Consider the following 57,671-nt stretch of genomic DNA (forward strand, 5'->3'; position numbering starts at 1 on the left):
ACAGCATCTGTACAATCAGGCAAAGCACGATATGGTAGACTTCCTGAAAGATTCAAGCCACGTTCAGCGTCTGGCAAAATTGAACATCTACAAAGACATTGAATTCTGCCTGACACCAGATCAATATGACGTGGTTCCGCGGTTAAAAGACGGCGTGCTTTTAGTCTAAGATTATACGCGTACGTATATTTTCTTTTTATCCATCACATATCCTATCGCCCAGTTGATCAGCATAAACGTGAGCGCGAAGGCTAGCGATGCGTTGATTGGACTCATCACGCTACCATAAAAGTCTTCAAAAAGCCAGCCGCCAAACGTTTTATCTCCCACCGGAATAATATAGAACAAAGTGATCAGTACATCAGCGAGGATGTATATGAACAAAGGATTTCGCCCGAACACAACAAAGAAGTTTGTCCATTTTACTTTCTTGAGAATTTCGATCACGTAGATTAATGTTCCGATAAACATCATGTCGATGCCGACGGTAACAAGGACGAATGAACTTGTCCAAAGTTTTTTATTGATTGGAAACGCCATGTGCCAGGTAAGGGCAAGCACTACTGCACCCGCACCGTACAACATCAACTTGGCAATCGTCTCAAAATTATTTCCATTTTTTCTAATGAAGTCGCCAGCGAGGTATCCGAATGTAACATTGACAATCGCAGGTAACGTGCTGAGAATTCCTTCAGGATCGAAAGCAACACCCTCACCATGATAAAGATGATTATCACCTAACAGCAATTTATCCATGTCGTTTCCAATAAATCCTGAGAGGCTGTACGGATCATTGGGATCTCCAAACGCATATACGACGATCCAGTACCCCAACAATAACAGTCCACTGATAATGACGATAAGATTTTTCGAGCAATAGTGAATAATAATAGAAGCGAAGAAATAACACAACGCGATTCGTTGAAGCACGCCTGGTATACGCGTATGTCCAATCGCTTTAAACTCACCTGTTCCAAAATTGTAAAACGGGAACCATGACAAGAGGTAGCCGATCAAAAAGATGATACACAGACGTTTTATAGTTCGCGTCCAAAAGATACTTTCCCCTTGTCCTTCATACTTATACATCACGAAAGCCAACGCATTGCCGACTGCAAATAAGAAAGATGGAAATACCAGATCAGTAGGTGTGAATCCATGCCATGGCGCGTGTTCTAGCGGTGCATAGATGTGGCCCCAACTACCTGGGGAGTTTACAATGATCATAAAGCACACGGTCATGCCTCTGAAAACATCGAGTGCGAGATAGCGCTGATTTTCTGCCATAGGTGTCGGAATAAAGTTCTCTACTAAACTGTGGCAAATTTCCCATAGGCGCAAGAGCACATGGACACACTTTTATTATTCGAATGCGACAGATATTGAATTGCGTGATTTAGCGCATTAAGTAAACTGCTTACTGAAGCTTGGGGTTATCGCGGTGGCGGTCTTTATCACGTATTGTCTTCTTCTCAAGGTTTCGTTTGAAAGATTCTTCGAGGTTAACACCGGTTTGATTTGCCAGACAAATAACCACCCACAACACATCGGCAAGTTCATCGCCTAGATCCTTGCCCTTATCAGATTCTTTTTCTGACTGCTCTCCGTAACGACGTGCAATAATCCGCGCAACTTCGCCTACCTCCTCCGTTAGGACAGCCATGTTCGTGAGCTCGCTAAAATATCGAACCCCAATTGTTTTTATCCATTCATCAACTTGTTGCTGTGCTTGTTCTATGGTCATGTAGTGTGTGTTGGAAGGGTTTATGGTAATTCTTCAAAATCGATATCGAGCACTTCATATTGTCGATATCCTATAAAGTCAAAATGCCACCATTCGGAACTGTTCACTTTAAACCCGTGCTTTTGCATGGCATCAATAATGAGTTTCCTGTTCTTACGGGCTTCCGGATCGCTGATAGGTGTAGAAGGCCAGGCTTCTTTTTTAAACGAATCATATGGCGTCGGCATTTTTAATTCTTCGCCAGTCTTTAGGTAGATCAACGTCATGTCGATAGCACATCCACGATTGTGACGCGAGCCGCGATAAGGTGACGCAACATAAGTTGTATCTTTATACACTTCATAAAATTTCACCGTCGCTTTATAGGGTCGGTAAGCATCGAAGATTTTTATTCCCAACCCTTGCGTCTCTAGATCCGCCTGGACTTTTTTCAACGCATCGGCTACCGGTTTTCGCGCATACGCTTTGGAGAGATTGTAAATTTGTTCACCTGTAAAATTATTCGTTGTCGCATACCGTATGTCTAGCACAATACCAGGAATGTGCTTCTCTAAGTCGATCAACGTTTTCTTCGGATCGAGTTTTATCGCTCTCAAATAGTCTGCCTTGTTCGAAACCTTTAAGCCATACTTATTTTGGGCCACAACAAGCGACGTAATACAAAGGCAAAACAATGCAGCGACAATATTTTTCATAGTACTACTTCAAAAGATTTTGATACAACTTATAATTTTCTTCATCAAAACAGCAGAAGATCACTTCCTCGATATACATCGCTGATGCGTCGAAACGCGTTACTGTGTCGATCGCAATTCGCGCAGCTTTTTCCTTCGGAAAATGATAAATGCCTGTGCTGATGTTTGGAAACGCAATAGTACGAACCGCATACGATGTGGCTAATTTCAAGCTATTGTGATAGGCACTCGTCAATAATTTTTCTTCATTATGATGGCCACCATTCCATACCGGCCCTACCGTATGAATCACAAATCGCGCTTTCAGATTTCCCGCCGACGTGATCACCGCTTCACCTGTTTCGCATCCTCCTTGTTTATTTCTGATGAGCATACATTCGGCTAAAATTTTCGGTCCGCCAGCACGATGAATCGCGCTATCAACACCGCCACCTCCCAGCAAACTTGTATTGGCGGCGTTTACAATCGCGTCGACCGAAAGCTTTGTGATGTCTCCCTGTTGCAATATGATTTTCATACCTTGTTCTTGGTATCGATAACAATGGTTACGGGGCCATCGTTCAGCAATGAAACTTTCATGTCGGCACCGAATTCGCCAGTTTGAACCGACCTTTCTAGCTGCAGTTCCACCGTGGCTACAAATTTCTCATACATCGGTATGGCGACGTCAGGCTTTGATGCTTTTAAATACGAAGGACGATTACCCTTCTTTGTACTTGCATGCAATGTAAATTGGCTTACAACAATCACGTCGCCGGCAATATCTTTGACACTAAGGTTCATCACACCAGCATCATCGTTAAAGATTCTCAGGTTGATGATTTTCGCAGAAAGCCATTCGATATCTTCTGCGTTGTCGGCGTCCTCAATTCCTACTAAAACCAAGAGTCCTTTTTTTATAGAAGACTTCACCACGCCATCAATCGTTACAGAAGCTTGTGAAACCCGTTGAACAACTGCGATCATTCTTGCTGTTAATTAAAACTGTTGCAAATCTTTCGATTCATGAATAAATAATCCAGGCTGTTCTTTGGATGCAAATGAAAGCATTGCCCGCGCCACTTTCGCCGACTCTATTGCTTTGAAGCGTTTCGGAATTAAAAATCCAAAGTACTTATAGATGAACTTAGCGGAATCTTCACCGGCACGTTTTTCATCACGTGATCCAAGCAACAGCGATGGTCTAAAAACATGAACGGTAGGAAAGCCAACATCTTCAATCGCTTCTTCAATTTCGCCCTTTACCTGATTATAATAAATAGAAGACTTTTTATCAGCGCCCAACGCAGACACTAGCAGATATTGTTTTGCTCCTTCAGCTTTGCAAAGTTTTGCTAAGAGTAATGGATAATAAAAGTCAACTTGATAAAATTGTTCCTTCGAGCCAGCTTTCGCCATGGTTGTACCCAAACAACAAAAGACATCATCGGCAATCAAGTGTGTTGATCTTTCGCCGATTGCGCCGAACTCCGTTTTGATTTGAGTAAGCTTCGGATGTTGTGGTAAATCTGTTCTCGTTACGGCGATAACTTTTGAATATCGTTCGCTAGCCAAGAGCAACTGAAGTAGTTGCTTTCCGATTAGCCCCGTGCTGCCTGCGATTAGCGCTGTCTTCATAGCGCTTCAATTGAGATTTGATTTGCTTTCTCCCACGCTACGAATTTTTGTACTTCGTCGGAAACACTTTTGTAAACGGTTGTTAAAATACCCAGATCATCCGTGATGCCGAGTCCTGGTATCCAATCCGGAATAAGATCGATGGGATTTACAAAGTATATTACAGCGGCAGCGATCAACAGCAAAGCTTTCCAAGGTACCTCTCGATACTTTCCCGTAGCATAAGCTTTCAACATGCGGCCCATCGTGAAGAACATTTCTTTTAGTTCACCACCTTTTACCTCTTTCCAATTAACGCTTCGAATTTTCTGTGAAAGGTCTACAACAAGTTTTAAAACACGCCCAGGTTTCCCCAACCATTTTGAAGCTTTGTTAAGGGCTATCTTAAAAAAAGGATTGTTGCTGCCCATGTTTGATATAATTTAGAAAGTTTGCTGAATTTCTTTCTTGAGCTCCGACAACGCGTGTGCGATAGGGTCGACGCTTTTATTAACTGACTTCTCAAATATTTTCTTTGACAAATCAAGACTCGTGGCTTCCGGCTTCATTTCCCCTGCTGCATCGTTTATGCTTACGATCAAATCTTCCTTGGCGTTCTTCACGATATTCCAAACGTGCTCACTCATGTAGACTTGCTGCGATACATTATGATTATATTCATTACGAATCTCTGTCAATAGCAGTTGGTGAAATTCTCGTGCCGCGATACCTGGGGTATTTAGACGCACCAGCAGATTCTGCGGCGAAATACGCTCCAGGAATAATGTGATACGTTCATATGCCTGAAGGCGGCTTGGCAAGATCGTTTCGATGCTGCGACCGCGAACCTCAAGCTTACGCATTTCAATTTCTTTATGTAAAAACGATCTTACAATGAGATAAGCTGCATACAAGAAAACGAAGGTGGGAACAAGAAATTTTGCAAACTCAACAAGTGCGTCCATAGGTAAACTAAACTTTATTTAAGATTTGAAAGTTAATACTTTTGCGGGAAATACTGTTGACCGATCTGGCAACACCACCAACGGTTCACGGTATATTTCTGGCGGCAAACCAATAACGAACATGTTCGATCAACTTCAACCAGTTACAATTTCCCAACGGGCAGCCGAAGAAATCCGGAAAATTATGACGTCAAAAAATATTCCGGCCGATTATGGACTGCGTGTGGGCGTTCGTGGTGGTGGCTGCGGGGTTACGTTAATTATCGGTTTCGATAAGAAAACGGAAAAAGATCTCGCCTACATCATCGACGGTATCCCTGTATATCTTGACAAGCGACATACGATGTACATCATCGGCAAGGAAGTAGACTTCTACGAAGGGGCTGACTCACGCGGATTTATGTTCGTTGACAGCGCCACTAAGAACGAAACCGTGTCTTCCTAGCGACGTCGCGTCAAGAGGATCGTAGCTTTTTTGCACTTCCCTCCAATCGGCGGATTTAATTTCGAAATCTTAAGCTCGACAATGGCCACGGGTGGAAGCATTTCCAAAACATCCGACACTATCTTTTCTGCCACCGTCTCTAATAATTTCGAGGGCTTTTCCATTTCATCTTTTACGATTTTGAAAAGCGTCTCGTAGTTCACTGTACCGCGCAGATCGTCATGCGCTGCGCCTTGCGTAAAGTCAGTCTCTACCGCGATATCTATTTCAAAAAAATTTCCAGATTCACGTTCGTGCGGATACACACCGTGATAAGCATGAAACTCTAATCCCTCGAGGGCAATACGTCCGTTCATCCTATCTCGTCAAAAAAAGATTTTTGTACTTTCCGCGGCTGAGGTACATCAACAGGTGGTAGTGTAACGTGTTGCAGCACGATTTCTTTTTCAACAACCGGAACTGGTTCGGGTTTGAGCTTACGATCGAAATCAATATTCGGGAACGCTAATTTTTTGGCTTCACGTTTAGCCATCGCCAAATGCTGATCCGGATTAAAATCCTTAGACATGTTTTTAGCTCTTTCAACTCTTTCCATCGTTTCGTTGGCCATGCGTTTAAGATCAGCCAATAAATCCTCTCGCGAAGATTCTAGCTTTTTGTAGCTCTCAACCAAAATACGAAGGCGGTCTTCCATTTCGTCAACAATCTGACGAGCGCGTTCATCTGATTCCTCGATTGTGTCTTTTGCTTTGCTCTTGGCTTCATTCAACATGGCCTCAGCTTTAAGCTGCGATTCCTTCAGGTGAAGTTCTGCAGCCGTGCGTGCCTGTTCTATTACACTGGCGCCAGTGTCTTCCGCCGTCTTCAAGGTTTTATAGAGTGACGTTTCCACTTCGCGAAGTTTTGTGACTTCACGTTCCGTGGCTTCCAACTTGATGCGTAGTTCTTTGTTATCGTCCGACATGCGCTCCCATTCCTGAGAAAGGGTTTGTAAGAAGGCGTGAACTTCTTCAGTCTGATAACCTCGAAAATTCCTTTCGAAGGTCTTCTGACGGATTTCAAGTGGTGTTACTCTCATAGATATTTATAGTTTAAAAAATGATGTTCCAAACGGAAATGGTGCGGTCATCGCCAGCACTCAGCAGTTGATCATTGTAGGGTGTCCAAAGCAGTTTATTGACGGAGTTTCCATGTCCGGCGTGCCTTGCGCGATCAATCACTTTCAAGAGTTTAAAGGTCGCGGCATCCCACACCTTAATGGACTTATCCATGCTACAAGTTACAAAATGTTTACTATCCGGGCTAAAATCCAGGTGATTTATCGCAAACAGGTGCGCTACCACCTCTGTTGAGAGCGTATATCCACCGTTAGAATCCCATGATTTTAGCCGGGCATCGCGTGAACCACTCACCAATAAGGTGCCATCGGGCGAATATCGGACCACAAAAACCGAATTTGTATGCGCCTCCCACTCTTGTTTTAACGCCATCGTTTCCAAATCCAGAATCCGTATTCTGTTGTCGCTGTAACCGACGGCTATCTCCGATCGTTCAGCGCTAATCGTCATGCACCTAGCACTGCGTTCACTGTATTTTACCTTCGCCTCGATCGTAAGCTCACGCAGATTCACTTTGATCACCTCGCCGTCGCCCGTTGCTATCCAAACCCAATTTCCCAACGACTGAATATCAAAAATGGACCCCTTCGTTAATTGTAACGACCCGATTTCCTTTTTATTCTGATAGTCGATCACATGAATACCATCGTAATTATGACCCACTATCAGCGTGTTGCTGAACTGATGGTAGTGCAAGGCATACACCGAGTTCGGAAGTTTAGCGACGACCTCACCATTTTCCGGATTGCGTAAATCCCATAAAACAACCATGCCATCGCCAGATCCTGAAAAAAAAACTGAGCTTTCAGCAGAAGGCTGGAGTGTATAAACACAGTCGCGATGACCGGTAAGTGTATTGCGTTTTAAAACTTCTATTTTCGACATTATGCGCTAAAGAAGCCGAAAGTTCTAACTTTCGGCAGGTTTTGAAAAGAACTTTACACATGCCCTTAGAAAAAATCGTACTGGAACAAGACCGTGCCTTAGGACTGTGGCTCATCAACGAAGACGAAAACGCACTAGTTCCGCATCTTTCCGAAGAAAAAATTCCAGAATCTTTTACGAATCCCAACAAACGCCTTGAATGGCTGAGCGCAAGACTATTGGTTAAGGTGCTTCTTGAAAGCTGGGGACTTCCCTACCATGGTATTGCCAAAGACGATCATGGCAAGCCTTCCGTCGCGGTTCATGGCTATCATCTGTCCTTAAGCCATTCCTACCCTTACGTTGCCGCACTTATCGACAAACATCAGCCGGTCGGTATTGACCTGGAGCAGCCCAAAGCTAAATTATTGCGGGTAGGTCCGCGTGTATTACATCCCGATGAACTTTCGGACGCCGGCAGTGACCTTGTTAAACATTGTATTTATTGGTGCAGTAAAGAGGCGCTGATCAAGTTCTATGGCAAAAAAGACCTTACACTAGCGGAAAACCTCATCATTAGTCCCTTTTTGAAGGAAGATGCGGGGGAGATTACTGGTAAGATTATTGTAACAAGTGACGTTACAGTAGTACCTTTATATTATTCGGTACATCCGAATTTTGTAATGGTATTCAATAAAAGAATAGCAACATGAAACGAATTGTGCTTTTGTATTTATTAGCGATTTCATTTCAACTCAGCGCGCAGAAAGTCGTTGAAAATTTCACGCTAACCAATGCGCTTACCGGCGAAAAAATTTCGTTGAGTACCTATCCTTCCTGTGCAGGAATGGTGATCATTTTCACAAGTAACAGCTGCCCTTACGACGAATATTACCGCGCGCGAATTCAGAAACTCGTGAGCGATTATCATGACAACGTTCCTGTGCTGCTCGTCAATTCACTCGTTGATGGCAATGAATCAGTTGAGCAAATGAAAAAGAAAGCTCAGCAATCCGGCATCAGCACACCTTACCTTGCCGATAAAGATCAAACACTAATGCAACAACTTGGCGCGACAAAAACGCCACATGCCTTCTTATTAAAAAATAGTGGCGGAAAATTTACCGTAATTTACAGTGGATCGATAGATGACAACGCTCAAGTAGAAGGTGATGTACACCACACCTATCTTAAAAATGCAATCACCGCGATGCTCGCCAATCAAAGTATAGACGCGGCTGATGTGAGACCTGTGGGCTGCACCATTCGAAAAAAATAAGAGCCGTAAGTTAACGTATTAATGAAAAGGCCTGCGATGATTAGCGCAGGCCTTTTTTTATTAGATATCAATCGAATCGTATACGATCACTTTCTCCCACAGATGAGAATAGTTCTCTACGAACTTTTTATGAATCGGATGTACTTGATAAATATCTTGACCTGCGACATCATCGAAGAAGATTAGTTCTGATGCGCTGTAGGTAGCATCAACCACAGGACGGATTTCGGTGCTTGCTGGAACACCAATGTGAATGCTTCTTACACTTTCAATTTTCTCCAGTGTACGAAGTCCTTCAATAAGTTTATTAAGATCTTCTTTTGAGTCACGGTTTTTCAACCAGAAGAATACATGGTGCGCGAGCATTTTCTTATTTTTTGATTCCATAGATTTTGGTTCTTGTGCCGACAGTGAAAACCCGGAAGCCGTCGCCGTAAGTGCTGCGGCAGTTGCCAGAAAAGTCCGTCTTGTTTGTTTCTCCATACTGATTTACAATAATTGTCGCCTTGAAAATAAATCAAAAAAACTGTCTCTGCTAACAAAAAGTCAAAACGACTATTTTAAACCATAATAAGCAATAAGCTCGTCGAATGTGATGTCGACCCAGCTATTAACCTGCGGCGCTTTTTTAGGATCAAAAAATATAATACTCCATTCCGGCGCACCTTTCTGTCGAATGTCTAAAACCCAGGTTTCAGATTCACCCACAAATCTGATATATCGTTTTTCAGCTTCGATTGTCTTAATTCCAAAAGAGTCGAGCGTTAGTGTCCCTTCTGACTGATAAAAAGAAGCATCGTCGGCAATGGTAGAAAAATCTTCCTCTCCATTTTCTTCGATCATCGATTTGATCTGTTCATCGGTAGGGCTGACAACGACCGCGCAAACTGAGTTTACTTCTTGTATATCTTCAACTGCGACGTTTCCCGTGACCAGGTAATTTCTAAAATCACGGAAGCGCTCATACGTTGAGTCGTTTGGAATACTTTTAACAACCGCCGCATCTCTTTCTACGGCCATCGTGTCAACATTTGCATCCTTAGCTTTCTCACGGTTACAAGCAAACGTTAATGTAACCAATACAACTACCAATATTTTTTTCATACGCAATGAGAACTAATCCTATAAAACCGGGGCGCTATACACGTTCGGTCTATGCAATTCCATAAATCGATCAGCCACTGCCAATGCCTTAAACCCATGACGACTGTAGAGTGTGTGCGCATCGCTGGTGACCAAAACCATTCTTCTTAATCCTTTTAATTCTTCGAGTCCGAAAACAAACTCCATCAGCGATTTCGATAAACCCTTTCCACGGTAACCTTCATCTATAAAAACATCCGCCAGGTAACCAAACGTTGCATAGTCAGTAACGACTCTGGCAAACCCAACTTGTTTCTGATGATGGTAAACCCCAAACGAAAGCGAATTTTCGATACTTCGAACAACAACTTCTTTTGGAATTCCCTTCGCCCAATACGAACGCTGCGATAAAAAAGCGTGAATATAATCTACATCAAGTAGCGATTTGTCGGTACTATAGGTGAACTCTCCCGATTCAAAATTCTTCATCATATTCTGTCAGCTAATTTTTAATACAATCTTTCCAAACTGATTACCCGTTTCCATTCGTTGAAAAGCTTCTTTCACTTGATCGAGAGGATATACTTTATCGATCACTGGTTTGAGATTTCTGCTTTCAAGGAAGTCGAGCATCGACAAAAACTCATCTCTGGTTCCCATTGTTGATCCGAGAACAGAAAGTTGCTTCCAATAGAGCAGCCGCGTCGATAGCTCGGAAATATTCCCTGCCGTTCTACCAAAGTTTACGATGCGTCCGCCCGGTGCTGCAATCTCTATGAGCTTATTAAAATCATTACCCCCTGCGCTATCGATAATGATGTCAAATCCGGCGCTATCCTTTTCCGCTTTCGCTGCCCACTCGGGGTCTTTGTAGTTGTAGCCACCCAACGCACCCAACGATTTTGCTTGCGCTAGTTTTTCATCCGAGCCCGATGTGACGAAAACCTTTGCTTGATAAGCAACTGCAAATTGTAAAGCCCACAGTGCGGCGCCACCACCAATACCTGTGATGAGCACACGTTCTTTCGAACGGAGACGCGCCTTCGAAAACAAAGCACGATAAGCAGTCAACGCCGACAATGGTACCGCGGCAGCTTGTTCCGACGTCAGGTGCTCAGGTTTTTCGAAGATATATTTTTTTGAAACGACAATGTATTCCGCGAATGTACCATGATCAGGAAACCCAAGGATTCGAAATTTGTCACCTTGAACAATTGGATTTTCTCCCCAGTCAAGACTCGGATTGATCACTACTTCACTACCAATCCACAAGTCGTCTACATCCTCCCCTACGTCTTCAATCACGCCACAGCCGTCGGAGCCAAGAACAATACCCTCCGACAACACTTGTGTTTGTTCTTTCATAATCCACAAATCACGATGATTAAGCGCTGCATATTTAAGCTTGATCAATACCTGATCTTTTGTTGCCTTCGGTTTTTTAATGTCTTCAACCACCAACGGCGATGTTGGACTTTTAAAAAGTATTGCTTTCACAAATAATATTTTTAAAGAATAGAACGATCGGGAAAAGAACTTGGCCGATGTTAAAAGAAGAAGTTCAAAAAAAAGTTGCCTGACCGTAGAGATCAGGCAACCAAATTATTTTACGCGAATGATATGATTCCAACCATGAATGTCTGGCTCTAGTCCCATGCGGATGTTATGCAACTTCGCTTTCACTTTTGATTGGAAGCTATCAGCACCCGCTACTGGTATTTGATGATCGTATCCATTAATATGAATCACGGCGATAGGCGCTACAACGGCAGCGGTACCTGCACCGAATGCTTCTGTAATTTCGCCACTCTTCAAGCCTTTTTCAATTTCCTCAACGCTCACACGGCGCTCTTCGATCTGAACACCCATATCTTTCGCCAGCGTTAATATCGTGTCGCGCGTCACACCTTCGAGAATAGCTGATGTCAGCTGAGGTGTAACCAATTTTCCATTGATGACGAACATAACGTTCATCATCCCTACCTCATCGATATACTTGTGCTCCTTATGATCGGTCCATAGCACTTGATCAAATCCTTCCTCACGTGCAATTTGTGTGGGATAGAAAGCGCCACCGTAGTTACCGGCACATTTTGCAAAACCAGTTCCACCTTCTGCCGTGCGTGTAAATTTTGTCTCAACCTTCAAGCGGTAAGGTTTAGGTTGGTACGCTGCCACTGGGCTGTTCATGATAATGAACTTAAAGTGATCAGCAACTTTTACCCCGAGGCGCGCTTCAAAAGCAAACACCAACGGGCGGATATAAAGGGAAGATCCTTCTGACTTTGGTATCCATTCTTTATCAGTTTCTACCAAAGCGTGAAGCGATTGGATAAACATCTCTTCAGTGATGATCGGCATACACATGCGATCAAGTGAACGATTCAAGCGCGCACTATGCTTGTGCGGACGGAAAATATTGATGTTGCCATCAGCCATCCAGAAAGCTTTCATGCCTTCAAAGATCGATTGTCCATAGTGCAGTGAAAGCATCGCAGGGCTCACAGAAATATCTGCAAACGGAACGATGGTAGGTTCATGCCACTTACCGTCTTTGAAATCAGAGACGAGCATATGATCGGCAATGTATTTACCGAATTCCAGGTTATTAAAATCTGTTTCTTGGATTCTGGATTTTGCAACCCGTTGTACGGGAATCGTGGTCGTGATGGTAGTCATATATCGTTAAATTATCGCGTCGACAATTTCTTAATAATCTTCTATAATTCTCACAAATTTCTTCAAAAAAGCCCTCGAGTCGATTTAGACCCGCCTACGTAGTGTGCAAAATCGCCTGATGAACCTGGTTTAGCGCCGTCACCGCGATGGCAATATCTTCGGGTTGTGTCTTCCAATTGGAGATTGCCGCCCGAATTCCTGGTTTCCCTTTGTACATTGTGGGCGTAAAGAACACTCTGCCGTCGTCGCGTATAGCGGCCAAAAATGTTTTGATCTCATCCATCGTAATGACACCTGTGAGGGTAAAGCAAACAACATTCATTCTCACCGGCGCCAAAAGTTGAAAACGATTGGAAGATGCCTCAAGCGCATCGGCCAATAACTTCGCTGCATCACAGTTGCGTTCAATCATCTCGCGATATCCCTCCCATCCATAAGCGAGTAAAGTAAACCAAGCTGGTAACGCGCGAAAGCGCCGTGAGTTTTCAGGTGTGTAGTGAAAGTAATCGGGGCTTGCCAACGGATCGCCAAGGTAAGCCGCACTATTTTGAAATACCTTCAGTTGCAGTGCCTGGTGACGCGTGAATTGCATCGCCGCATCGTAAGGCACATTCAACCATTTATGCGCGTCAACGGTGATGCTATCTGCATGATTCACACCGTTCATCAAATGATCGTACTTATCAGAACATGCCGCGAAAGCACCAAAAGCTCCGTCAACATGTAGCCAAAAGTTGTACTTCTTCTTCAGCTTACCAATAGCGATCATGTTATCAAAATCAACCGTATTCACTGTTCCAGCATTGGCAACGACAATCACGGGATGATTGATTTCTTTCAGCACATCTTCCAGCGCATTTACGTCAATCGCTTCCCTTCCGTCCATGGTTGGAACATGAATCATCGATTTTCTACCTATGCCGAGCATGGACATCGCTTTGAATATACTGGAGTGAGGTGTCGCACTTACAACCTTAATTGGTGCTTTATCTGATATTCCATCTTGGCTAAAGTCTATACCAAATTGCTCGCCCACCCATTGCCGACCGATGGCGAGCCCCACGAAATTTGACATCGTAGCGCCCGTGACGAATGATCCAAAGTATTCCTCATCGATGCCCAAGAGTTGTTTTAGAAAATGAAGTGTTTGTCGTTCCATCTGTGGCGCAATGGAGTCATTACTTCCACAAGCATTTTGATCGTATGCACTCACAAGCCAATCACCTGCAATGGATGCTGGCGTGGACCCACCGGTAACAAATCCGAAGTATCGTGGCCCGGCGCTATTCGCCATCTGTTCAGCGTAATAATTTGCAAAAAGGTCGAGCACGGCAGACGCGCCGATACCAATCCGTGGCATATCATTCAACATCACATCTGGAATGTAGCGACCAGGAGCCATCTCCGTTTGATTGGAAAAATACTCATTCGCCAAGCGCAACGACTTTTGTAAAATGGTATCGAGTTGTTGAAAGTCGTGGTGAAGTGTGGTGTTAAGGTATGACATAAGTGGCTATTCGATAGTGAGGTTTTTTCGTTCAATTTTTTGGATGATGCTTTTTCATTTCGTTCGCAATAGCATGCGCGTTTGCATCGTTACTTTGCTCGAGATGCTTAATGATCGATTGATGATTTTTTGCATCACGATTTTGTGATAGCTTATAACTTGCTTCCATTCGCGAAATCTCAATTTGAAATCCTACCAACGCGCGGAGGTTTTGGTTAACGTATTCATCAGAAAGTGATTCCATCGTTACAGGATGCTCGACGTGCGCTTCATAGGTATCCAACAGATCTTTCAACGACTGGTATAGTTCCTCACCTTCGATTGTTCGAATTGAACCATATACATGTACTGCGATGTAATTCCAAGTTGGTACATTTTGATGATCGTACCATGACGAGGATATATAGGTGTGCGGACCTTGAAAAATAGCCAGCACCTCGTTGGCATTTTCGAACGACTTCCAACTTTTGTTACCGCGCGAAACATGTCCCGACAATATGCTTCCGTCTGCGGACAGCTGCATCGGAATGTGAGACGCCCATAAAGATCCTTCCACTTGTGATATCAATGTGCCAAATCCATTCTCTCGAATGAAACTTTTCGTCACTGCTTCATCAGGCTGCTTAAAATGATTGGGTGTGTACATAATTTCTTAATAGATACATTCAAGGCCTTTTCCAACAGGCTGTACAGAAGCCATTACATCATCTTTAATATTGGCTCCAGCGGTCTTCTCTAACACCCAGCTGATCAGGTCGAGTGCTGCCAGACATCCTGCTGCTGTCGCAATGTTCCCGTGTGTAACAAGCGGTTTCTCTTCGACTTCAACACCAAATGATTTCAATGCTTCTACCGCTGTTGGATACGTGGTCGCAGAAATGTCGTTGAGCAAACCCATGCCCGCAAGCAACAAAGATCCTGAGCACATCGAGCAAATCACTTGCTTTTCAGGATTCAGTTTGAATCGCGTCAGATAGGATTCGTCGCGCATTAGTTTGCGTGTACCCGCCCCACTTGTAAAGAAAACAACGTCAGCGGTGTTAGCTTCTTCAATGCTACCATGCGTATCGACAAACAATCCTGTCTGAGATTGATGGCGCGGTGCTGTTCCGAGAATCTTCACCTCCCATTGCTTATCACGGAGGCGAACCCGGTTGAATAAATCCCAAGGAAGAAATAGATCGATGTCAGTAAAGTTATCGAACACTACGAGGGCAACTGTTTTCATGAATTATTTTTTTTTAAAAGGGTAGTACACTTTTCGTTCGTTACGTCACGACGACAGCCTTTTTCCGAGAATGATGAGACTTCGTTCGACACCATCAAGCTCTGCAACATTTGGAAAGTTTGCCCACTCCGTAAAACCAGCTTGCTTAAAAAGCTTAATACTTGGCTCGTTGTGCGCGAAGATGAATCCCAGCAATGTTTTGATGCCGAGTGGCGAACAACGCTTCATCGCTTCGTTCAGAATTTCCTTTCCATATCCCTTCCCTCGCGCAGCGGTGTCGAGGTAAATACTAATCTCGACGGTAGCGTTATATGCAGGTCTACCGTAGAAAGACTGAAAACTCACCCATCCAATTTCGTGTTGCCCAACAGAAACCATCCACAGTGGTCGTTTCGTCGGAGAATGTTCATCAAACCATTTTCTACGGCTATCCACCGTTACTTCATCAGTATCGGCGGTGACCATGCGCGAGGCGATGGTGGAATTATAAATAGCCACGATTGTTGGGAGATCGTCGAGGGTGGCGTCGCGAAAGTGCATGTTAGTATGTATATCGAAGTTTCATCTCAGCTTTTGCTAAGACCATTAATAGTCAGTTCAAATCTTTCCTCATGAGCCAATCGGTTTGCGCATCGTCGCCGAGCATAAACACGTGTTCACTAAATTTCTTAAATCCATTTTTCTCATAGAAGCGGATAGCCCTGGGATTGTGTTCCCATACACCAAGCCATATCACCTCTACTCCATCTTCTTTAGCACGGCGGATACACTCCTGCATCAATGCATTGCCCACACCACCACCGATATAATCTTTTTCCACGTAGATGCGCTCAATTTCTATTGCCTTACCCTGTATTTCAACTGGATTACCGCCTCGTCGAAGTCGGGCAAACCCAACGCATTCAGCGCCATCGTGTAATAAAATAGTTTGAGCGTTCGTATCAAGGAGTTCTTCCTTTACTTTATCTGAAGAGAAATTCTTCTCGATATAACGCTTCATATTTTCAGCGGTATTGAACGCACTGAAAGTATCAGAAAAAGTTTTACTACCCAATCGCTGCAGCAAAGGAGCATCGTCGATGGTTGCAATACGTATTGAAAATACAGTCATGACTTACAGTTCAAATAAAGATAACTCCATTTTAACGTCGCTTCTTTTATAGGGTCCGTCAACCGGTACATCAACGAATCCAATTTTTCGATATAGTGCGAGCGCAGGTTTAAGTTTTGTGCTTGAATACAAAATGATTTTCCGTGCGCCTTTTGATTTAGCTTTTAAGATTGCAGCCTCAGCAAGTGCCTGTCCAACTTTCATCCCGCGAAACTTCTCATCGACCGCCATCTTCGTGAATTCGTACACACCTTCTTGTACATACTTGAGTGCCACTGTCCCCGCAATTTCTTTATCAACATATGCCATCAATATTGCACCACCGTGAGCAATGATGTATTCTTCAGGATGCTGCAGCACTTGAAAGTCAATCGGCTCCATCCAGAAATGTTCTTCGATCCAAGCGCGGTTTAGTTTTTCAAACCACGGTTGGTGAAACGAAATGTAATCTTCTACACGAATCGACACATGCGTCGTGGTAACATGCTTTTCCATAACAAGGTGTTTATCGATCTGACAGTTGGGCTCTCCATGCATCACGCAATTGATATCCTCGATTCACAACGTAGATACCGGCGACGGTAAGTGCGAAAGCAATCACCGTGTTGAGGTTTAATTGTTCATCAAGTATAAGCCATCCTAGAAACACAGCGACCAACGGGTTGACATAGGCGTACAAAGACACGATTGTCATTGGGAGCTTTCGCAATACAAACGTATAACATGCATAGGCGACGACAGAGCCAAGAATAATGAGATACACCAACGCATAGGCAGCTTCTGGCGTCCACCGAACGGTTTCAAGATCGTCGAAAAATAACGAGAAAGGAATTAGCCACACGCCACCAAAAAACATCTGAATACCGGCATTCAAAAAAGGGTCCGATGTCGTTTTATCTTTCTTCAACCAAATGCTTCCACCTGCCCAACTGATCACGCCAACAAATACCATGATGATTGACAAGAGATATGTTGGATTGGCAAACTCAGAAATATTTTCACCAAAGATCATCACAATACCTGCCAGTCCCATCGCTACACCGAGCAATATCGGTACCGTTGGTTTTTCGTCTTTATTAATGGTGAGGTTTATAAGGATTACCATTACCGGCATGAGCGAACAAATAATGGCAGCAATACCACTTGGAATCTCTACTTCAGCCCAGGCAACCAGCCCGTTTCCGAGAGAAATCATAAAGAATCCTGCAATCGCTTGACGTCTGATTTCGCGCCATGACGGTAAACTTGTTTTACGTACGAGCATAACTCCACCCCCGAGAATCAAACCAGCAATGATCTGTCGGATCACGACAAATAAGAATGGCGGAAAATGTGTTACGGCGATGCGCAAGGCCAAGTAGGTCGTGCCCCAGATCAAACAGATGGAAACGAGCGCAATGTACGGAAGAAGTAAACCCTTTTTCAAAGTATGAGCGGTTGTGGTGAAAACTTGCTGACACTAATCAGTTAACAAAACTTGTGATTTATACGGCAAAAAAACAGTTTCAGTTTTTAGTATTTTGACCATATCAGTTTTAATGTGACAATCAACTCGCAAAAGTCAACCGGATGTATATGAACATCTGTCACGGTTCATGCTTACGTCATCCGGATGCTGAACATCTCTGTTGTAAATAGAGAACTAATAGGTATTTTTGACGCGATTCTCTATTTCGAAGATGTGGGCGACGATCGTTATCTTTGACTTATAAAATCGTAAGCCACCGCGTTAAGACGCCAAGCCCCTTGCTAGTTATGGTATTCAGCTCCACTGTTTTCCTATTTTTATTCCTCCCTTTTGTACTTGTCCTGAATTTTATATTACCACCGCGTTTGCGGAATTTCTTTCTGCTCATTGTAAGTCTTGTCTTTTACGCATGGGGCGAGGGAGCGTTAGTGTTGGTGATGATTGCCTCGACCATGATCAACTACTTCGCCGGTCTTGGGATATCAGGTTTCGCACATCGTCCGAAAGTTTCGAAAGCAATTCTTGCAATCGGCATTTGCATCAATCTACTCCTACTTGTCTATTATAAGTATCTTGGATTTATCGTTTCAAATCTCCCGTTTGAAATTCCTGAGCTTGCATTCAGTAAGACCATGGCGCTCCCGATTGGAATTTCGTTCTACACTTTTCATGGACTTTCCTATCTCGTTGATATCTACAGAAAAGGATTACCGGGCCAGAAGAATCCTTTTGATCTAGGACTATATATTGCATTTTTTCCACAGCTTGTCGCCGGTCCTATTGTAAGATACTCCGACATCGAATCACAAATTCGAGCACGGCAAGAAACATCTCAAATGTTTTTTGAAGGGATCATTCGATTTATTCAGGGGTTCGCAAAAAAAATTCTCGTTGCCAACACAGCCGCGCTTATCGCAGACCGAGCTTTTCAACAATCGAGTGACGGCATTTCGATATCAGCAGCTTGGATTGGTGCCATCGCGTATATGCTGCAAATTTATTTTGACTTTTCGGGCTATTCAGATATGGCCATTGGATTAGCTAAAATGTTTGGCTTCACATTCAAAGAAAACTTCAACTACCCGTATACGGCTATTTCCACACAAGACTTTTGGAGACGATGGCATATCTCATTGTCGACATGGTTTCGAGACTATCTCTATATCCCGCTCGGCGGAAATCAGAAAGGTCCATTCCGCACCTATCTAAATCTGTTTATTGTATTCTTCGTCACCGGGCTTTGGCACGGCGCAAGTTGGAACTTTGTTGTGTGGGGACTTTTTCATGGTCTTTTCTTAATTCTTGAGAGAAGTGAAATTATTCGAACAGAGAAATTTCCATCCGTGCTCAAACATGTGTACGTAATTCTGGTTGTGTTGGTAGGCTGGGTATTGTTTCGCGCGGATAACCTTAGTCATGCTATCCAATATCTGGGCAACATGGTCGGAACCGGTTCTCGTAAAAATGATGTTGCTTTTGTTATGCTAAACAACTACAGCATTTTTCTTTTACTCGCCGGTGTTTTCTTCTCCATGCATGTAAAATTCCCGAAACGATTATCTTCTCACCGTGATGGTGGGCTCGTTCAGCAATCAAGTTTTCGACTGATCGGCATTGTCGTTATCCACATGCTACTTTTCATGTTTGCCATATTGGAGTTAGCACAAGCAAACTACAACCCATTCATTTATTTTAGATTTTAGAAAATGTTGAAATGATGAGCACGAAGAATCTACGTTTTGAATTTCCGATCATAATAGTACGATATGCGACGATCGCAATCTTTAGCGCAATTCTAATCACGCCAATGTTCATTCAAGTTTTTGATTTGGCACCTTCGCAAAATTTAGAAAAGCGAGAGCTCGCAAAAATGCCGTCAATGGAAATGACGAAGACCTTCGCCAAAAACTTCGAAAAATATTACAATGATAATTTTGGACTTCGAAGTCAACTCATCAATTGGGGAAGCTTGGTGAAATTAAAAGTTTTCAATTCGCCCATCAACAACGACAACGTAATTGTCGGTGACAACAATTGGATTTTTTACAATGGTGCTGACGGGAAAGACGCTATCTATGATAGCTATACACACCGCGATAAATTGAATGAGGAGGACCTAGAAGAATATTGTCAAAAGCTAATTGATAAATTCGAGACCAATAAACGAGCAGGCATAGTTTATATTCCAGGTTTTTGGCCACAAACACACACCATTTATCCCGAACTGCTTCCTCAAAAAATGAAGATGCAAATTCGAGGCTCAACGTCAAAAGCAGATCAAATAATAGAATACTTAAAACGTACAAATGCAGCTGTACAATTTTTCGACGTACGGCAAGCCCTTCTCAGTAAAAAGAAGGAACGAAGGCTCTATCTTAAACTTGATTCGCACTGGAACGAGTTAGGCGCATTTTATGCCTACGAGTCATTCTTGAATCAGCGATTTGAGCAACTACAAGTAGTGCCGAAAAAAATAACCGACTTTGAGATTACTTGGAATGAAACAACGAATGGAGACCTCGTGAATTTATTGGGCGTAACCACCACAACGGCATTCAAAGATACAATCCCCACATTCACCTATCGCCATGATGACATTAAAGTGGAATACCTCTCCACTGATGGATATCCAGAAGAAACGATCATTACACGCTGCGAAACGTGTACGAATAAAAAAAGGGTACTTGTCTTCCGTGACTCGTATTCGTCTGCTGTTCAACGATTCCTTTCACTGCACTTTTATGACATTACTTTTTTGTGGAAAAAGTATAACCAGAAATATGTTGATGAGTACAAGCCGGACATCATCATTGATGTTCGAGTCGAAAGATATTTATAACCTACTTTGCAAGGCCTTTCACAATGCGGAAAGGAAGCATCAGAATTTCGCCGATCAATTTGAAGACCGCTTCAACTGTAAATCCTATAATCCGGAAGGGCAATAAGATCAGCCAAATAATAGGATAAAAAATGATGAGTAGTAAGGCTAATGGCCAACACATCATAAACAAAATACACCAAAGGATAACTATCAATAAAGTTCTCATAATGCGGTTTTGACGACGTCTTGCAAATTGAACGCCAGAGATAAATACCACTAGAAAGCTTATTTTGATGTATTTCCTGTTACACGCTGTTACATATTGAACAGCATGATGAACGAAAGTGTACACTATTTATTGAGGGCCGCCTACATCGATCAAAACACGCGATAGAACTTTTTCCCAAGCATCATACTTCGATGGCTTCTGAAAAACATGGGAAGCCCCCGCGTTGCGAAGTGTATCTTGAACCGTTTGACTTATCGTTGTCGAATAAATGATTATCGGTGTGTCATCAAATGTTTCTTGCGAACGCAATTCCCGCAGACATTCTAACCCGGTTTTGCGTGGCATATTCATATCGATGATAATCATATCAGGGGCAACAATAAACTCTGTTGTGATTACACGAACCGCCTCGTCGGGGTAAAGAAAGCTAATACATCGTGCCGATGGCGCTACTTTTTCCAAAGTTTCCTTCATGATGTCTAAATCATCCGGATCATCGTCGATCAATACTATTGTTTTAGACATTTTGAAACTGTTGATAATTTCCTCTAGCACTATCGAAGTCGAACTAAATCATTACACATAAATAATCATTTCCTGTGAAAGCAAAAGAGAATAGCGATGGAATGTATAAGGTATTTTTCGAGTGTGATATCTACATGTATCTTTGTTCTTCAAAGTCAAACCTTGCCGATACTTGAACTCATTCTTACCAGCGCGCTAGCGTTCATCGCCACAAACATCGATGACCTATTTTTACTAACACTTTTTTTTGGTGACAGACACTACAAATCCCCCAACATCTACATTGGACAAATTATGGGTATAGGTGTGCTGATTGGTATCAGCATCATCATCTCCTATGCGGGAAATTTCATTTCACCGGTTTTCATTGGTTTTCTGGGACTGTTTCCAATTTATCTTGGCGTCAAACAGTTATTTAATAATGAAGACGAGGAGAATGAAAATATTTCGATATCACCGAAGAACATGATTATTGGTGTTGCTTTGGTAACAATTGCTAACGGTGGTGATAATGTCGGCGTATATGTTCCGCTCTTTGCAGCGCTGTCATCTTTTGAAAAAATAGGAATGGTCGGCGTGTTCTTGCTAATGACTTTGTTGTGGTGTGTCATTGCAAATTACCTTTCCAACCATCCCCTGCTGAAACTCACGCTATCAAAATATGGGCATCGAATAACGCCATTTATCTTGATTCTGCTCGGTATTTATCTCTTGTACGAGAATAAAACACTGTCGCTCCTATTCTAGTGTCTATATCGCGGCGTTTTCACCAAGCGCTGTTTCCGGATGTTAACGTGTTTTCCTTTAGGATACCTGACGGTAAAAGCATTTGTCAACTCCACGTTCTGGCCTGCAGGAATTGTTTTCAACCATTGCAATCTTCCGGACAAAGCATCCATTGAAGCATTGCTAACATCGTCCCGTTCGACGGTGATATCGCTTTCTTGCGACACCGGAATTTGATCTTGAATCTTGATCGTGATTGGAACGTTCCGATTATTCTTTATTAGGATTTCATATTTGAATGCTTCAGAACGTTTTGTGCCAATCAATTTTGTCTCACCCTTATCTTCCAACTTCGCGCGACTTACAATGATCTGATTGTCGCGCCCTAGCGAAAGTTCTAATGTATCTGACATTGAACGCGTGTTGATCCTGGATTGTCCAATGTATGCGTTTCCAAAATACACATTTGCATCGCCGTCAATCAAATTGAGTTTTTCCCATCCGGCAACTTTCGCGATGAGGAACGCGCTTAAATCGATTTTTGGAATCGTGAGATATTCAAACGTGGCATCAAGCGATGCTGTGCTCAAGTCGATCCAATAAGGTTGTATGCGCGAGGGGACAGAATGTTTTTTTTCAATGGGAAAGGTCGTACTCATTTCCGCAACGGCAATCTCCTCATCAGAAGATTCAGCATTTTGCACAGCCATCGCATTCATGTTGTTATTATACTGCAGCTGACCTTCGTTTGCGGCCGAATTGTAATTGAGCGTCCATGCCGTAAGGTAAGGTCGCGAGGCGTTTAACGATGGATCTCCTGTTGATAGACTAATCTTCACATCCTTCCAATCTATGCCTGAGGCATTGTAAAGCCTTGCTTTGTATTTCAGTGTAACAGGTCTATTAACCTCCGTGGCAACAAGGTCATAAGCCGCGCTCCACCCAGCCTCGGTAATCAAGTAACGATACGTGAGCTCTATTTTTTGTGCAATCGGTGAAGACAAAACAACTTCAACCTCTTTTCGCAGCGGCTTAATCTGCCCTAAACGCGTATCATATTGCAACCTCAGTGTGTCCGATTCTGATTGTAGTTTTTTTAGCTTACGGTTCAAAAGAGAAAGTGCATTGTTGATTTTTAAATTTCTCTCCCGAAAAAAATCCGCTGCTTTATTTAATTCCAGTAGCGACACCGTTGTTTGCGATCCGCCTAAATGCTGATTCTGTTTCAACATTTCTTTTTCGGCATGAAAGGCGTCGACTTGATTTTGAATAACTTCCAAGCGCTGTTGCAGCGACTCAAGCGAATCTCGCAACATGCGCAAATTTTGATCTGCTTTTGTGGGGTCGACTGCGACTTCGTTAGTTGCTACCGAAAGTAGTTCAATGCCCTTGGGTAAGGAAACCTGGACGCTGTTTTCCACAGTCGAGATTGGCAAACCCGCAAATACTACCGTCGTAGTACCCTCTTTTAAGGAAATGGGCGCCACCGACTTAACCTCCGCCGCCGTGAGGTACAGTGTAATTTCATCTGTCTTTGAAAGCAGATGCAACCGTTGCTGACCATATGCCGTCTTTACAAGACAAATTAACAGACCGATGATGATTAAGATTCTATCCATAATATAATATTGATTTAACAAGTTAATCCATTCAAACTAGCGATGCTGAATTTTCTCCTTATCTTTTTATCCTGAATCCAACTATGGAAACGACACTTAAGTTACTCAAGCCCGCGCTCTCACAACGACTTTTTAAAGGTGACCTTGCGCCAATCTTCTACATTAGTGTTGCAAAGCTTGTTTTCCACTTTGTCATAAACGCAACCGGTGGCTACGGAATTTTCCGAGACGAATTATATTATTTAGCGTGCGCTGATCACCTCGCAGCAGGCTACGTAGACCAGCCCCCGTTGTCGGTATTCATGCTAAAATTTTCAACCCTTGTCTTTGGCGATTCCCTTTTTGCCATTCGTGTTATTCCTGCGTTGTGCGGTGCTGCAACGATTTTCATCACAGGCCTCATAACCCTTCGCCTTGGCGGAAAATGGTTCGCTCAAATATTAGCCGGCCTATGCTCATTCACACTGATCAGCATCGGCATGAATTCACATTTCTCCATGAATAGTATTGACATTTTTATTTGGACCGCTGTTGGGTATATCGTGTTGCGCATCATTCAAACTGAAGACAAAAGATTGTGGCCTATACTCGGCCTTGTATTAGGCTTAGGCTTGCTCAATAAAATTGGTGTGCTTTTCCTCGGGTGTGGTCTTTTTATTGGTCTGGTGATTACACCACAACGCAAGTGGTTAACGACAACATGGCCCTACGCTGCGGGTATTATTGCGCTCATCATTTTTTCACCATACATCATCTGGAATATGCAGCATGATTGGGCACATCTAGAATTTATTAAGCGCGCATCCGAGGGTAAATATTCTGGATTAAGTCCATTGAAATTTATTGGCGATCAATTTTTGATGAATAACCTATTGGCAAGTGTCGTGTGGATAGCCGGTTTGTTAACGCTTCTTTTCCACGCACAGCTTAGCCAATACAGGTGGCTCGCGTTTTTATTTTTAGGTCCACTCGCTATTTTCATTTTAAACGGCACAAGCAAGGGCGAGTATCTCGCGCCGGGATATGCAATCCTATGGGCAGCAGGTAGCGTGTGGTGGGAAAATCTCACGGCATCTAAAATGGGAACACTAATCGTAAGACCGCTTTTGATCATCCTGATCTTTTCTCTCACCGTGGTGGCCGCGCCATTGGCTGCGCCTATCCTCCCCGTTGACAAGTACATCGCTTACGCAAAAGCGCTTGGAGAAGAACCGTCATCATCAGAGTCGAAAGAACTTTCCGAACTACCGCAGCATTTTGCTGACATGTTCGGATGGGAAGAGAAGGCACGTGATGTAGCAATTGTTTTTAACAAGCTGTCTGCAGAGGAGAAAAAACGCTGCGCAATTTTTGGAACAAATTATGGTGATTGCGGCGCCATCGACTATTATGGTAAAGCTTACGGACTCCCGAAGGCCATCGGCAATCACAACAATTATTGGATCTGGGGGACACGCGAATACACCGGCGACCTAATCATTATTATGGGTGGATCACTTGAAGACCATATCGAAAATTTTGAAAGCGTCACGCAAGAGATTGTGTCCGACTGCCAATATTGTATGCCTTACGAAGACAACATGAAAATTTTTCTCGGAAGAAAATTAAAAGTCAACATCAAACATGTTTGGCCGAATGAAAAACACTATGACTAGTCTACACTGAAGACAATTTTCTTTACTATAAGGTAGGCGTCTGCTACAAGTATTTCTTGTTTCTTCAGAAAAGGTTTTACATTCGAATAATGAATAAATTCCGTTTATGAAAAAATCGCAGCACACTTCCCTTTTCATATTGATGATCATGACCATTTTGATGAGCTGTAAATCAACAGACCGTGCCACAATTGTTGACCGATCTGGACAATTGCAAGCGAAGGGTAATCGCATCGTCGATCGCAACGGTACGCCTATACAACTCTACGGGATGTCATTCTTTTGGAGTCAATGGATGGGCAAATACTACAACGCCGAAACTGTGTCGTGGTTAAAGCAAGATTGGAATTGCACTATTCTTCGTGCCGCCATGGGTATTGAAGGCGGCGGCTATTTACAAAATCCAGCGAGAGAAGAACAAAAAATTATAACCGTAGTAGATGCGGCAATAGCAAACGGATTGTATGTCATTATCGATTGGCACGATCATCACGGAGAAAACCACCTTCAAGAGTCAAAAACATTCTTTGCATCCATGGCTAAACGGTATGGTGGATACCCTAATGTGATCTACGAATTGTATAATGAGCCGCTTCAAGTTTCTTGGTCGAAAGTTTTGAAGCCATATCATGAAGCAGTCATTGATACGATCCGGAAGTACGATACAAAAAATCTAATCGTGTGTGGCACGCCCAACTGGTCACAATGGGTTGATTCAGCTGCGCTCGATCCGATCAAGGATTCGAATGTGGCATATACGCTTCATTTTTATGCAGGCACACACAAGCAGGAGCTACGGGACCGCGCAAAGTTCGCACTCGACCGTGGTATTGCGCTCATGGTAACGGAGTATGGTACAACTGATGCCAACGGCAATGGCGCAGTAGACACCGAAGAGACAGAACGTTGGTTTGCGTTTATGGACGAGTATAAACTTAGTGGATGCAACTGGTCTGTGGCCGACAAAAATGAAAGCTCGGCAGCACTTAAGCCAGGCGCTGCTCCGAGCGGCGGTTGGTCGGAAGATATGATTAATCCATCAGGGCTTTTAGTTCGATCAAAACACAAGCGTCAAAAGCAGTAACAAAAAAAAACACTGCATTGGTTTTAACGCAATGCAGTGCCGGCGGATACAATTGAATTTTGAACAAACCTAAACCTACTACGTCCTACACGAATTCAACATTCAATCAGTCGCCTATTTAAGAACTAGAATTCTTCGATTTCCTTGCGGATCTCTTCTTTGGTTTTACCGAGTCGCTTTTGCAGGCGTCCGTATAACTCTTCTTCTTTACCTTCTGCAAAAATTAAATCATCATCGGTAAGTTGACCGTATTTTTGCTTCAGTTTTCCCTTCATCTCATTCCAGGAACCTTTGATTGTTAGCTTTTCCATAAAACAGAATTTTAGTTAAAAATGCTCGAAAGCATCCTGTATTATGGCTTAAAAAACTGATGCCAAATAAATGGACGTTGTGAAAACTAAATCTTTTCGATTACCGCTGTAGAATAGCTTGCGGGATTTGAGGCATTCCGCTTGCGACTAGCGGAACGTTTCTTAGGAGAAAATCTTCGTTTTAGGAAGCGAACAATACGTGAAGAACTGCGAAAGACTACAATGGTGATGAACACGAGTCCAGCAATAATGACGATGCTCTTCCAAATAGTGAGTAGAATAAATTCCATCAATTCAAAAAAAGGAGTGAACCAATCTAGAAAAACCGCTTTTCCTAAGCGACAATTCTCAATTAAATATCCTGATTTTTCAACAAATCATTGCAACATCTATTCATTTTCTTTTGTGCAAATCTTACGTCTGCATGCGCTGACAAATTCTACGGAGATCGTGTGCTAAAGCGTAAACGATACCCAGCGGATTTGCCGATTGCGTAATGGTATTCGAAACCTTGATGGGCATTTTATCGGAAGGTGTGCTTTTATGCAGCAGCTGATTTTCGGCATGAGTCAATTCTTGTTCAATCGCCAACGCGAGTTGATCGAGGTGATCATTTGCAAACGCCGACTTCGGAAGCCCGGTCGGAATGGCCGCGATGTGCCCCGTGAGCATGTGGTTAGCAATAACTAACTGATGGATCGCTACCGAATTTCCATTTTGACCAGGCTCAACAAGCATCGCTTGAAATTTATCGGAGAGGTTCGCCAATGCGACAATTGCTTTTGATCGCGACTGTGGTCGTCCTGTCAAATGGCCGTGCTCGTCTGACGTTGAAGCTGTCCAAACATCGTGAAAATATTGTCGGTTCGCAGCGATCATCTCGGCAAGTGAGGCCTCAATCTGCTCATGCTCCCACAGCGGTAAAATGAATCTTGCCGCGATGGCCGCGATCACTGATCCGATCAAGGTATCGATCACACGCTCTTTCACCAAATGTGAAATCTCTCCCGGATTTAAAAAGTGGAAAGTAATGATGATGAATAATGTCAAGAAAAAAACGAAAGTGAAGTAGTTCACCCGCAAGAAGCTGTATGCTAAGAGCATGCACAGTATCATCACCACCAATAGAATAGCCGTATTGGTCACCACCGCGAGCATCCCCAGCGCAAGGAAAGCACCAAAAAAAGTACCGCTCAATCTTTCAATATTTCGTTTTCTGCTTTGCGTGTAGATCGGCTTAAGAATGGTAAGGATCGTTAACAAAACCCAGTAGGTGTGAGACAGCGACAACAATGACGAGAGTAGATAGCCAACAATTAATGCAAGCGTAAGCCGCAGTGCGTAGCGGAAATGATTCGACGAAAGTGTTAAGTTTTCACGAAGTGTGTCCCAGTCAATGGGCTGGGCAGAGACCTGCTTTGCAACTTCCTCAATACTCGAAGTTGCCTTTGAAATATCGACTTCATTTCGGCTATATAACACAAGGCGTTGTAAACCATTCGCCATAAAACGAATATTCTCAAGCGTACCTAACAGCGCGTGAACATCCGCGGCTGATAAATCATATTGCGGACTTTTAATCAGCACCTCTATCGCAGAGAGGTTTGAAGAAAGATCAATATTCTTTTTTATCGCCACACCCGATTGGATCCGGAACCCGGCATGCTCAATCTCCGCGGCAAGTTGAAGAATCACACCGTGAATTTTCACCAAGATTTCAGAGTCCTTTAAATTCTTGTGAAGAGATTCATATTGCTGATGCGACTTCAAGCTGCTTTCAAACAGGTCCATTGCATCAAGAAAAAGCATCATCATACTTCTGCTTTTCGGGCTGGCATCCGCTACAAACTGTCTTGTTTTGAAGAGCAGGTCGCGTGTTTGCTCTTCCGTACGGCGAACCTCAACCTGCGCAAGCATAATTCGGCGAAAGCAGTCATGAAGATTTGCATTTTGACCATAAAGTGAACCGCGCGCTTTTACGTAGTCCGCAATCGTTATTAAGTTCTCACCAATAGCCTGCTCTGCCAATCGATATGGTCGAAGTCGGTAGAGCATTAGACTCAGCATTGTATACCACAATCCACCTCCCGCCACCAAAGCAACCTCACGCAGAAGAAATTGTTCTTCGTCATAACGGGAGACGAAATTCAGAAGCATGATTACCAACGCGAGCGTTCCAACGGCCCCCGCGCGAGCACCATAGATGCCCAACAACGCGAGCGAAAAACTAAACAGCGTAACGCCCAGCAAGAGCAGCGCTGGATAATCGCGAATCAAAATGGTAATGAACACAACGATGGTATTCAGTGCAATCGCCGCAAGCATTCCATTTCTACGTTGATGAATGGGACCAGGCATGTCGGTGATACTGACGAAAAGCGCACCCCATAGAAATGGCATCCCCAACGTTAGCCAGTCCATCCTAGCCATGATGAACGTTGGTAACATCACGCCAGCCGTTATTCGCAGGCCCGTGCTCCAGTATTGACTTGTTGTAAATTTCTGAACCTCTCTTAAATAATCTCTACCACTAACCATTTCGGTAAAAGTAATGTATCATTCGAAAATTATCTCATCCTACACCATTTACTATTTTCAACATCGTTTGAAAAATGAACTTTGTTCAGATGCATGGGACTACTACCTTTGTTTCTTTCCCATCACACATTATGGCTGAAGAAAATCAAGATCCAAAACTCGTTCCAATACCGCCAACGTTTCATGCGTCAGATACGGGAAAACCATTTGATCATTGCCTCATGTGCAATCAATATCTACTCGACGAAGGTACGCCGTACATGATTGAAAAAGCGGTGAAGCAACATCCGGAGATGAATGTCGTTGAAACTATCTTTGAATATGCGATGTGTATGTTTTGCGCTATTCGAATGCATGAATCGTTAAGCGTGGAATCGCGCGAAAGGATCAGTGCATATTTCCAGTCGAATGTAAATTTTGAAAAGCGACACTTTGATCTTTTGGGTCAAACCGATGACATCGCCAACTGGATTGGTAAATGCGCCGTGAAGCGCACGCCGATTTCAGAAAGTAGCGAGTACCAACTCGTTGCTCAATGTGAAGGCAAGAACTTGGTGTTTTCCGCGATGCCGTTTGCGTTATCGCTTGCCGCAATGGAAGAAATGTCGTCGCTTTTGAGCGCACAAAGTCTTGGTGAAATTGATGACTTTATTGGTAAGTATTTTTCTGGACCACCCGAAGTAGCTGCATTGTTGAAGAAAAAATTCGTAATGGTATAGCGATCGGTACAGATCGACGACAAATGGATATTGATTATTGCTATGATTGATTTAAAAACAGATCACAAGTATAGCGAAGTTGCCGATCGCATTCAGTCATTGATCGACAAACGCATTTTGAAAGTTGGTGACAAGCTTCTTTCGGTTAGAGCTTTGAGCAAAGAACAAGGAATCAGTTTGAGTACTGCATTCCAAGCATATTACTATTTAGAAAGTAAAGGGTTGATCGAGGCGCGTCCTCAAAGTGGCTATTATGTAAAATATTCTCCCGAACATGTCTTAGATCTCCCGCGCGTGTCGGACCCTATTGATGATGCTTTGCCCGTTGGTGTTGATGACATGATCAACAGTGTATATCTCGATCTTCGTTCTGAAAAGCTCTTGAATTTTTCCATGGCAGCACCGTCATTCTCGTTGCTACCAATCGCAAAGCTGAACAAAGCAGTAATGCATACGTTGCGCGAAACGGACGCAAGTTGTACCAATTATGAGCATGTGCAAGGAAGCCTGCCCCTCCGAAAGCAAATTGTGAGACAAGCTTTTAATTGGGGAGGTAGAATTAACGAAGACGATGTCATCATCACGGCGGGCTGTGTCGAAGCTCTCTCACTCTGCATTAAGGCGATAACCAAACCTGGCGATGCTGTCGCGATCGAAAGCCCGACATATTTTGCAATCTTCCAGGTGATGGAAAGTCATGGACTAAAAGTCGTGGAGATTCCTTCAGACCCACAGACAGGAATAGACCTCGATTATCTAGAACAAGCTATCCCGAGATTTGATATCAAGGCTTGTCTATTTGTACCGAACTTCAATAACCCATTAGGCAGTTGTATGCCCGACGAAAATAAAAAGCGCCTCGTCGATATGTTGGCGAAGAAAGAAATTCCACTTGTCGAAGATGACATTTACGGCGAGCTGTATTTTGGAAAGACTCGCCCAAAGACATGCAAGAGCTTCGATAAAAAAGGATTGGTATTGCATTGCAGTTCATTCTCAAAATCATTGGCGCCGGGCTATCGCATTGGATGGACTATTCCCGGAAGATTCAAAGAGAAAGTAATTCGCCTGAAAAGAATGCACACCGTCTCAACCAATACGCTCGCACAATCGGCTATTGCTAATTTTTTAGAGAACGGCCGCTATGAGCTACACCTTCGACACCTTCGGAAAGCTTTGCACACACAAGCACTCCGATATATGCAAGCTGTCTGCAAATACTTCCCAGAAGACACGCGCGTGACTAGACCGACAGGAGGTTTTATTTTGTGGATCGAAATGAATGAGAAAGTCAATGGATTTAAACTGCATAAGAAAGCGCTGAAACACAACATCGGCATTGCCCCTGGACAGATCTTTTCCGCGCAAGGGCAATTCGAAAACTGCTTCCGAATTAGCTACGGAGACCCGTGGAGCGAAAAAATTGAAGAAGGCATTAAAACCTTGGGAAAATTAGTCCGGGATTTCGGAGGTCGTTGATGGTTATGTTTCGTTAATCGTTAATCGTTAATCGTTAATCGTTAATCGTTAATCGTTAATCGTTAATCGTTAATCTTATTTCTTTTCCATCACTGAGATTGGGAAGTCGTTTCCAGTGATATAACCTGTTGGATACTGCGCTTGTCCACCATATTGTTTGGTAAGGTCGGGAACACGTTCTTCCATGTACAGCTTAATTTCATTCACCGTAATCTTTTTATCACCATTGTCTGCTTTGCCGTCGAGTGCCTCAAGTAATGCATACGTAAATACACCGTGTTTCAGTTGCTCAAATTCGGTTGCAAATTGTTTCGATCCACTCGATGCGATCATCACTACGCCAGAGCTTCTTGCCAACTGAACGATAGCCTTTTCATCAGCTGCCGCAGCACGAACGTTCAATGACTTCAGCGCTCCTCCCGAATGACAAGCATCCATCAAGATTATTTGCTTCTGAGATTTCAGTTGTGTTAAGTAGCCCTTCAATTCTGTGGCAGAAATTCCTTTCGCGGTCAATTGTGTGGGATCGCCGTAAAGTTTTGTGATGTCCGTCGGCACAAGGTAATACTCTTCGTTCTTCTCTTCGTCGAGCGTTCCGTGCCCCGCATAATAGAAAACAAAAACATCTTCTGGTTTCGCGCGATTGATGATCGACTTAAAGCCTGTCACGATATGATCCTTTGTTGCATCCTCATCATACACGGGAACAACATTCACGCTTTTAAAAATTGTTTTACCATGATTTTCCAACGCCTTCACAAAAGATTCCGCATCACCACGCGCGTAATTCAGGTTGTATGCGGCGTTCTGATATTTGTTGATCCCCACAGCGAGAACATGCAACGACGAAGTAGCAATCGCTTCACCGGTATAGTCGATTGTCAAAATATCTGGCTTAGATTCAATGCGCTGAAAATTAACAACCTTCACGCGGAACTCATTGGTCTCGTTCACCATCTCCACAGCATAAGTCTTCGACATCTTTTGACCTTCGCCCTTGGTTTTAAATTCTGTATCGCTAATGATTAGCTTATCGTTTTGATAGATGTCGATTTCCTTAATGCCACCACCGCCGTCGTAAACATCGATCGTGATTGGTATCGTTCTGGCTTGCGTAAAGAATTTACCCTTATCGTAACGCAGCAGATCCGTTTGTCGCATCGTTACAGAAATATCAAAAAATCCAACGGAGGGTCTATGCAGTTTGCTAAGGTCAAAGATACGTTCGCCTGATTCCCGTAAGATATCTTCGACACGTTTACCTTGCACAATACTTTTCGCCATCTCCTTCGGGCGATACAGTATTTCGAAGTATTGTTCTGCAGCATAGAAATCCGCGAGGTGATTTATGCCACGGTTCACGTGCCAACCAAAATACTGGCTACCCGACGATGAACATGAAAAATAACCACGAGGTGTCCAGCAAACCCACTCGTTATCTTCCGTGAGAAAGAGCGTAGCAAAGGGTATGACCATCTCTCCCATTGATTTGTATGCAATCTCCAAATCTTTATAGGCCTTATTGCCATGTGTCTTCAAGAAGTCCATGACATCGCGCCATGCTTTTTTTGTTGGTTCCTTCGTGAGTGAATCGATGGGAAGTGAAGAAAAGAAATTCGACCAATCTTCGTCGGCAAAAACTTTGCGAAGCGACGGCGCATAACCTGTCTCATCCAGTTTCCATAAAATGATCGATTGGTCTTCACCGCCCGACGCTAAATACTTTCCATCACCAGTCACAGCAACTGCTCTCACAGCGCCATAGTGACCAACAAATTCCTTGCTGAGGAATCCATTCTTATCAAAAAGTTTCAATGCAAAATCACTCGCAACAAGAATATTGCCGTCGGCCATTACTTGATAATCCAGGATGCGGTCACTCGGATCAATTTCTATAACCTTTCCCTTGGGAAGTTCAAGAACATTGACAGCCGTTTGAACAACATCTTTATTCAGTGTTTTCGCAGTGGATGTTAATGCACCAGGATTTCTATTGACAGTAAGTGATGCAAAATCAAAACTCGATTTAAACTGCGGCTTACCATTGGCCGTTTGTTCACGACATACATAAAGATTCAGGCCTTCTCCAAAGGCAAGATCTTGAATGGCACTCCCCTTACCTTTGATGCGTCGTACAGTCAGTCCGTTGATTGGATTCCACAATAAAATTTCATTGTTCATACCGCCTGCAGACGCCACTACGTAGTTACCACTGGTAGACGGTGAAAATGCTGCGCTGAAAACTGTGTTATCGTGCGCCGTATAATTTGTAAAGAGCGTTCCCTTGGGAAGAGACCAGCTGAAACCTTTTCCAGAAACATTTAATCCGATCAAAATTTTCGAGTCAAAAGAAAAAGCAAGTGCATTGATGGGACTCGTGATCATCTCACTATCGCGTTCATCGCGCTCAGTCGGCTGTGGCGTGCTTTTGAATTCTACCATCACATGCCATTCGCCTTTATCATTTCGCTGCCAGAGACACATTTCATTCATCAGCGTGCTTGTAGCGAGATAACTACCATCGGGAGAATAAAGTAGTTTATTCAAAACACCTTTGTGGTGCTTCAACACTTTAGGCATAAACTTCGCCACACCTTGGTCAAGACCGATCAGTGGAAAAATGAGAATGTCTTTGGCTTCATGCGCGACCGCCAATTCTTGGTTGATACTGTTGAACGACACGCATGCAACAGGCGAAGGAATTGTAAGTGTAGCTACAGAAGTTAGGGCAGGCTTATTTTCAATCTTCCAAACCTTCACGGTACGGTCGGCGCTACCGCTGGCGAGGTAGCGACCATCTTTGTTAAACGCAAGCGTAGTGATGATCTCAGAATGTCCAACAGCTGTTGCCACTTGAACACCTTTTTCGATATCGATTAAGACAATATAATTTTCTTTTTCTGTGCTCACAGGGTAACCTGCTACAGCAAGAAGTTTTCCGTCGGGTGATATGGCTGAGGCATACAATACACCTTCTGAGCCGTCACCAACTTGTGACTCAAATTTCTTAGTCATCTCGCCATTGTCAACGTTCCAGATGCGAATGGTTTTATCTTCCGACACGGAGATAATGCGCGTACCATCGGGCGTGAACAACAGGTTGTTAATTTTGGCAGAGTGACCTAAAGGATTGATCACGATACGAGGAGCTTGCGCGACGGCGGTCGACGAAATAGCTACCAATATCAAGAAGAAAAAAGTATTGAGGCGCGCCATAAAATTTCCGGGATAACTGGGTAAAGTTATCTAAATTTTATGGGGATTGCGAATTACGTTTCGCAGGTAAAAAACCCTTATAAAGGAGGGTTTTACGTGGCGGTAAAAAATAAGATTGGCTCGAATTATGCGTGTTTAGTCACCTTGTGAGGCCAAAGGTAATTGTCATTACTCTTCGCTACATCCCGGCGCTCCACAGCATTGTTCAACCTATCCACCTGCCAGAAGAAGACACCAAAAAATCCAATTACTGAGATAAAGACTAAAATCATATTCGTAGTGTTTGGTTTTGGTTCTACAAAGATGGCCTGTTTCCGAGCGGCGAACGGGTTATAGTCGTCGCTTCCAGCACAGAAGTAAGATCGGTTGAGGATTTGTAAATTTTTGAGCAGAGGAGACCGCCAGTGTAAATGCGCATGATTTTGACTATACTCAAGCTATCTTGCATCCTAGTTGAATTGAAAACCAATGAATTATGAGTATTAATAAAGGAAACAGGGCAATGTTGTGGACCGCTGCCCTGATGTTGACGACGACGGTGACCGTTTCCGCACAGGACGCCATTTCCACCCCGAAAGACTGGTTTTTACGCGATCCTGAAGCAGATTCGCTGTTGGGCGTGAGCGCCGAAAAAACATATCAGACGCTTTTAAAGGGCAAACCTTCACGTACTGTTTTGGTCGCCGTAATTGATTCCGGAATTGATATTGAGCATGAAGACCTGAAAGATATTATCTGGATCAACGAAGACGAGATTCCCGGAAACAATATCGACGACGACAAAAACGGCTACGTTGACGATATCCACGGATGGAATTTTATTGGTGGAAAAAATGGCAACGTTGCAGAAGACACCTACGAAGTGACGCGAGAATACGCGCGCTTGAAACCCAAGTTTGAATCTATCGATTCAACGAAAGTTGGAAAGAAAGACAAAGCTGAATATGCGTACTGGAAAAAAGTAAAGAAGAAATACGACAACGACTTTAGCCACAACAAAAAACAATACGACGAATACAAGAAGTATTATGAGCAATACACTGCGCTTCACCAGAACCTTAGCTACTTCGACAGTTTGTTGGAAGCACGCATGGGGAAACCAACAACGAAGCAGTCGTTAGAAGGATTTACAACAAGCAACGACACGTTAAATTACGCGAAGGAATCTTTGTTGCAGATCATGGACCGTGTGGGAAGTCAACTTCAAGTGGAGCTAACCGGTCAAGAACTGGTGGCTATGCTGAAAGAAAACATCGCTCAAATTCAAGAGGGTATTGATCATTTTCGTGTTGCTGTTGAATACGGCTACAACACAGAATTTAATCCACGTACAGTAGTGGGTGATGATCCAAAAAATCTTACACAGAAAGGTTATGGCAACAACGATGTAGAGGGGCCTGACGCAAAGCATGGAACACACGTTGCTGGAATTATCGGCGCCGATCGCAAAAATACATTGGGTATCCGCGGTATCGCCGACAATGTTCGCATCATGTCTATACGTGCTGTGCCGAATGGTGATGAACGTGATAAGGATATTGCAAACGCAATCATTTACGCGGCGGATAACGGCGCGAAAATCATCAACATGAGTTTCGGTAAATCATTTTCGCCTAACAAAGAGTTAGTAGACAAAGCCGTAAAATATGCAGAATCGAAAGGTGTGTTATTGATTCACGCTGCTGGTAACGACGGCGACAACCTCGACGAAAAAGATAATTTTCCGAACCGTGATTTCAGCGCTGGTGGAAATGCAAAGAACTGGCTTGAAATTGGCGCATCGGCTTGGGGCAAAGACAAAGACTTCGTTGGCTCTTTCTCTAACTATGGAAAAAAATCAGTTGATCTTTTTGCACCAGGCGTACAAATTTATTCGACAACGCCAGGCAATCAATATGAAGACCTCCAAGGAACAAGTATGGCATGTCCTGCAACGTCGGGCGTCGCAGCGATGTTGATGTCATATTTCCCAGACCTTACGGCTGCAGAAGTAAAAGACATCTTGCGTCAATCGACACGTAAATTCGATGGCTTGAAGGTGGTGGTACCAGGCGGTAAAGATGAAGTTTCCTTCAGTGAGTTAAGCAGCACAGGCGGATTGGTGAACGCGTACGACGCTGTGGCACTTGCGATGAAGTATAAAAAACAACCCGCTTCGAAATAGCGTACACAAAACGTCCGCTTACGATACAAAACCAGTATAAAAAAGGTGCAGCGAAAAATTTCTGCACCTTTTTTCATTGGCAAAAATGAAAAAATACCTCGTCTAAAGGGATAAACAAATTTCATAATTACCGATTCATCTACCGACATTGGCTGTAACCTTCTAACCCAACTGAAATAGTAGACTTTTTGAAGTGAAATAAAATCAGCCTTAACGCGTGTACTGCCGCTTTCAGTAGACATGTAGCTTTCTTCACAAATGCAGTAAGTGATGAAGGCGTTCATAAAGTTTTTTTTCCTCCCCATAGTGTTGGTGATTTTGTTCACCTTCACTTCGTTCTCAGCTCCACGGCCTGGTTTTTACATTCCGGAACCCATCGAAGAAGTATCATTTCGTTACAAGATGGCAAACAATCTTATTGTTCTCCCTGTCACCATCAATGATAGTATCAACATCAATTTGATTTTAGATACAGGGTGTCGAAACCTCGTACTCTTTGGAAAGCGCTTCCAAAAACTGTTAAATTTCGACCCGAAAAAGGTTGTGCAATTTTCTGGTCTTGGATCTGGTAGCGCTGTTGTCGGAAAACTTTCGCTTCATAATAAGGTATCCATCGATCAAGTGATCGGCGAAGAAATTCCGATTGTTGTGATAGAAAAGAGAAACCTCTTTCAGACCTTCGACCAAGTTCATGGTGTTATCGGCTATGACATCTTCACAAAGTTCGAAGTAGAAATCAATCCGTCAACCCAGATGATCACGTTCCGACCAGCCGCTTCAGCGACACTTTCATCCGAATTTCAACAAGTTCCAATCCGAGTCGAAGACTCTAGGCCCTTGATTGATTGTCGTGTGGTGTTCACGAAAGACAAAACACATATCTGTGATTTGATGATCGACACCGGCTCTGCATTAGGATTGTTGCTAAAAACTACGGACATCGACCAATACTCCTATAACGGAAGAAGAGCGCTACTTGGACGTGGCTTGAATGGCGAGATTCATGGCTTGGTAACAACTACAGAAAAGTTGATCGTGAGTAATTTCGAGATGAAAAATCTCTCCACCGGCATCATTCAATCGCCGTGGCATAATTACGCATCGATCGGAATGGATGTATTAAAAGATTACAGCATCGTACTGAATTATTGCAAAGGCTACGCTGGCTTTAAAAAAGTGTAAACCATTTTCATTCTGCGACATCCCTCATTTTTAAATCATCCCCTTGGTACATTAAGTGATAAAAGATCATTGCATTTTGCTGCGATGTCTCTAATATTAATGTGTTTTTCCAAGCGGATGATTTGATGAAAAGGCACTTCACTTTGTTTCATGTTTTCGTGCTGTATTGGGCCACCAACGCGGTAGCACAATCTTACGACTATCGCTTTCAGCATCTGCAGGTAGACCAAGGGTTGACGCATAATGAGGTGACATGTTTTTTTAAAGATGAAACCGGGTTTCTTTGGATCGGTACAACCGCAGGCCTTAACCGCTTCGATGGATATACGGTACGCACCTTTGTGAACGATCCTCGCGATTCAACTTCGATTAGCGACAGTTACATTAAACTGATTACGTCATTCCCGGGAGGAAAACTTGGCATCATTACACCGACGGGGTTCAATATTTACGATCCAAAAACGGAGCGTTTCCAAAAATCCTCTTCTAAAATTTTAGGATCTTATGGCCTTCCCGACGAAACACTCAGCGATATCATTCGAGATCGATCCCAAAATTTTTGGACAATCTATCGTGCGGGAGGTGTATATCGCTACAGCTTGAAGAATGGAAACGCACTGCAGATCAAACATCGTGATTCTGATCCGAAAACAATTGCCACCGATTCCGTAACAGGGTTTGCCGAAACGCAGAACAAATACTGGATCATCCATAGCAACGGGATCTTCGAACAGATATCGTTAGAGGGTCGAGTCCTTTATCGCAATGATTTTCTCCACCAACAAAATAAGGGCGTTAACCTCGATTACAGGATATACGGCGACAGTGAAGGTAACCTTTGGATGTATGCTGCCAACGGCACGGCGGGTGTGTATTGCTATCATGTTTCTACCAACCGTTTTCGACATGGCTATCAAGGTTCACCGGATATCAAGCTGAACAATAACATCGTCAGGAGTTTGCTGGAAGATAATCGCGGCCAGATTTGGATTGCTACTGACCACGGGGGAATTAATGTATTCAACAAAGAGAATAATACGGTTCGTTATATCCTTCATCGTGATGACGACGACAAGAGTCTCGGACAAAACAGTATCAATGTATTATATAAAGATCGTGACGGTATCATTTGGGTGGGTACCTATAAAAAAGGACTAAGCTATTTTCATGAGAACCTGATTCGTTTTAAACTTTATAAAAATTCGCCTGCTGATCCCACCAGCATCCCCTTTTCGGATGTTAATCGATTTGTTGAAGACGACGATGGAAATTTTTGGATTGGCACAAACGGCGGAGGACTCATATACTTCAATCGTAAGCACAACACGTTTACACAATACAAAAACAATCCGAACGACCCGAATAGCTTAAGCAACAATGTGATTGTGAGCTTGCTTATCGACAGTGACAAAAAACTTTGGATCGGCACATACTATGGTGGTTTGAACTGCTTTGACGGAAAAAAATTCAAACGCTATCAGCATAAAGTTGGTGATGAAAAGAGTTTACCCGACAACAACATTTGGGAACTTTTTGAAGATTCACGTGCTCAACTGTGGATTGGAACTTTAAGTGAAGGATTAGTTTTGTTTGACCGAAAGAAAGAAACCTTTACGCAATTCAAACCAGGAGATACAAACTCCATTCATGACAACTACGTGTCTGCGCTTCATGAAGATAAAGCAGGGAATTTGTGGATCGGCACAGCGCGAGGCATCGATGTCTTGATGCGCCAAACCGGCCGATTCATTCATTACAAAGCAAACCCAAAAGATTCGACCAGTTTAAGCGACAATGGTGTACTCGACATCTTTGAAGATTCACGTGAACAAATATGGATTGCAACAAAAAGCGGGTTGAACTATTTTGATAACGCTCGTAAGACGTTTACTGTCCTTACAACCGACGATGGACTTCCTAGTAATACAGTTTTAACCGTTCGTGAAGACAACTATGGTGATTTATGGATGAGTACGCCCAGCGGAATTTCTCATCTTGTGATAGGAAAAAATAACGCAGAAAAACAATTCACTTTCTATAACTATGATGAAGCAGATGGATTGCAAGGAAAGCAGTTCAATGAAAACGCTGCTTGTAAAACTGACTTAGGTGAACTGATATTCGGCGGTGCTAACGGCTTCAACATATTCAAGCCTGAACAACTCGGTAAAAATTTACGCGAACCAGACGTTGTTATTTCTGAATTTCAACTCTTTCAACAGCGTGTTAGGCCGGGTGAACAGATTGACGGTAAGCCCCTACTGCCTACATCCATTTCCGTAACAAAAGAAATAACGCTACCGTATGACAAAAACTTTTTCACCTTTGAAATCGCTGCACTAAACTTCTTTCATCCAGAGAAAAATCAATATTTATATACGCTCGAAGGACTCAATGGCGGTTGGTTAAAAGCCGACAACAAATCGCGTAAGCTCACCTTCACCAACCTTGACCCTGGTCACTACGTATTAAAAGTTAAAGCCGCGAACAATGACGGTGTTTGGTCGCATGAGAAAACAGTTTTAAATATTCACATTCTTCCGCCATTCTGGAAAACGAGGATGGCATTCCTTATCTACTTCATTTTACTACTGCTCGCATTGTTCATCACTCGAAAATTAATTCAGCAGCGGGAGCGCATGAAGTTCGCCATCAAACAAGAGCGGCAAGAAGCGATACGAATGCATGAACTTGATATGATGAAAATTAAATTTTTCACCAATGTGAGCCATGAATTTAGAACGCCGCTAACGCTGATATTAACGCCCATTGAAAAAATCCTCCGTCAAACTACCGACGTCGATCATCAAAATCAATTCCGATTAATTCAACGCAATGCCAAACGACTGTTGAATTTAGTGAATCAACTGCTAGACTTCCGAAAGATGGAAGTTCAAGAAATTCGTTTTAATCCTTCCGAAGGCGACATCATCCAATTTATTCGCGAGACTGCAGGATCATTTTCAGATCTATCGGAGAAAAAAAATATCGCTTTCAATATCGATACAGATCTACCTTCTCTCGAAACGGTGTTTGATCAAGATAAACTTGAGAAAATACTATTCAATCTTCTCTCAAACGCTTTCAAGTTCACGCGCGAAACGGGTAAAGTACAAGTTCATGTTTCATTAGATGACGCTGCTAAAGAAAAATGGTTGATCATCTCGGTAACAGATTCCGGCATCGGCATCCCAGCGGATAAACTTGACAAAATATTCGATCGGTTCTTTCAAAATGAGCTACCAAAAAGTATCGTAAACCAAGGTAGCGGTATTGGATTATCGATCACGAAAGAATTTGTTAGAATACATGGTGGTACAATCACTGTTGAAAGTGACGTTGATCGAGGCAGTACCTTCACGGTTCGTCTACCCATTACAGAAGTGTTCGAACAAACTAACATTTCTAAAGTCAACGAAGTTGAAATACAAGAAACACTCACGGCGCCGTTTGCCAATCAAGAATCGGATGTTGCAGCAACCCATAAACCCACGATATTATTGGTCGAAGACAATGAAGATTTCCGTTTCTACCTTAAAGACAACTTAAAATTTGAATTCAAAATTATTGATGCCGCCAATGGCTTAATAGGATGGCAACAAACATTACAACAGCTGCCGGACCTTATTGTGAGCGACGTAATGATGCCGGAGATGAACGGGATGGAGTTGTGCAAAAAAATCAAGCAAGACCAACGGGTATCACATATTCCGGTTATCCTTTTAACAGCACGAACAGAGGAGGAACAAAAGTTAGAAGGTCTTCAAACAGGTGCCGACGATTATATCACGAAGCCATTCAGCTTTGAGATACTTATCTCAAGGATAAGAAACCTGATTACACAGCGTGAAAATTTCCATAAAGCTTTTCCCTTACATCATGAAGTGAGAGCAAGCGAACTCAATATCACATCACTTGATTCAAAATTTATTGAGAACGCCATTAAATATGTAGAAGAAAATGTTGGTAATGCAGATTTTTCCGTTGAAGACCTCAGTCGTCAGATGGGCATAAGTCGCGCCAATTTCTACAAAAAAATATTGTCGCTCACTGGCAAGTCACCGCTGGAATTTATCCGAACAATTCGACTTCAACATGCAGCACAATTACTTGAAAAAAGTCAACTGACGGTGTCCGAGGTTGCATATGCTGTGGGATTCAACAATCCAAAATACTTCGCTCGATATTTTAAAGAGGCATATCATGAACTGCCGTCTTCGTATGCAGCTCGAAAACGCAAGGCGTCATCAAGCTGAATTATTTGTGCGATGGTTTCAACATCCCATCTAAATAAAGTTGTTGACCTGGAGTCGTTGCATCAAGCAGATATGTTGTTGAACCATAGCGAAGCGTGGCACGCTTGCCAAGTTTCGTAAGCACTTCGACGAAATCCAGCTTCCCATCCTTCCATGAAACATTCAACTCAAATCCACCTCGCGCACAAACGCCATTGATCGACCCAGTGGGCCATGCCGTTGGTAATGCTGGAAGAAGTACAATTTCATCTCCATGACTTTGTAAAAGCATTTCTGCGATACCTGCGGTCGCGCCGAAATTTCCATCAATTTGAAAAGGTGGATGATTGTCGAACAAATTCGGTAGTGTAGACTTCTCTAAAAGCGAAGTAAGATTTTGGTGCGCCGCATTTCCATCGAGCAGTCGCGCAAAAAAATTGATAATCCATGCTTTACTCCATCCTGTGTGACCGCCGCCATGTGCAAGACGATAATCTATTGTTGCGCGTGCAGCCTTCATGAGCGCAGTATCCTTCGACGTAATTTGATTTGCAGGATGCAAGCCATAAAGATGTGAGATGTGACGATGCCCAGGTTCCGGCTCTTCAAATATTTTCGACCATTCCATAATGCGACCGTCGTCACCGATCGCTGTTGGTGTCAGCAAGGCCAGTTTCCCTTGAAGTTGCTTTCTGAAATTTTCGTCAGCCTTCAGCACCAACGATGCGGCAATCACATTTGAGAATAGATCACGAATAATCATATGGTCCATCGTCGGTCCCATAACCATTGTAGCCACTTCACCTTGTTTTGTTTTGATCGTATTCTCTGGTGAAATAGAAGGGCCACTGACTAATTTCTTTGACTCAGGATCCTTAACAAGCCACGAAGCACAAAATGTTGCCGCGTCTTTCATCACCGGGTACGCTTTTTCTCGAAGAAACTTCTCATCTCCTGCATATTGATAGTGCTCCCAAAAATGTCGCACACTCCACGCCAGTCCCATGGGCCACATTGCCCATTGCGGATGTCCATATGTTTCAGTGAAGTGCCACGCATCCGATGTAAAATGCGCGACGCTACCCGGCAGGCCGTACATACTCTTTGCTGTCTTTTTACCATCGGTGTTTAAGGCCGTGAGATAATTGAGGAACGGTTCATGCAGTGATGACAAGTTTGTTACTTCCGCGGGCCAGTAATTCATTTGAATGTTAATATTGATATGATAGTCGGCATCCCACGGCGGATTTAGACCATCAGCCCAAAGGCCTTGCAAGTTTGCGGGTAGTCCACCAGCACGTGAGCTACTAATGAGCAAGTACCGACCAAAGTTAAAATAGAGTTCAAAAAGTTTTTCATCCGAAAGACCATCCTTCAAGGCAAGCAATCTTGCATCTGTCGGATAACTGCTTCGACTCGGAACATCAAGAGAAAAACGACACGCATTGAAATATGTCTGATAGTCGCTGACATGTCGTGCTTTTAGTTCATCGAATGTTTTTGATTGTGCTACACTTTGTTGATTGCGTGTGACAATATTCGGATCAACACCAAAATAGTTTGTCGCTGCGGTAATGACGACGGTTACAGAGTTTGCATCGTTCACACGAAGCACTGTCCCGACTTTCTCCACTGCACCACCCTCGACAACAAGTTTAATCTTTGCAGCGAACGTTACACCCTCGGGTTGAACCTTGTGATAAATTTCGATCTCCGAATCGGTGTATAAAACGTTTTGAAAATTCCCAGGCCGTGCAATAGAAAGATCAAAAGATATCGACGCTGGTTTTGACGCGGTTAATCTACAGACTATCGCTTCATCCGGCGCTGAAGAGAACACTTCACGTCGATAGTAAATATCTTTCACGCCATAGCTAACAGATGCCACGGCGGTACCGAGGTCAAGGTCACGTCGATAGCTGTGAACATCATTTTGTTTTGGAAATTCAAGCACTAAATCGCCCAACATTTGATAGCTACTGTGAATTTTCTTGTCACCCATCATCGTTTGCTGAGCAAGCCGCTCCGCTTCCTTGTAGTGACCACTAAAAAGTAAAGCACGAATCTTCGCTAAAGATTTGGCAGCAGCCGGATTCACAAAATCATTTCTGTTCCCAGACCAGATCGATTGTTCATTCAATTGCAGGCGTTCTCTTTCGATGCCACCGAAAATCATGGCACCAATTCTTCCATTGCCGACAGGGAGCGCCTCATTCCAGTTCAACGCAGGATGATTAAACCAAATTTTGGTATCGGCTGCAGTCTGCGAAAAACCGAGTAATGCAGTCACACAAAAAATGATTGTGAGAAATGATTTTGTTATGCCCATCAAAGTTTGTTAATACTTAAAAATAAAAAACGGAGCGTGCATATACACGCCCCGTATTTAGGTTTATGAGAAATTTTATCGTAGCACAAAATGGAAAACCATGTATTCAGCTTTTTCAGGATCACGTTTTCCGAACCAGATACCTTCCACAGCATCGGTAAGTTCATCGCGTTCAACCTTTACAATCTTCCACTTATTTCCGTCCCCAGTGGTAGCATTTACCCACGAAGCAATGTTAATAGAAGGCGTGATTCCAGAAAATGTGATCATGTTTGTTTCTTCGTCGACCGTGTAAGTACCCGATTGCGTTGCGCCATTGTCTTGCGTCACCACTACTTTTCCATCACTTGAAAAACTAATGGCTGCATTATCAATATTAGCAACATCACCATCGCCATAAGGCGCCCAACCTGATGCTACAATGTCAGCGCGGCTATTCCAGTTGTTAAGCATCTCACCTTGAAGGTTAGCCCAATTGTAAGGAACGTTAAGATCAAGTTTCCAAGTCTTTGTCGGTGTTACAGACAAAATTTCTTCTTGATCGCCGTGGTCAAAATTGGGATCTGGTTGATTTGGTGGAACCCAGTTGTCACTGTATTCCTTCGTCACATAGTTGACGATGATGTACTCAGTCTTCGTTTTGTTTTTAAAAGCCAACTGCATTGTACTCTCTGTGAGCGAAACAATTTTCGCAGAATTCATTGTTGTTACATCATTTGGCGCCCATGAATTTGCAAGCGGTGTAGCATTGGTTGTCGTTAACATCAGCGTCTTCGAATTCAAGAAATAAGTACCCGACTCTGTATTCTTTCCGCCGATGCCTTTATGGTCAGTTGTTAACGTTGCGCCGCCGTCCAAACTAAAGGTCATCTGTCCATAGTCTGCTGGATCTGCCACCCACGTATCACCTTTCCAATTTGGTTCATATACAAAACAAATCGCGTCGGCACCACCCGGCTCGCTACACACCTTTGTCCATTTAAGAACATCATCTTCGAACACACTATTCACATTCGATTCACCTGCGAAATAAATTGGGCTAGTGAAGTACTTCGAGATACGTGTTTCATAAGCATCCATGACCCAGGTTTTTTCATGACCAACCCCGCCTGTGAGCAACGTCCACAGTGGATCTGTCACTTTCGAAAGATCATCATCAGTTACGGTGATCGTTACAGGATCAAGTTCCACGAGACCGCCAGATGTAAGCACAGAAAGTTTGATAACATAATCACCTTTAAACGCAAAGTCGATCGTATCTGCCGCGCGTGTAGAGCGACCAGTTCCATAATCCCAAAGAGAAACTGTTCCAGGTGTGTTGTTAATCAGGTATACGGTGTTACCACCAGGTGTACCATCGAAGTCTTGAATCACTTGAAAATTAACTTCAGACTTATCCAGCTTATCTCCCAGTTCGTGATCATCTTGACACGACGTCGCTATCACCACCAATCCAAGGATTGCAAAAAATATCTTATTAAGTTTTTTCATACTTGCTATTTTAAATTGATGACGCATTACCAGCCTGCATTTTGCTTTAAGACATTACTGGAGAGGTTGATCTGATTGGTCGGAATTTGTTGCAACCCTTTTGTCAATTCAATCTTCGACGCCGTAATTGTCTTCGTTGTTGCAATACCGCCATTCTTTACCGTTGTTGTTTCGGCAATGATCGCTGCAGCCGTTGGCACCCCTTGACGGAGGAGATCCCAATAACGAATACCTTCAAGCGCAAACTCAAGCTGACGTTCTTTTAAAATATTTTCCTGAGATACGGCAACTTGTACAAAGTTTGTTTTAAAGGCACGTTGACGCACTTTGTCAAAATAGGCTTGCGCGTTTGCGCTTCCTAGTTCCGCAGCCATCAGCAGTACATCAGCATAACGAATAGAAACGTAATCCTGGAATTGGCCAATCATAAAATTTACAGCACCATTTTCAACAGCAACGCTGTTACCTTCTTCGTCCACCATTGGGGCGTACTTCTTGTTATAGTAGCCGGTGTATTCACGTTGTTTCGCTTCGTGTTCATAGTCGATATCTTCGGCCGAAATGGAAATGATTGAAGCACCGCGACGTGTATCATTGGCGTCATAGGCATTCCAAAGTTTCGGATTGACTGTCGCGCCGCCCCAACCGTTTCCATAAGGAAAACTAAACTGATCGCGCATACCGTACATCACCATCCAATGATTACCGTCAGTGTTTCCATTATAGTCAGAAGTATAAGTATACTTCACCGCGAAAATCGTTTCCTTGTTATCTTCTCCAGCGTATTCTTCGATAGATGCAGCAGGCCAGAGTTTGAAGAAATCGTCGACAAGATCATGACCGCTGTTTGCAATAACATCTTCTACATAGGCCAATGCCTGTGCTTTCGTTATACCAGCAAGCTCTGTCTTGCCATAATATCCCGTATAGTATAGATAAGCTCTGGCAAGAAGCGCCTCCGCGGCCCACTTCGTTACACGACCACGTTGCGAAACAGGTTGAGAAGCATAGGTTGTTGCCGGGAGATTTGCAGCGGCGTAGGTTAGATCTTCCGCAATTACTGCATATACAGCATCAGGATCTGCTTGCGGAATATTGTCTCTCGATGGTGCTGTGAGCAAAGGAATATTTCCCCACAAGCGCACCATGTCGAAATACATATAAGCGCGGAGGAACCGCGTCTCTGCTTCATAGATTGGACGAAGCTCTTCTTTAGTACCCCACTCTATTTGATCCATTTTCCCGATGAGTACGTTGCAACGGTAAAGCGCTGCATAGTAAGCGATCCAATTCGCTTGAAAAATATTCTGATCAGCTGTTGATCTTGATTTATCAAATTCATCGATCATTTGATATCCAAAACCATCTGCATTTCCAGTGCCACCAAAAGTATTATCAGACATTACTTCCGTAGCAATCGGCAGTGCCATTCCGTTAGCCCACACACCTTGCAATCCATCGTATGCACCGACAAGTGCTTTGTAAGCATCTTCGGGTGTCTTGTAAAAATTCACGTCCGATGCAATCACAACAGGTTCTTTGTCCAAGAAGTCAGAACATGCGCTCATCGTCAAAAGCGCGAGTGCGTATAGATATATCGTTAGTTTTTTCATGTTCATCAGAAATTAAAATTTAACATTCAAACCGATGAGGTAGGTACGTGTGCGAGGATAGAAACCTAAGTCTACACCTTGCGACATTGCATCAACCAGAACACCATTCTCTCTGGTGTCGATTCCGTAGCCGACTTCAGGATCCATTCCTTCATACTTGGTGAACGTGAAAGCATTTAAGACTGAAGCATATAAACGTGCTTGTCCTAGTAGTCCTTTCGGTGCAACTCTGGCGAGATCATAGCCCAGTGTGATATTGCTGATGCGCAAAAAGTCGCCGTCGTGGATATAGAGATCAGAGAATGTAGTCCAGTTTCTATTGTCTTCTGTAACACGTGGGATTTTGTTTGAAGATCCCGGGCCATGCCAACGGTCTAAAATCGCACTGGTGTAATTACCCAATGGGTTTGCCATATTGCGATATGATTGCACGATTTGATTTCCGGCGACACCATTCGCTTGGATAGACAAATCGAAACCTTTATAGTTTGCAGAAATTGAGAACCCGTATGTCAAATCAGGATTTGGATTTCCGATAAGCGTTCTATCTTGATCGTTGATTTCTCCGTCATTGTTTCTGTCAACATAACGAACGTCGCCAGGTTGTGCGTCAGGTTGTATCTTCTTGCCTTCGCCCGACAAGTAATTGTTAACCTCTTCCTCTGTTTGAAACAAACCATCAGTCTTCAGTCCCCAGAAATATCCGATCGGTCTTCCATTCTCCATGCGGTAGAATTCCCCAGAATTGTCGAATAACTGATTCGTTTGGCCATGAATGATTCCATCTGCATTGGGGATCACACCCACCTTATTTTGATTGTACGCGCCGTTCACCGACACAGTGTAATTGAGTTCGCCAACGCTACTGGTATACGCCAATGCAACCTCAATACCTTTGTTGGTGACATCGCCACCGTTAATAAATGGTTCATCAGCGCCTGCAGTAGCAAGAATTGGTGCCGCAATAATGAGGTCCTTCGTCTTCTTCATGTACCAATCGAAATTCACGTTAAGCTTTCCGGAAAGAAACTTTGCATCAAATCCGATATTGGTTTGTTCAGAGGTTTCCCAACCAAGCGCGGGGTTAGGCAAACGATTTGGATATCCACCACCGGTAAGCGTGCCCTCTTTATCGCCAAATGAATAGTTGACGTTGCTGAATTGAATTGGTGCAATATACTGGAAGCTTCTTACGCGCTGATTACCGACTTGTCCCCAACTCGCACGAATCTTCAATGAGTTCATCCACGCTGAAGTTGCCGCAAGAAAATCTTCGTTGCTAATTACCCAACCTGCCGACACAGAAGGGAAGTAACCCCAACGCTGGTTCGAAGCAAACTTCGATGAACCATCTGCACGGAAGGTGGCGTTAAACAAATACGTTTCACCCAAGTTATAGTTTAGACGACCAAAGAAAGAGAGTCGATTCTCAAGCACATCGTCGTCTGGTCCACCAGTGAGCGGCGTGATGCGCGTACCATCTCTGTTCATTGCCGTTGAAATCCATGCTTGCTCAAGGTTATTAAAAATCAAACTTGCATTTGTCGCCGACAATCCCAGTGCTCTAATTTGAATCGCTGAACTACCCGCCATAACATCGAAATGGTGCTCTTTAACATCGAAGCCATACGTCAACAAGTTATCCCATTGCAGCGATGTGTACCTTCCCATGGATTGACTTGCTCTTGACACATCATTAAATGTGTAGATCGATAGCTTATATTCGGGTGTAAAGCTGTTGCTTTCATGTGTGTTATATTCTAGACCAAGTGTAGATCTGAATTTTACTGATTTCAAAGGAGAAATTTCTGCAAACAAATTCCCAAGCACTTTCTGACTTAAGTTGTTATTCTGATTCCCATATACCATCGTCGCATAAGGATTGGCTTCACCGTTGTTCCACTCCGAATTACTATTGTCGAAGTAGTTTCCTTCTGCATCGTACATGGGAACGAAAGGGCTTGTGTTGAAAGCGCCACGGAGTGAGTTGTTATATTGATTGCCAACCCCAACACCTTTGTTCTTAACATAAGAAAGAGTGAGATTCTGCCCCACTTTGACAATGTCTTTGTAAAGTTTGTGCTCCGAATTAATTCTAAAGTTATAACGCTCGTAGTTAGAAAGACTTCTTCCACCGACAACACCCTCTTGTAACGTATAGCCGATAGACGTTGAGTACCAAGAATTCTCCGAGTTGCCAGATGCACTTAACGAATAATTTTGTGTGCTCGCATTATCGACAAACATTTCATCCATCCAATCGGTGCCTTTTCCTAATGCGGCGATTTCATCATTGGTGAAATATGGCAGTTTATTAGAATTAACCGCAGCTTCGTTCATGATGGTTGCATACTCTTGAGCATCGAGCATGTCTACTTTGCGGGCAACGTTTTGCACGCCGATAAATGAATCGAAGGTGATGTGAGACTTTCCTTTACTAGCACCTTTTGTAGTCACGAGAATAACACCGTTCGCCGATTGTGATCCGTAGATCGCGGCAGACGCTGCATCTTTCAAAACAGTAATTGACTCAATGTCGTTAGGATTGAGATAATTAATATCGCCAGTCAATACACCGTCAACAACGTAGAGTGGTCCTGATCCATTGTTGGTACCCATACCGCGAATTACCACGCGCATTCCAGATCCTGGTTGTCCCGACAAAGACGAAATCTGTACACCTGGAGTTTGTCCTTGTAATGCTTGCAATGCGTTTGTTGTACTGAGCTTCGAAATATCTTCGCCCTTTACTTGAAGATTAGCGCCTGTATTTAGCACTTTCTTTTGCGTACCGTATCCAACGACGACGACTTCACCGAGTGTTGTCAGATCTTCTTCGAGAGACACGTCGATAGTGGTTTGTTGTCCAACCGTAATTTCACGCGTTTGGTATCCGATAAAAGAGATTACCAAAACATCATCCGGTTGAGCTTGAACGGAAAATTTTCCTTCAACATCTGTCGAAGTACCGCTAGCGGTGCCTTTGATCAGGACGTTGACGCCAGGCATGGAAGCACCGGTTACATCTCTGATCGTTCCAGTGATCACCTGTTGTGCTTGTAGTGTGGTACCTACAAGCAATAGGAGAACAACAGAAACAATTAAGTTTCTGGAGATTTGTCTCATCATACAAAAATTTGGTTTAGTTTGTTATTATGGGTTTATCGTGAGCATGTATCATGCTTTAGTTCATTTTGATTTCAACGGCTTTACCTTCATACCCGACAACCTGTTGAGGTTGAGCATTTGCGCCTAACCCCACAGGATGATCGGTCTTAACCCAAACTATATTGAATGTTCTTTTTTGGAGCATACCATCAAATGAACCTTTTCTTTCGCCAATCGTGAGCGTCTTTGTTACCTCATTGTATTTGATAGGCACCACTGCATAGCTCCCCTTCTCATAATTGTAATTTGTGCCTTCATCTTCGTAGAGATCAAAACTTCCATCCGCACCAGCATAAACAAACAATGTGATTTTGTCAGCAAGTTTTTCGGAAGTGTATTGCAACTCAGGACCAACAGGTAGGATCGCACCATTCTTTACAAAAACAGGAATTCTTTCAAGTGGCGCTTCGGCAGTAATAGTTTGTCCTCCTTCGAAATATTTTCCAGAATACAAGTCATACCATCCCGTTTGTGCAGGTAGATACACTTTCCTATTTCTGCTCTCGTGTGTGTAAACAGGATTGATAAGAAGTGATGAACCACACATAAATTGATCATCAATATTTCGAACTGTTGCGTCATGATTAAAATCCATGACTAGGCCGCGCATGATGGTATAATCATCGAAGTAAGACTTGCCCGCCAGTGAATAGTAGTATGGCATGAGTAAGTAACGAAGCTTCGTGTAGTACACCATACTATTGTAAGCGGCGTGTCCTTCTGGTGAGATGTTGTAAATTTCACGTAGCGGAAATTGTCCATGCGAACGAAAGATTGGAGCAAAAGAACCGAATTGAAACCAACGCGTATTCAATTCACGCCATTCGTCCAATGTAGCGCCTGTCGCATTTTCGTATCGACGTTCAACAGAAAATCCGCCGATGTCCATGGTCCAATAAGGTATACCGGACAGTGAAAAATTTACACCGGTTGAAATTTGATCTTTAAGATCGCTCCACCGCGATACAATATCGCCACTCCAAGTTACTGCACCATAACGCTGCTGTCCTGCATATGCTGAGCGTGTCAAGATAAACACGCGCTTGTCTGGACTTGAACGACGTTGTCCCTCATAAACACTTTTAGAGTTCATCAATGAATACGCATTGAAGTAGCGCGTGCCTGTTCCAATGGCCGTTGGACTCATGTTCAATTTTCTTTCTTCAATAGAAATATTTGAGTGCATATCAGGTTCAGTAGCATCCAACCACCAACCATCTATACCTTTGCTATTCAGTTTTGCATCAATTTGTTTCCAGAACAATTTTCCAGCTTCGTCATTAAATGGATCGTAAAAAGTAGATTCGAATCCTTCACCCACCCAATCTTTTCTTTTCTTCTCGATGTTACGCATGAACAGGAATCCGTTCTTGCGCATCTCTTCATAGTGTTCCGTTCCTTTGTTGAATTTTGGCCAAACGGAAATCATAAGTTGCGTATGCAGATTATCGTGCAGTTCCTTCATCATGCCGTCAGGGTTCGGAAAGCGTGCCGGATCAAAATCGTGTGTTCCCCATTTTGGATCTTCCCAATAACGCCAATCGAGTACGATGTTGTCGAGCGGAATTTTTCGCTTGCGATATTCTTTTACAGTGCTGATGATTTCATCTTGCGAACGATAACGCTCGCGACTTTGCCAAAAACCCATCGCCCACTTCGGTACAATCGGCGCTTTACCCGTGAGCACTCTGTACCCATGAATTACATCATCTGCATTGTCACCTTTTACAAAATAATAATTGATTGCATCGCCCACCTCGGAGTAAAGCGACAATCTAGATTGTTCTTCTGTGGTAACAGGATCAAGGTGTCTAACACCGAGATAGGCGCCGCCATCGGGAGTCCATTCTATCTTGATCTTGTGTTGTTGATCTTTCTTAACATTGACGGTGAACTTATTTGTCCATGGATTCCAACCTTGTCTCCATTTATCAAGAATCAATTCATCGTCGATCCAGACTTTAGAGTATCCTGATGCATACACTAAGAACTTGTGATCACCTTCTTTATCGGAAGTGAATTTCCCTTCCCACACTACTTTTCCACCGCGTGCAACATCTGTTGGAAAGCTATCGACTTGTGGTGTTTCCAAAAATTCATATTCGATCTTATCCTCGGTAGCACTCGATTTGATCGCGTTACCGACGTAGTAATCTGCCGTCAAACCACCAGCCTTACCGTTGCGGTCAAAAAGTTGAAGTGAATTTAAAGACTGGTAATCGCGAGGATCGCCGAATTTGGTAATCGAATAGTTATCCCAAAGGATACCGTAGTTTTTGCTTGAATACAGAAAAGGAACAACGTCAACGATATTCTGTTGCGCGAGTTCAACGTCTTCTCCTTTGTAATTCATCTGTCCATTTTGATGTCCTCCAAGTCCATAGAATGCTTCATCATCGGGAGATTCAAACTGCTGGCGAATGTGATAAGTATTTTCGTTCTCGATTTTTGCGGCAGTGAACGCTTTTCCGCCCCCGTTCATTTCTGATAACAACACGTTACCAGTTTTGTCCAAGAAAGTAACGACGCCATTGGATAAAGAAACTTGCGCTTGAAGTTCTGCGGTTGCGACCGTCACGAAATCTGGGCTTTCTTTTACGCTCCATGCCGTCTTCGTCGTCGATTCCGGCAAAACGATCAAACTTTTTTGTTGTTTGACGGAATCAACTGGAGAGGCTAGCACCTGAATGATCTTATCAGAGATCACTTTTAGCTGGACAACTTTAGCATCGCCCGTGCTGAGATGCACAATAACACCGTCGTCAGTTTTATTGAATTTCGGTCCAGGAGTACACGCCTTTAAAAGCAGTACACATAAAATAATCTTTGCCAGTAGCCTTCTTTTCATCGACTTAATTTTTTTAACACTCGTTTGTGGGTTTCGATTATTCGCGCAAACGGTTGCATAAAAGTAGGGATCTATCGCGACTTTCGAGGGTATGGTTTTGTCTGTAAAAGGGGGCGAAATGGTTGTAATCACGGTATAATTTGTCTCGGATAAGGGTATTTTTTTGATTTTGATTGGGTTTGTGCGATTGCAAACATGCGATTGAGTATTGACTTCAATCCACAGGCGGCATCAGGCACTTGCTTTTAGGTGGTTAGCGAAAAAGATCAAACATGGCGGTTATTGCACGAAAAGTAGACGCATTATTGGAGCGATATCGGAACGACCATCCCGGGAAACCACTCTATATTATCATGTCGACAGATGATGCCGATCATTTGCTGGCCGAAGCGAAAGAACTCGCCGGCCTCTCTGATGGACACATTACCACGAGCTATAAAGACATTAAAGTAGTGAGTAGCCTCAATGTGAAGGATGGCGAATTTTACTTCACAAATGATTTGCCCGAAACCGGGAGCTAAGTGATTACGCGCATTTAAACGCGGTCGAAGGAAAAAATCTTTGCATCGGGGTTTCGTTTTCCTAACAACAGGTCGCGAATGATGTCTGCAGCGATCACGCTGAAGGTAATTCCATTGCCGCCGAATCCCAACGCATAGTATGTTCTAGGGGTACCGTTGTAACTTCCGATAAATGGTAAACCATCGATGGTAGATCCGAATGTGCCTGCCCAACTAAATTCATCTTTAAACGCAACGCCAGGGAAAATTTTATTAAAATCCTTAATCAGTTGCTTCGCTTTCCGACGCACAAGCTTATCGCGCTTTGTTGGATTATAGAATTTCTCGTCACGACCACCAATGAGGACTCTGTTGTCTTTGGTAGAGCGCATGTAAAAATATGGATTGCGTGTATTCCAATATACGGCATCGTGTCTCCACGGTTGGACCGGCTTTGCTTGCGATTCGCTAATGGTAGCGAATGTCGCGAGCAGTTTCACAATTTTCTTCCTAATGAAATTTGTTACCTCGTAGCCCGTTGCATTGATAAGATATCGAGCTCGTATCGAATGTTTTTCTGACGTCTTCAGAACAACTTGATTTTTTTCATGTGATATGCCTGCGACGAATGTTCGATCAAAAACTTGAAGACCTTTTTTGATTCCGTATTGATGCAGATAATTCGTTAAACAATAAGCATCGGTATGCGCAGCAACGTCTGACAGAATCGCGGCGGGCGCTTTAAAGTAGAATAGCTTCTCAACGTCTTTAGTTTCCAGAAAAGAAACTGGGAATCCAAAACGTTTTCTCGCGGCGTATTCTTCTTTTAAAAACGGAATGTCTTTAGCGTTGTTGGCGAAGTAGAGACTTTCACGAAAGTCAAAGTCAGGGAAAGCAACTTCATTTGACAATTGCTCTAATTTATAAATTGATTCAAGACAAAGTTGATAAGCACGAACAGCGTGGCGTGCACCGACTTTATCGATCAATTGAAATAAAGGAACATCGATTTCATATTGCAAGATTGACGTGCTTGCACATGTACTTCCCAGACCAATCGTCCTTCCATCAACCACAACACAATCGAAACCAGCCTTAACAAGTTCGTGTGCAGTAATGGCACCTGAAATCCCGCCGCCGATTATAGCAACATCGGTTTTGATCGATGATTCTAGTTTAGGATATTCAAATGGAAGACCATGCTTGATAAGCGAGAAGGGTAAACCAGATTTGAGATCCATTTGAATAAATAAAAACAGAGATCGCGGTCGATGAAAGACGCGCGATCTCTATGAATTACTTTACCTTTTAAAGATTGAAGCTCCAAAAGCAATTGCCAGTACAAAAAGTACGACAAAGACGAAGAACAGGATTTTAGCAATGGAAGCAGCACCCTCTGCTATCCCGCCAAATCCAAATATCGCCGCGACAATCGCGATGATGAAGAAAATAGCTGCCCAGCGTAACATAGTAGTTAATGTTTAAGATCAACAATGAAAGCAGCAGTTTGCTGCTGCCTCTACTACTTCGATTTTAATACCCAGTGAATTTTCAAAAAAACGAAGGAAAACGGACGGGTGAATGAGGAATTATTTGGACAAAGTCAGGTGCAACAACGTCGGGACATTAAGAATAGACGATCTATGCGCCCTACGTGCGGCGACATTGAAATGCAATTGAGAGGCCGATTATCCGACGATTCGCTGAAATAAATTCTGATCTACGGCGATCGTTCTCTCGTTGATACGATTGAAAATACCATCTGAATCAAAGAGTGCTTTGGTCAGTTGCTTACGAAGATCTATCTGCATTTTCGTAAGGGCTTCTTGTTGCGCAGCATCATGCTGAATCGCCGATGTTTTTTTTCGGAAAGAAAGTTCTTTCAACTCAGTCATCATCTGCATCACGGTGAAGTTAGCTTTTAACCCAGCTTGCTTAAAGAGATAATCGTCATCCATCATGTCGATGGTGAAGTCTTTTTTCAATTTAGCGATGGCTTCTTTGAGTTGATTTCTAAATGTTACCTTCTGTCCCGGCTTTAGTTTTTCGAATGTTGCAATCGAAAACTTGTTATTGACATCCGAAAGATCGATGTCCTTCACATTGCTATCCATAGTCTAAAAAAATATGCTTCGCGAATAGAAGCGCTTAATATTGGTGCCAAAATAGTGTTTCTTGGCCATTCACCATACAAAATGTACAGTTCTTACTACACTTCTAAGTAAAGAAACGTTCCCGAGCACTAATTCGGACAGGATTTTATGACAAAAGGTAAAAAAAATACCGGTGATAGGCCCCCCTACCACCGGCAAAACCAAGCAATCTATGACTTTAACCCAAGTTGTCAGTAGATCGCTGCATAGTGAAACCACTATACATACCCTGATGAGTATTTTGTTGATCTGCTACGAAGATGAATGCACCGACGTATTGCGATTCATTCATTTGCAGTTATTCGGATTTTGATAACGTGTACCAGAATTTTGTCGAGTAACGAATCTCTTCGCTATCCCAATCTTGATCACCCGTCGGATCAATTGTACCTGGGTGAAACGGTATGACAAGCGTTTGCTTTCCATCAAGCCATTCCAACGGTAACGATACTGCCGATGTAGCTTGTCCCTTGTTAAACGTAATCGTGTTGGTTGCAAAGTTTAACTCCCACGTCCCATTTGTTGCTGGTAGTTTTTTGAACTTGTATCCAAAGTCAACTGAACTTTTGCTGTAGATGTACGTGGCTGTTTTCCCATCATCACCTGCATGATGAACAAACGTTCCATAAACGTTTCCTTCCGGTGTTGCGCCGGTGAGTTCAAACTGAAACGTGTCGTCGTCAGCCGCGGATGCCGTTGGAAGTTTATCTTTCATGTTCTTCGTGCCGGTCCATCCCCATGTTTCGGTGGGCGCGACATGATAATAGTATTGATGATTAACCACACGCCAAGTACCACCGAGATCGAAAGAGAACTCTCTTATTTCTACATCCCATTCGCGCGTCTCGCCCGATTCGGCAGTAACGGTATATTTCACATGATTACCACCCGAGGTAAAATTCACTACATCTCCCGACGCCGGGGTGACTTTCGCTTTATACGAAACCTGGATATCCGGCTTCACTGCCGTGAGATCAGAACCCGCAAATACAAAAACCACAACTTTCGATTCGGTCGCAGTCTTGGTAAATAGCGGCACACCAATTTGACCGGGAACTGAGTACGATAGAATTGATCGCTCATGCGTGTCTAAATCTTTCAGGTAATAATCTTCGTCGCCGGCGCAGGCCATCATGAGTAAACTCACAACGGCACTGAAATAAATGCTACAATATTTTTTCATACATGCTGTCATTTAGGATTAATCAATGAGCGGATTGTTGTCAAGTTCCGCTTGTGGAATCGGATAGAAGTATGCGTTAGCAGGATTCACTTCCTTACCAT

General features: G+C 43.2%; 54 protein-coding genes (2 of these 54 only partly in view). 15 read left to right on the forward strand and 39 right to left on the reverse strand.

Annotated features, from left to right (window positions below):
- Positions 1–169: the end of a 2-phosphosulfolactate phosphatase gene (locus tag DQQ10_RS19490; RefSeq protein WP_112748664.1), read on the forward strand. The gene continues 533 nt to the left of window position 1, outside the view; 169 of the gene's 702 nt are visible here — the last part of the coding sequence; its start codon lies beyond the left edge, outside the window; it ends in the stop codon at positions 167–169.
- A 2-nt stretch (positions 170–171) separates the two neighbouring features.
- Here DQQ10_RS19490 and DQQ10_RS19495 read toward each other — a convergent pair whose 3' ends face one another.
- The 8 genes from DQQ10_RS19495 to DQQ10_RS19530 all read right to left on the reverse strand — a co-directional run bounded on the left by DQQ10_RS19495 (position 172) and on the right by DQQ10_RS19530 (position 5,000).
- Positions 172–1,287: an acyltransferase family protein gene (locus DQQ10_RS19495; protein ID WP_112748598.1), complete on the reverse strand. Its 1,116-nt coding sequence runs from the start codon at positions 1,285–1,287 to the stop codon at positions 172–174.
- 130 nt (positions 1,288–1,417) lie between these two features.
- Positions 1,418–1,744, reverse strand: a complete 327-nt coding sequence (locus tag DQQ10_RS19500; protein WP_112748599.1) for a nucleotide pyrophosphohydrolase — start codon at positions 1,742–1,744, stop codon at positions 1,418–1,420.
- A gap of 20 nt (positions 1,745–1,764) precedes the next feature.
- The gene (locus DQQ10_RS19505; protein ID WP_112748600.1) at positions 1,765–2,439 is read right to left on the reverse strand and encodes a M15 family metallopeptidase; all 675 of its coding nucleotides are present in this window, start codon (positions 2,437–2,439) and stop codon (positions 1,765–1,767) included.
- A gap of 4 nt (positions 2,440–2,443) precedes the next feature.
- Positions 2,444–2,956, reverse strand: coding sequence for an O-acetyl-ADP-ribose deacetylase (locus DQQ10_RS19510; protein ID WP_112748601.1), 513 nt, complete (start codon positions 2,954–2,956; stop codon positions 2,444–2,446).
- A complete protein-coding gene (gene dtd, locus DQQ10_RS19515) occupies positions 2,953–3,405 on the reverse strand; it encodes a D-aminoacyl-tRNA deacylase (protein ID WP_112748602.1) in 453 nt (150 codons plus the stop codon). Before dtd ends, DQQ10_RS19510 begins: the two co-directional genes overlap by 4 nt.
- Positions 3,406–3,417: 12 nt before the next feature.
- Positions 3,418–4,056 (reverse strand): NAD-dependent epimerase/dehydratase family protein, encoded by a 639-nt coding sequence (locus DQQ10_RS19520; RefSeq protein ID WP_112748603.1) that lies wholly within the window; start codon positions 4,054–4,056, stop codon positions 3,418–3,420.
- Positions 4,053–4,466 (reverse strand): YkvA family protein, encoded by a 414-nt coding sequence (locus tag DQQ10_RS19525; protein ID WP_112748604.1) that lies wholly within the window; start codon positions 4,464–4,466, stop codon positions 4,053–4,055. The genes DQQ10_RS19520 and DQQ10_RS19525 overlap by 4 nt, the downstream gene beginning before the upstream one ends.
- 12 nt (positions 4,467–4,478) lie before the next feature.
- Positions 4,479–5,000: a DUF7935 family protein gene (locus DQQ10_RS19530; RefSeq protein ID WP_112748605.1), complete on the reverse strand. Its 522-nt coding sequence runs from the start codon at positions 4,998–5,000 to the stop codon at positions 4,479–4,481.
- A 25-nt stretch (positions 5,001–5,025) separates the two neighbouring features.
- Between DQQ10_RS19530 and DQQ10_RS19535 the strand changes: the two genes are divergently transcribed.
- Complete coding sequence (locus DQQ10_RS19535; protein WP_317047959.1) at positions 5,026–5,445, forward strand: iron-sulfur cluster biosynthesis family protein; 420 nt, start codon at positions 5,026–5,028, stop codon at positions 5,443–5,445.
- On the opposite strand, the gene folB is transcribed toward DQQ10_RS19535, so the two are convergent.
- Genes folB through DQQ10_RS19550 form a run of 3 tightly spaced genes read right to left on the reverse strand, consistent with a single transcriptional unit; the run spans position 5,442 to position 7,448 of the window.
- Positions 5,442–5,801 (reverse strand): dihydroneopterin aldolase, encoded by a 360-nt coding sequence (gene folB, locus DQQ10_RS19540; protein WP_112748606.1) that lies wholly within the window; start codon positions 5,799–5,801, stop codon positions 5,442–5,444. The two genes, DQQ10_RS19535 and folB, sit on opposite strands and share 4 nt — an antisense overlap.
- On the reverse strand, positions 5,798–6,523 hold the full coding sequence (locus DQQ10_RS19545) for a DivIVA domain-containing protein (RefSeq protein WP_112748607.1): 726 nt from the start codon (positions 6,521–6,523) through the stop codon (positions 5,798–5,800). The genes folB and DQQ10_RS19545 overlap by 4 nt, the downstream gene beginning before the upstream one ends.
- 13 nt (positions 6,524–6,536) lie before the next feature.
- Positions 6,537–7,448 carry a WD40 repeat domain-containing protein gene (locus tag DQQ10_RS19550; protein ID WP_112748608.1) on the reverse strand — a complete coding sequence of 304 codons (912 nt, stop codon included), beginning with the start codon at positions 7,446–7,448 and terminating at the stop codon, positions 6,537–6,539.
- Between the two features lie 59 nt (positions 7,449–7,507).
- On the opposite strand from DQQ10_RS19550, the gene DQQ10_RS19555 reads away from it, so the two are divergent.
- A complete protein-coding gene (locus DQQ10_RS19555) occupies positions 7,508–8,140 on the forward strand; it encodes a 4'-phosphopantetheinyl transferase family protein (protein WP_112748609.1) in 633 nt (210 codons plus the stop codon).
- The gene (locus tag DQQ10_RS19560) at positions 8,137–8,706 is read left to right on the forward strand and encodes a redoxin domain-containing protein (RefSeq protein WP_112748610.1); all 570 of its coding nucleotides are present in this window, start codon (positions 8,137–8,139) and stop codon (positions 8,704–8,706) included. Before DQQ10_RS19555 ends, DQQ10_RS19560 begins: the two co-directional genes overlap by 4 nt.
- 60 nt (positions 8,707–8,766) lie before the next feature.
- On the opposite strand, the gene DQQ10_RS19565 is transcribed toward DQQ10_RS19560, so the two are convergent.
- From DQQ10_RS19565 to DQQ10_RS19620, 12 genes are all read right to left on the reverse strand, one after another.
- Positions 8,767–9,189: a Dabb family protein gene (locus tag DQQ10_RS19565; protein ID WP_112748611.1), complete on the reverse strand. Its 423-nt coding sequence runs from the start codon at positions 9,187–9,189 to the stop codon at positions 8,767–8,769.
- Between the two features lie 72 nt (positions 9,190–9,261).
- Complete coding sequence (locus DQQ10_RS19570) at positions 9,262–9,810, reverse strand: hypothetical protein (RefSeq protein WP_112748612.1); 549 nt, start codon at positions 9,808–9,810, stop codon at positions 9,262–9,264.
- Positions 9,811–9,828: 18 nt separating this feature from the next.
- Positions 9,829–10,281, reverse strand: a complete 453-nt coding sequence (locus tag DQQ10_RS19575; RefSeq protein WP_317047960.1) for a GNAT family N-acetyltransferase — start codon at positions 10,279–10,281, stop codon at positions 9,829–9,831.
- Between the two features lie 6 nt (positions 10,282–10,287).
- Positions 10,288–11,286 (reverse strand): zinc-binding dehydrogenase, encoded by a 999-nt coding sequence (locus DQQ10_RS19580; RefSeq protein ID WP_112748613.1) that lies wholly within the window; start codon positions 11,284–11,286, stop codon positions 10,288–10,290.
- Positions 11,287–11,391: 105 nt separating this feature from the next.
- Entirely contained in the window at positions 11,392–12,468 is a 1,077-nt protein-coding gene (locus DQQ10_RS19585; RefSeq protein WP_112748614.1) for a branched-chain amino acid aminotransferase, read from the reverse strand.
- A gap of 94 nt (positions 12,469–12,562) precedes the next feature.
- On the reverse strand, positions 12,563–13,975 hold the full coding sequence (locus DQQ10_RS19590; protein WP_112748615.1) for a pyridoxal phosphate-dependent decarboxylase family protein: 1,413 nt from the start codon (positions 13,973–13,975) through the stop codon (positions 12,563–12,565).
- A 31-nt stretch (positions 13,976–14,006) separates the two neighbouring features.
- On the reverse strand, positions 14,007–14,621 hold the full coding sequence (locus tag DQQ10_RS19595; RefSeq protein WP_112748616.1) for an FMN-binding negative transcriptional regulator: 615 nt from the start codon (positions 14,619–14,621) through the stop codon (positions 14,007–14,009).
- 6 nt (positions 14,622–14,627) lie between these two features.
- Positions 14,628–15,203, reverse strand: coding sequence for a DJ-1/PfpI family protein (locus DQQ10_RS19600; RefSeq protein ID WP_112748617.1), 576 nt, complete (start codon positions 15,201–15,203; stop codon positions 14,628–14,630).
- A 45-nt stretch (positions 15,204–15,248) separates the two neighbouring features.
- Complete coding sequence (locus DQQ10_RS19605) at positions 15,249–15,743, reverse strand: GNAT family N-acetyltransferase (protein ID WP_112748618.1); 495 nt, start codon at positions 15,741–15,743, stop codon at positions 15,249–15,251.
- A gap of 52 nt (positions 15,744–15,795) precedes the next feature.
- Positions 15,796–16,314 carry a GNAT family N-acetyltransferase gene (locus DQQ10_RS19610; RefSeq protein ID WP_112748619.1) on the reverse strand — a complete coding sequence of 173 codons (519 nt, stop codon included), beginning with the start codon at positions 16,312–16,314 and terminating at the stop codon, positions 15,796–15,798.
- A gap of 3 nt (positions 16,315–16,317) precedes the next feature.
- Entirely contained in the window at positions 16,318–16,809 is a 492-nt protein-coding gene (locus tag DQQ10_RS19615; RefSeq protein ID WP_112748620.1) for a GNAT family N-acetyltransferase, read from the reverse strand.
- A gap of 10 nt (positions 16,810–16,819) precedes the next feature.
- On the reverse strand, positions 16,820–17,740 hold the full coding sequence (locus DQQ10_RS19620; protein ID WP_112748621.1) for a DMT family transporter: 921 nt from the start codon (positions 17,738–17,740) through the stop codon (positions 16,820–16,822).
- A 407-nt stretch (positions 17,741–18,147) separates the two neighbouring features.
- Here DQQ10_RS19620 and DQQ10_RS19625 point away from each other — a divergent pair, with 407 nt between their 5' ends.
- Positions 18,148–19,485 (forward strand): MBOAT family O-acyltransferase, encoded by a 1,338-nt coding sequence (locus DQQ10_RS19625; RefSeq protein ID WP_245970475.1) that lies wholly within the window; start codon positions 18,148–18,150, stop codon positions 19,483–19,485.
- 176 nt (positions 19,486–19,661) lie between these two features.
- Positions 19,662–20,621 (forward strand): DHHW family protein, encoded by a 960-nt coding sequence (locus DQQ10_RS19630; protein ID WP_165824020.1) that lies wholly within the window; start codon positions 19,662–19,664, stop codon positions 20,619–20,621.
- 337 nt (positions 20,622–20,958) lie between these two features.
- On the opposite strand, the gene DQQ10_RS19640 is transcribed toward DQQ10_RS19630, so the two are convergent.
- A complete protein-coding gene (locus tag DQQ10_RS19640) occupies positions 20,959–21,357 on the reverse strand; it encodes a response regulator (protein WP_112748625.1) in 399 nt (132 codons plus the stop codon).
- 162 nt (positions 21,358–21,519) lie between these two features.
- Between DQQ10_RS19640 and DQQ10_RS19645 the strand changes: the two genes are divergently transcribed.
- A complete protein-coding gene (locus DQQ10_RS19645) occupies positions 21,520–22,104 on the forward strand; it encodes a cadmium resistance transporter (protein ID WP_165824021.1) in 585 nt (194 codons plus the stop codon).
- On the opposite strand, the gene DQQ10_RS19650 is transcribed toward DQQ10_RS19645, so the two are convergent.
- The gene (locus DQQ10_RS19650; protein WP_112748627.1) at positions 22,101–23,702 is read right to left on the reverse strand and encodes a DUF4139 domain-containing protein; all 1,602 of its coding nucleotides are present in this window, start codon (positions 23,700–23,702) and stop codon (positions 22,101–22,103) included. The two genes, DQQ10_RS19645 and DQQ10_RS19650, sit on opposite strands and share 4 nt — an antisense overlap.
- 83 nt (positions 23,703–23,785) lie before the next feature.
- Here DQQ10_RS19650 and DQQ10_RS19655 point away from each other — a divergent pair, with 83 nt between their 5' ends.
- Positions 23,786–25,357 (forward strand): glycosyltransferase family 39 protein, encoded by a 1,572-nt coding sequence (locus tag DQQ10_RS19655; RefSeq protein ID WP_112748628.1) that lies wholly within the window; start codon positions 23,786–23,788, stop codon positions 25,355–25,357.
- A gap of 106 nt (positions 25,358–25,463) precedes the next feature.
- Complete coding sequence (locus tag DQQ10_RS19660) at positions 25,464–26,441, forward strand: glycoside hydrolase family 5 protein (protein ID WP_112748629.1); 978 nt, start codon at positions 25,464–25,466, stop codon at positions 26,439–26,441.
- A 125-nt stretch (positions 26,442–26,566) separates the two neighbouring features.
- On the opposite strand, the gene DQQ10_RS19665 is transcribed toward DQQ10_RS19660, so the two are convergent.
- The 3 genes from DQQ10_RS19665 to DQQ10_RS19675 form a co-directional block, all read right to left on the reverse strand.
- Positions 26,567–26,752 (reverse strand): CsbD family protein, encoded by a 186-nt coding sequence (locus DQQ10_RS19665; protein WP_112748630.1) that lies wholly within the window; start codon positions 26,750–26,752, stop codon positions 26,567–26,569.
- An 86-nt stretch (positions 26,753–26,838) separates the two neighbouring features.
- Complete coding sequence (locus DQQ10_RS28000; RefSeq protein ID WP_112748631.1) at positions 26,839–27,042, reverse strand: hypothetical protein; 204 nt, start codon at positions 27,040–27,042, stop codon at positions 26,839–26,841.
- A 124-nt stretch (positions 27,043–27,166) separates the two neighbouring features.
- Positions 27,167–29,290, reverse strand: a complete 2,124-nt coding sequence (locus DQQ10_RS19675; RefSeq protein ID WP_112748632.1) for an FUSC family protein — start codon at positions 29,288–29,290, stop codon at positions 27,167–27,169.
- A 74-nt stretch (positions 29,291–29,364) separates the two neighbouring features.
- Here DQQ10_RS19675 and DQQ10_RS19680 point away from each other — a divergent pair, with 74 nt between their 5' ends.
- Together DQQ10_RS19680 and DQQ10_RS19685 are read left to right on the forward strand one after the other, a co-directional pair.
- Positions 29,365–30,009: a hypothetical protein gene (locus DQQ10_RS19680; RefSeq protein ID WP_133259704.1), complete on the forward strand. Its 645-nt coding sequence runs from the start codon at positions 29,365–29,367 to the stop codon at positions 30,007–30,009.
- A gap of 42 nt (positions 30,010–30,051) precedes the next feature.
- The gene (locus tag DQQ10_RS19685) at positions 30,052–31,488 is read left to right on the forward strand and encodes an aminotransferase-like domain-containing protein (protein WP_112748634.1); all 1,437 of its coding nucleotides are present in this window, start codon (positions 30,052–30,054) and stop codon (positions 31,486–31,488) included.
- Positions 31,489–31,563: 75 nt separating this feature from the next.
- Here DQQ10_RS19685 and DQQ10_RS19690 read toward each other — a convergent pair whose 3' ends face one another.
- On the reverse strand, positions 31,564–34,704 hold the full coding sequence (locus DQQ10_RS19690) for a caspase family protein (RefSeq protein ID WP_112748635.1): 3,141 nt from the start codon (positions 34,702–34,704) through the stop codon (positions 31,564–31,566).
- A gap of 475 nt (positions 34,705–35,179) precedes the next feature.
- Between DQQ10_RS19690 and DQQ10_RS19695 the strand changes: the two genes are divergently transcribed.
- From DQQ10_RS19695 to DQQ10_RS19705, 3 genes are all read left to right on the forward strand, one after another.
- Positions 35,180–36,868, forward strand: coding sequence for a S8 family peptidase (locus tag DQQ10_RS19695; RefSeq protein ID WP_245970476.1), 1,689 nt, complete (start codon positions 35,180–35,182; stop codon positions 36,866–36,868).
- 270 nt (positions 36,869–37,138) lie between these two features.
- Entirely contained in the window at positions 37,139–38,050 is a 912-nt protein-coding gene (locus DQQ10_RS19700) for a retropepsin-like aspartic protease (protein WP_112748636.1), read from the forward strand.
- 125 nt (positions 38,051–38,175) lie between these two features.
- Positions 38,176–42,306, forward strand: coding sequence for a hybrid sensor histidine kinase/response regulator transcription factor (locus tag DQQ10_RS19705; protein WP_112748668.1), 4,131 nt, complete (start codon positions 38,176–38,178; stop codon positions 42,304–42,306).
- 1 nt (position 42,307) lies between these two features.
- Here DQQ10_RS19705 and DQQ10_RS19710 read toward each other — a convergent pair whose 3' ends face one another.
- The 5 genes from DQQ10_RS19710 to DQQ10_RS19730 all read right to left on the reverse strand — a co-directional run bounded on the left by DQQ10_RS19710 (position 42,308) and on the right by DQQ10_RS19730 (position 53,734).
- Positions 42,308–44,575 (reverse strand): glycoside hydrolase family 95 protein, encoded by a 2,268-nt coding sequence (locus tag DQQ10_RS19710; RefSeq protein WP_165824023.1) that lies wholly within the window; start codon positions 44,573–44,575, stop codon positions 42,308–42,310.
- A gap of 114 nt (positions 44,576–44,689) precedes the next feature.
- Positions 44,690–46,105 carry a hypothetical protein gene (locus tag DQQ10_RS19715; protein ID WP_112748638.1) on the reverse strand — a complete coding sequence of 472 codons (1,416 nt, stop codon included), beginning with the start codon at positions 46,103–46,105 and terminating at the stop codon, positions 44,690–44,692.
- 26 nt (positions 46,106–46,131) lie between these two features.
- Entirely contained in the window at positions 46,132–47,718 is a 1,587-nt protein-coding gene (locus DQQ10_RS19720; RefSeq protein WP_112748669.1) for a RagB/SusD family nutrient uptake outer membrane protein, read from the reverse strand.
- A 12-nt stretch (positions 47,719–47,730) separates the two neighbouring features.
- A complete protein-coding gene (locus DQQ10_RS19725; protein WP_245970477.1) occupies positions 47,731–50,847 on the reverse strand; it encodes a SusC/RagA family TonB-linked outer membrane protein in 3,117 nt (1,038 codons plus the stop codon).
- A 55-nt stretch (positions 50,848–50,902) separates the two neighbouring features.
- Complete coding sequence (locus DQQ10_RS19730; protein ID WP_112748670.1) at positions 50,903–53,734, reverse strand: TIM-barrel domain-containing protein; 2,832 nt, start codon at positions 53,732–53,734, stop codon at positions 50,903–50,905.
- Positions 53,735–54,006: 272 nt separating this feature from the next.
- On the opposite strand from DQQ10_RS19730, the gene DQQ10_RS19735 reads away from it, so the two are divergent.
- On the forward strand, positions 54,007–54,255 hold the full coding sequence (locus DQQ10_RS19735; RefSeq protein ID WP_112748640.1) for a hypothetical protein: 249 nt from the start codon (positions 54,007–54,009) through the stop codon (positions 54,253–54,255).
- Positions 54,256–54,269: 14 nt separating this feature from the next.
- Here the strand turns inward: DQQ10_RS19735 and DQQ10_RS19740 are convergent, their stop codons facing one another.
- From DQQ10_RS19740 to DQQ10_RS19760, 5 genes are all read right to left on the reverse strand, one after another.
- The gene (locus DQQ10_RS19740; RefSeq protein WP_112748641.1) at positions 54,270–55,475 is read right to left on the reverse strand and encodes an NAD(P)/FAD-dependent oxidoreductase; all 1,206 of its coding nucleotides are present in this window, start codon (positions 55,473–55,475) and stop codon (positions 54,270–54,272) included.
- Between the two features lie 60 nt (positions 55,476–55,535).
- Positions 55,536–55,703, reverse strand: coding sequence for a DUF1328 domain-containing protein (locus DQQ10_RS19745; RefSeq protein ID WP_112748642.1), 168 nt, complete (start codon positions 55,701–55,703; stop codon positions 55,536–55,538).
- 219 nt (positions 55,704–55,922) lie between these two features.
- Complete coding sequence (locus tag DQQ10_RS19750) at positions 55,923–56,348, reverse strand: hypothetical protein (RefSeq protein WP_112748643.1); 426 nt, start codon at positions 56,346–56,348, stop codon at positions 55,923–55,925.
- Between the two features lie 337 nt (positions 56,349–56,685).
- A complete protein-coding gene (locus tag DQQ10_RS19755; protein ID WP_112748644.1) occupies positions 56,686–57,570 on the reverse strand; it encodes a DUF5018 domain-containing protein in 885 nt (294 codons plus the stop codon).
- A gap of 18 nt (positions 57,571–57,588) precedes the next feature.
- Positions 57,589–57,671, reverse strand: partial view of a RagB/SusD family nutrient uptake outer membrane protein gene (locus DQQ10_RS19760; protein WP_112748645.1) — the final stretch only. The gene runs 1,408 nt beyond the window's last position; 83 of the gene's 1,491 nt are visible here — the last part of the coding sequence; its start codon lies beyond the right edge, outside the window; it ends in the stop codon at positions 57,589–57,591.

Source organism: Pseudochryseolinea flava (assembly GCF_003286915.1).
In the GTDB taxonomy this organism is placed as follows: Bacteria; Bacteroidota; Bacteroidia; order Cytophagales; family Cyclobacteriaceae; genus Ohtaekwangia; species Ohtaekwangia flava.

Coding starts and splice junctions, on each gene's coding strand:
- DQQ10_RS19495 (WP_112748598.1), bottom strand. CDS start 1,287: ATGGCAGAAAATCAGCGCTATCTCGCACTCGATGTTTTCAGAGGCATG.
- DQQ10_RS19500 (WP_112748599.1), bottom strand. CDS start 1,744: ATGACCATAGAACAAGCACAGCAACAAGTTGATGAATGGATAAAAACA.
- DQQ10_RS19505 (WP_112748600.1), bottom strand. CDS start 2,439: ATGAAAAATATTGTCGCTGCATTGTTTTGCCTTTGTATTACGTCGCTT.
- DQQ10_RS19510 (WP_112748601.1), bottom strand. CDS start 2,956: ATGAAAATCATATTGCAACAGGGAGACATCACAAAGCTTTCGGTCGAC.
- dtd (WP_112748602.1), bottom strand. CDS start 3,405: ATGATCGCAGTTGTTCAACGGGTTTCACAAGCTTCTGTAACGATTGAT.
- DQQ10_RS19520 (WP_112748603.1), bottom strand. CDS start 4,056: ATGAAGACAGCGCTAATCGCAGGCAGCACGGGGCTAATCGGAAAGCAA.
- DQQ10_RS19525 (WP_112748604.1), bottom strand. CDS start 4,466: ATGGGCAGCAACAATCCTTTTTTTAAGATAGCCCTTAACAAAGCTTCA.
- DQQ10_RS19530 (WP_112748605.1), bottom strand. CDS start 5,000: ATGGACGCACTTGTTGAGTTTGCAAAATTTCTTGTTCCCACCTTCGTT.
- folB (WP_112748606.1), bottom strand. CDS start 5,801: ATGAACGGACGTATTGCCCTCGAGGGATTAGAGTTTCATGCTTATCAC.
- DQQ10_RS19545 (WP_112748607.1), bottom strand. CDS start 6,523: ATGAGAGTAACACCACTTGAAATCCGTCAGAAGACCTTCGAAAGGAAT.
- DQQ10_RS19550 (WP_112748608.1), bottom strand. CDS start 7,448: ATGTCGAAAATAGAAGTTTTAAAACGCAATACACTTACCGGTCATCGC.
- DQQ10_RS19555 (WP_112748609.1), top strand. CDS start 7,508: ATGCCCTTAGAAAAAATCGTACTGGAACAAGACCGTGCCTTAGGACTG.
- DQQ10_RS19560 (WP_112748610.1), top strand. CDS start 8,137: ATGAAACGAATTGTGCTTTTGTATTTATTAGCGATTTCATTTCAACTC.
- DQQ10_RS19565 (WP_112748611.1), bottom strand. CDS start 9,189: ATGGAGAAACAAACAAGACGGACTTTTCTGGCAACTGCCGCAGCACTT.
- DQQ10_RS19570 (WP_112748612.1), bottom strand. CDS start 9,810: ATGAAAAAAATATTGGTAGTTGTATTGGTTACATTAACGTTTGCTTGT.
- DQQ10_RS19575 (WP_317047960.1), bottom strand. CDS start 10,281: ATGATGAAGAATTTTGAATCGGGAGAGTTCACCTATAGTACCGACAAA.
- DQQ10_RS19585 (WP_112748614.1), bottom strand. CDS start 12,468: ATGACTACCATCACGACCACGATTCCCGTACAACGGGTTGCAAAATCC.
- DQQ10_RS19590 (WP_112748615.1), bottom strand. CDS start 13,975: ATGTCATACCTTAACACCACACTTCACCACGACTTTCAACAACTCGAT.
- DQQ10_RS19595 (WP_112748616.1), bottom strand. CDS start 14,621: ATGTACACACCCAATCATTTTAAGCAGCCTGATGAAGCAGTGACGAAA.
- DQQ10_RS19600 (WP_112748617.1), bottom strand. CDS start 15,203: ATGAAAACAGTTGCCCTCGTAGTGTTCGATAACTTTACTGACATCGAT.
- DQQ10_RS19605 (WP_112748618.1), bottom strand. CDS start 15,743: ATGCACTTTCGCGACGCCACCCTCGACGATCTCCCAACAATCGTGGCT.
- DQQ10_RS19610 (WP_112748619.1), bottom strand. CDS start 16,314: ATGACTGTATTTTCAATACGTATTGCAACCATCGACGATGCTCCTTTG.
- DQQ10_RS19615 (WP_112748620.1), bottom strand. CDS start 16,809: ATGGAAAAGCATGTTACCACGACGCATGTGTCGATTCGTGTAGAAGAT.
- DQQ10_RS19630 (WP_165824020.1), top strand. CDS start 19,662: ATGGAAATGACGAAGACCTTCGCCAAAAACTTCGAAAAATATTACAAT.
- DQQ10_RS19640 (WP_112748625.1), bottom strand. CDS start 21,357: ATGTCTAAAACAATAGTATTGATCGACGATGATCCGGATGATTTAGAC.
- DQQ10_RS19650 (WP_112748627.1), bottom strand. CDS start 23,702: ATGGATAGAATCTTAATCATCATCGGTCTGTTAATTTGTCTTGTAAAG.
- DQQ10_RS19655 (WP_112748628.1), top strand. CDS start 23,786: ATGGAAACGACACTTAAGTTACTCAAGCCCGCGCTCTCACAACGACTT.
- DQQ10_RS19660 (WP_112748629.1), top strand. CDS start 25,464: ATGAAAAAATCGCAGCACACTTCCCTTTTCATATTGATGATCATGACC.
- DQQ10_RS19665 (WP_112748630.1), bottom strand. CDS start 26,752: ATGGAAAAGCTAACAATCAAAGGTTCCTGGAATGAGATGAAGGGAAAA.
- DQQ10_RS28000 (WP_112748631.1), bottom strand. CDS start 27,042: ATGGAATTTATTCTACTCACTATTTGGAAGAGCATCGTCATTATTGCT.
- DQQ10_RS19675 (WP_112748632.1), bottom strand. CDS start 29,290: ATGGTTAGTGGTAGAGATTATTTAAGAGAGGTTCAGAAATTTACAACA.
- DQQ10_RS19680 (WP_133259704.1), top strand. CDS start 29,365: ATGAACTTTGTTCAGATGCATGGGACTACTACCTTTGTTTCTTTCCCA.
- DQQ10_RS19685 (WP_112748634.1), top strand. CDS start 30,052: ATGATTGATTTAAAAACAGATCACAAGTATAGCGAAGTTGCCGATCGC.
- DQQ10_RS19690 (WP_112748635.1), bottom strand. CDS start 34,704: ATGGCGCGCCTCAATACTTTTTTCTTCTTGATATTGGTAGCTATTTCG.
- DQQ10_RS19695 (WP_245970476.1), top strand. CDS start 35,180: ATGAGTATTAATAAAGGAAACAGGGCAATGTTGTGGACCGCTGCCCTG.
- DQQ10_RS19700 (WP_112748636.1), top strand. CDS start 37,139: ATGAAGGCGTTCATAAAGTTTTTTTTCCTCCCCATAGTGTTGGTGATT.
- DQQ10_RS19705 (WP_112748668.1), top strand. CDS start 38,176: ATGAAAAGGCACTTCACTTTGTTTCATGTTTTCGTGCTGTATTGGGCC.
- DQQ10_RS19715 (WP_112748638.1), bottom strand. CDS start 46,105: ATGAAAAAACTTAATAAGATATTTTTTGCAATCCTTGGATTGGTGGTG.
- DQQ10_RS19720 (WP_112748669.1), bottom strand. CDS start 47,718: ATGAAAAAACTAACGATATATCTATACGCACTCGCGCTTTTGACGATG.
- DQQ10_RS19725 (WP_245970477.1), bottom strand. CDS start 50,847: ATGATGAGACAAATCTCCAGAAACTTAATTGTTTCTGTTGTTCTCCTA.
- DQQ10_RS19730 (WP_112748670.1), bottom strand. CDS start 53,734: ATGAAAAGAAGGCTACTGGCAAAGATTATTTTATGTGTACTGCTTTTA.
- DQQ10_RS19735 (WP_112748640.1), top strand. CDS start 54,007: ATGGCGGTTATTGCACGAAAAGTAGACGCATTATTGGAGCGATATCGG.
- DQQ10_RS19740 (WP_112748641.1), bottom strand. CDS start 55,475: ATGGATCTCAAATCTGGTTTACCCTTCTCGCTTATCAAGCATGGTCTT.
- DQQ10_RS19745 (WP_112748642.1), bottom strand. CDS start 55,703: ATGTTACGCTGGGCAGCTATTTTCTTCATCATCGCGATTGTCGCGGCG.
- DQQ10_RS19750 (WP_112748643.1), bottom strand. CDS start 56,348: ATGGATAGCAATGTGAAGGACATCGATCTTTCGGATGTCAATAACAAG.
- DQQ10_RS19755 (WP_112748644.1), bottom strand. CDS start 57,570: ATGAAAAAATATTGTAGCATTTATTTCAGTGCCGTTGTGAGTTTACTC.